The organism is Burkholderia sp. 22313, from assembly GCF_052045245.1.
Taxonomy (GTDB): Bacteria; Pseudomonadota; Gammaproteobacteria; order Burkholderiales; family Burkholderiaceae; genus Burkholderia.
The window spans coordinates 1-56,890 of sequence record NZ_JBQEON010000041.1; the positions used below are offsets into that span (position 1 = coordinate 1).

Annotated in this window: 50 protein-coding genes and 1 tRNA gene; 22 read left to right on the top strand and 29 right to left on the bottom strand. The window is 66.9% G+C overall.

Annotation, left to right across the window (positions count from 1 at the left end; all coding sequences use genetic code 11):
- Positions 1-610 precede the first annotated feature (610 nt).
- From ltrA to nagE, 9 genes are all read left to right on the top strand, one after another.
- Positions 611-2,134, top strand: a complete 1,524-nt coding sequence (gene ltrA, locus ACTJKF_RS26870; protein WP_440621833.1) for a group II intron reverse transcriptase/maturase — start codon at positions 611-613, stop codon at positions 2,132-2,134.
- A gap of 175 nt (positions 2,135-2,309) precedes the next feature.
- Entirely contained in the window at positions 2,310-3,017 is a 708-nt protein-coding gene (gene imuA, locus ACTJKF_RS26875) for a translesion DNA synthesis-associated protein ImuA (RefSeq protein WP_440627615.1), read from the top strand.
- Complete coding sequence (locus ACTJKF_RS26880; RefSeq protein WP_440627618.1) at positions 2,950-4,437, top strand: Y-family DNA polymerase; 1,488 nt, start codon at positions 2,950-2,952, stop codon at positions 4,435-4,437. The genes imuA and ACTJKF_RS26880 overlap by 68 nt, the downstream gene beginning before the upstream one ends.
- Positions 4,438-4,443: 6 nt before the next feature.
- Positions 4,444-7,650, top strand: coding sequence for an error-prone DNA polymerase (locus tag ACTJKF_RS26885; RefSeq protein WP_440627619.1), 3,207 nt, complete (start codon positions 4,444-4,446; stop codon positions 7,648-7,650).
- Positions 7,651-7,970: 320 nt separating this feature from the next.
- Positions 7,971-8,705: a GntR family transcriptional regulator gene (locus ACTJKF_RS26890; RefSeq protein WP_440627620.1), complete on the top strand. Its 735-nt coding sequence runs from the start codon at positions 7,971-7,973 to the stop codon at positions 8,703-8,705.
- A 127-nt stretch (positions 8,706-8,832) separates the two neighbouring features.
- Positions 8,833-9,936, top strand: a complete 1,104-nt coding sequence (gene nagA / locus ACTJKF_RS26895) for an N-acetylglucosamine-6-phosphate deacetylase (protein ID WP_440627622.1) — start codon at positions 8,833-8,835, stop codon at positions 9,934-9,936.
- Positions 9,929-10,936, top strand: a complete 1,008-nt coding sequence (locus tag ACTJKF_RS26900) for an SIS domain-containing protein (protein ID WP_440627706.1) — start codon at positions 9,929-9,931, stop codon at positions 10,934-10,936. Before nagA ends, ACTJKF_RS26900 begins: the two co-directional genes overlap by 8 nt.
- A gap of 15 nt (positions 10,937-10,951) precedes the next feature.
- Entirely contained in the window at positions 10,952-13,534 is a 2,583-nt protein-coding gene (ptsP, locus tag ACTJKF_RS26905; protein WP_440627624.1) for a phosphoenolpyruvate--protein phosphotransferase, read from the top strand.
- An 87-nt stretch (positions 13,535-13,621) separates the two neighbouring features.
- Positions 13,622-15,385, top strand: a complete 1,764-nt coding sequence (nagE, locus tag ACTJKF_RS26910) for an N-acetylglucosamine-specific PTS transporter subunit IIBC (protein ID WP_440627626.1) — start codon at positions 13,622-13,624, stop codon at positions 15,383-15,385.
- Between the two features lie 133 nt (positions 15,386-15,518).
- On the opposite strand, the gene cydX is transcribed toward nagE, so the two are convergent.
- From cydX to rpoH, 5 genes are all read right to left on the bottom strand, one after another.
- Entirely contained in the window at positions 15,519-15,641 is a 123-nt protein-coding gene (gene cydX, locus ACTJKF_RS26915; RefSeq protein WP_440627628.1) for a cytochrome bd-I oxidase subunit CydX, read from the bottom strand.
- A gap of 54 nt (positions 15,642-15,695) precedes the next feature.
- Positions 15,696-16,832: a cytochrome d ubiquinol oxidase subunit II gene (gene cydB / locus ACTJKF_RS26920; protein WP_440627630.1), complete on the bottom strand. Its 1,137-nt coding sequence runs from the start codon at positions 16,830-16,832 to the stop codon at positions 15,696-15,698.
- Between the two features lie 31 nt (positions 16,833-16,863).
- Entirely contained in the window at positions 16,864-18,444 is a 1,581-nt protein-coding gene (locus ACTJKF_RS26925) for a cytochrome ubiquinol oxidase subunit I (RefSeq protein WP_440627632.1), read from the bottom strand.
- Positions 18,434-18,712, bottom strand: a complete 279-nt coding sequence (gene cydP, locus ACTJKF_RS26930; RefSeq protein WP_440627634.1) for a cytochrome oxidase putative small subunit CydP — start codon at positions 18,710-18,712, stop codon at positions 18,434-18,436. Before cydP ends, ACTJKF_RS26925 begins: the two co-directional genes overlap by 11 nt.
- 331 nt (positions 18,713-19,043) lie before the next feature.
- Positions 19,044-19,979 (bottom strand): RNA polymerase sigma factor RpoH, encoded by a 936-nt coding sequence (gene rpoH, locus ACTJKF_RS26935; protein WP_440627636.1) that lies wholly within the window; start codon positions 19,977-19,979, stop codon positions 19,044-19,046.
- Positions 19,980-20,340: 361 nt separating this feature from the next.
- Here rpoH and ACTJKF_RS26940 point away from each other — a divergent pair, with 361 nt between their 5' ends.
- Entirely contained in the window at positions 20,341-20,910 is a 570-nt protein-coding gene (locus ACTJKF_RS26940) for an acyloxyacyl hydrolase (protein ID WP_440627638.1), read from the top strand.
- A 45-nt stretch (positions 20,911-20,955) separates the two neighbouring features.
- Positions 20,956-21,339: a nuclear transport factor 2 family protein gene (locus tag ACTJKF_RS26945; RefSeq protein WP_440627640.1), complete on the top strand. Its 384-nt coding sequence runs from the start codon at positions 20,956-20,958 to the stop codon at positions 21,337-21,339.
- 143 nt (positions 21,340-21,482) lie between these two features.
- Here the strand turns inward: ACTJKF_RS26945 and leuA are convergent, their stop codons facing one another.
- Complete coding sequence (gene leuA / locus ACTJKF_RS26950) at positions 21,483-23,129, bottom strand: 2-isopropylmalate synthase (RefSeq protein ID WP_440627642.1); 1,647 nt, start codon at positions 23,127-23,129, stop codon at positions 21,483-21,485.
- Between the two features lie 406 nt (positions 23,130-23,535).
- Positions 23,536-24,510 carry a DNA-binding protein YbiB gene (gene ybiB / locus ACTJKF_RS26955; RefSeq protein ID WP_440627644.1) on the bottom strand — a complete coding sequence of 325 codons (975 nt, stop codon included), beginning with the start codon at positions 24,508-24,510 and terminating at the stop codon, positions 23,536-23,538.
- Positions 24,511-24,716: 206 nt separating this feature from the next.
- On the opposite strand from ybiB, the gene maiA reads away from it, so the two are divergent.
- Positions 24,717-25,361, top strand: a complete 645-nt coding sequence (gene maiA / locus ACTJKF_RS26960; protein WP_440627646.1) for a maleylacetoacetate isomerase — start codon at positions 24,717-24,719, stop codon at positions 25,359-25,361.
- Positions 25,362-25,445: 84 nt separating this feature from the next.
- On the opposite strand, the gene ftsY is transcribed toward maiA, so the two are convergent.
- Entirely contained in the window at positions 25,446-26,606 is a 1,161-nt protein-coding gene (ftsY, locus tag ACTJKF_RS26965) for a signal recognition particle-docking protein FtsY (RefSeq protein ID WP_440627648.1), read from the bottom strand.
- A 203-nt stretch (positions 26,607-26,809) separates the two neighbouring features.
- Between ftsY and rsmD the strand changes: the two genes are divergently transcribed.
- The 3 genes from rsmD (at position 26,810) to ACTJKF_RS26980 (ending at position 28,359) form a co-directional block, all read left to right on the top strand.
- Complete coding sequence (rsmD, locus tag ACTJKF_RS26970; RefSeq protein ID WP_440627650.1) at positions 26,810-27,424, top strand: 16S rRNA (guanine(966)-N(2))-methyltransferase RsmD; 615 nt, start codon at positions 26,810-26,812, stop codon at positions 27,422-27,424.
- Positions 27,425-27,535: 111 nt separating this feature from the next.
- Positions 27,536-28,033, top strand: a complete 498-nt coding sequence (coaD, locus tag ACTJKF_RS26975; protein ID WP_321806846.1) for a pantetheine-phosphate adenylyltransferase — start codon at positions 27,536-27,538, stop codon at positions 28,031-28,033.
- A gap of 59 nt (positions 28,034-28,092) precedes the next feature.
- Entirely contained in the window at positions 28,093-28,359 is a 267-nt protein-coding gene (locus ACTJKF_RS26980; protein WP_440627653.1) for a YfhL family 4Fe-4S dicluster ferredoxin, read from the top strand.
- Positions 28,360-28,440: 81 nt separating this feature from the next.
- Here the strand turns inward: ACTJKF_RS26980 and hisC are convergent, their stop codons facing one another.
- The 8 genes from hisC to ACTJKF_RS27020 all read right to left on the bottom strand — a co-directional run bounded on the left by hisC (position 28,441) and on the right by ACTJKF_RS27020 (position 35,615).
- Complete coding sequence (hisC, locus tag ACTJKF_RS26985; RefSeq protein WP_440627655.1) at positions 28,441-29,508, bottom strand: histidinol-phosphate transaminase; 1,068 nt, start codon at positions 29,506-29,508, stop codon at positions 28,441-28,443.
- A 129-nt stretch (positions 29,509-29,637) separates the two neighbouring features.
- Positions 29,638-30,237 carry an aminoacyl-tRNA hydrolase gene (gene pth / locus ACTJKF_RS26990; RefSeq protein ID WP_096507367.1) on the bottom strand — a complete coding sequence of 200 codons (600 nt, stop codon included), beginning with the start codon at positions 30,235-30,237 and terminating at the stop codon, positions 29,638-29,640.
- 121 nt (positions 30,238-30,358) lie between these two features.
- Positions 30,359-30,964, bottom strand: a complete 606-nt coding sequence (locus ACTJKF_RS26995) for a 50S ribosomal protein L25/general stress protein Ctc (protein ID WP_440627657.1) — start codon at positions 30,962-30,964, stop codon at positions 30,359-30,361.
- A gap of 162 nt (positions 30,965-31,126) precedes the next feature.
- The gene (locus ACTJKF_RS27000) at positions 31,127-32,089 is read right to left on the bottom strand and encodes a ribose-phosphate pyrophosphokinase (RefSeq protein WP_440627659.1); all 963 of its coding nucleotides are present in this window, start codon (positions 32,087-32,089) and stop codon (positions 31,127-31,129) included.
- A 43-nt stretch (positions 32,090-32,132) separates the two neighbouring features.
- Positions 32,133-32,209, bottom strand: a tRNA-Gln gene (locus ACTJKF_RS27005).
- Between the two features lie 53 nt (positions 32,210-32,262).
- Positions 32,263-33,144, bottom strand: coding sequence for a 4-(cytidine 5'-diphospho)-2-C-methyl-D-erythritol kinase (ispE, locus tag ACTJKF_RS27010; RefSeq protein ID WP_440627661.1), 882 nt, complete (start codon positions 33,142-33,144; stop codon positions 32,263-32,265).
- Positions 33,145-33,171: 27 nt separating this feature from the next.
- A complete protein-coding gene (gene lolB / locus ACTJKF_RS27015; RefSeq protein ID WP_440627663.1) occupies positions 33,172-33,792 on the bottom strand; it encodes a lipoprotein insertase outer membrane protein LolB in 621 nt (206 codons plus the stop codon).
- Positions 33,792-35,615 (bottom strand): tetratricopeptide repeat protein, encoded by a 1,824-nt coding sequence (locus ACTJKF_RS27020; protein ID WP_440627665.1) that lies wholly within the window; start codon positions 35,613-35,615, stop codon positions 33,792-33,794. Before ACTJKF_RS27020 ends, lolB begins: the two co-directional genes overlap by 1 nt.
- 86 nt (positions 35,616-35,701) lie before the next feature.
- On the opposite strand from ACTJKF_RS27020, the gene mutM reads away from it, so the two are divergent.
- Positions 35,702-36,529, top strand: coding sequence for a bifunctional DNA-formamidopyrimidine glycosylase/DNA-(apurinic or apyrimidinic site) lyase (gene mutM / locus ACTJKF_RS27025; protein ID WP_006752632.1), 828 nt, complete (start codon positions 35,702-35,704; stop codon positions 36,527-36,529).
- A gap of 37 nt (positions 36,530-36,566) precedes the next feature.
- Positions 36,567-37,673, top strand: a complete 1,107-nt coding sequence (gene mutY / locus ACTJKF_RS27030) for an A/G-specific adenine glycosylase (protein ID WP_440627667.1) — start codon at positions 36,567-36,569, stop codon at positions 37,671-37,673.
- 117 nt (positions 37,674-37,790) lie between these two features.
- Here mutY and ACTJKF_RS27035 read toward each other — a convergent pair whose 3' ends face one another.
- The 11 genes from ACTJKF_RS27035 to kdsD all read right to left on the bottom strand — a co-directional run bounded on the left by ACTJKF_RS27035 (position 37,791) and on the right by kdsD (position 47,036).
- Complete coding sequence (locus tag ACTJKF_RS27035) at positions 37,791-38,426, bottom strand: LON peptidase substrate-binding domain-containing protein (protein ID WP_440627669.1); 636 nt, start codon at positions 38,424-38,426, stop codon at positions 37,791-37,793.
- Between the two features lie 28 nt (positions 38,427-38,454).
- Positions 38,455-39,363, bottom strand: coding sequence for an RNase adapter RapZ (rapZ, locus tag ACTJKF_RS27040; protein ID WP_440627671.1), 909 nt, complete (start codon positions 39,361-39,363; stop codon positions 38,455-38,457).
- 75 nt (positions 39,364-39,438) lie between these two features.
- Positions 39,439-40,407, bottom strand: coding sequence for an HPr(Ser) kinase/phosphatase (gene hprK / locus ACTJKF_RS27045; protein WP_006483133.1), 969 nt, complete (start codon positions 40,405-40,407; stop codon positions 39,439-39,441).
- A 129-nt stretch (positions 40,408-40,536) separates the two neighbouring features.
- Positions 40,537-41,049, bottom strand: coding sequence for a PTS sugar transporter subunit IIA (locus ACTJKF_RS27050; protein ID WP_057926672.1), 513 nt, complete (start codon positions 41,047-41,049; stop codon positions 40,537-40,539).
- A gap of 196 nt (positions 41,050-41,245) precedes the next feature.
- Positions 41,246-41,605, bottom strand: a complete 360-nt coding sequence (hpf, locus tag ACTJKF_RS27055) for a ribosome hibernation-promoting factor, HPF/YfiA family (protein ID WP_006477786.1) — start codon at positions 41,603-41,605, stop codon at positions 41,246-41,248.
- A 159-nt stretch (positions 41,606-41,764) separates the two neighbouring features.
- Positions 41,765-43,270, bottom strand: a complete 1,506-nt coding sequence (locus ACTJKF_RS27060) for an RNA polymerase factor sigma-54 (RefSeq protein ID WP_440627674.1) — start codon at positions 43,268-43,270, stop codon at positions 41,765-41,767.
- Positions 43,271-43,439: 169 nt separating this feature from the next.
- Entirely contained in the window at positions 43,440-44,216 is a 777-nt protein-coding gene (gene lptB / locus ACTJKF_RS27065; RefSeq protein WP_440627676.1) for an LPS export ABC transporter ATP-binding protein, read from the bottom strand.
- Complete coding sequence (gene lptA, locus ACTJKF_RS27070; protein WP_440627678.1) at positions 44,213-44,878, bottom strand: lipopolysaccharide transport periplasmic protein LptA; 666 nt, start codon at positions 44,876-44,878, stop codon at positions 44,213-44,215. The genes lptB and lptA overlap by 4 nt, the downstream gene beginning before the upstream one ends.
- 20 nt (positions 44,879-44,898) lie before the next feature.
- Positions 44,899-45,513 carry an LPS export ABC transporter periplasmic protein LptC gene (gene lptC, locus ACTJKF_RS27075; protein ID WP_440627680.1) on the bottom strand — a complete coding sequence of 205 codons (615 nt, stop codon included), beginning with the start codon at positions 45,511-45,513 and terminating at the stop codon, positions 44,899-44,901.
- Positions 45,514-45,516: 3 nt separating this feature from the next.
- Entirely contained in the window at positions 45,517-46,053 is a 537-nt protein-coding gene (locus ACTJKF_RS27080) for a KdsC family phosphatase (protein ID WP_440627682.1), read from the bottom strand.
- Positions 46,053-47,036 carry an arabinose 5-phosphate isomerase KdsD gene (kdsD, locus tag ACTJKF_RS27085; RefSeq protein ID WP_440627684.1) on the bottom strand — a complete coding sequence of 328 codons (984 nt, stop codon included), beginning with the start codon at positions 47,034-47,036 and terminating at the stop codon, positions 46,053-46,055. The genes ACTJKF_RS27080 and kdsD overlap by 1 nt, the downstream gene beginning before the upstream one ends.
- Before the next feature lie 125 nt (positions 47,037-47,161).
- Between kdsD and ACTJKF_RS27090 the strand changes: the two genes are divergently transcribed.
- From ACTJKF_RS27090 to purU, 5 genes are all read left to right on the top strand, one after another.
- Entirely contained in the window at positions 47,162-49,168 is a 2,007-nt protein-coding gene (locus ACTJKF_RS27090) for a cation:proton antiporter domain-containing protein (protein WP_440627686.1), read from the top strand.
- Positions 49,169-49,246: 78 nt separating this feature from the next.
- Positions 49,247-49,813 carry an adenine phosphoribosyltransferase gene (locus ACTJKF_RS27095; RefSeq protein WP_034179054.1) on the top strand — a complete coding sequence of 189 codons (567 nt, stop codon included), beginning with the start codon at positions 49,247-49,249 and terminating at the stop codon, positions 49,811-49,813.
- Positions 49,814-49,855: 42 nt separating this feature from the next.
- Complete coding sequence (locus ACTJKF_RS27100) at positions 49,856-50,470, top strand: LysE family translocator (RefSeq protein WP_440627688.1); 615 nt, start codon at positions 49,856-49,858, stop codon at positions 50,468-50,470.
- A 5-nt stretch (positions 50,471-50,475) separates the two neighbouring features.
- Positions 50,476-51,333 (top strand): DUF4743 domain-containing protein, encoded by an 858-nt coding sequence (locus ACTJKF_RS27105; RefSeq protein ID WP_440627690.1) that lies wholly within the window; start codon positions 50,476-50,478, stop codon positions 51,331-51,333.
- A gap of 71 nt (positions 51,334-51,404) precedes the next feature.
- Positions 51,405-52,289: a formyltetrahydrofolate deformylase gene (purU, locus tag ACTJKF_RS27110; RefSeq protein WP_440627692.1), complete on the top strand. Its 885-nt coding sequence runs from the start codon at positions 51,405-51,407 to the stop codon at positions 52,287-52,289.
- A 132-nt stretch (positions 52,290-52,421) separates the two neighbouring features.
- On the opposite strand, the gene ACTJKF_RS27115 is transcribed toward purU, so the two are convergent.
- Together ACTJKF_RS27115 and uvrA are read right to left on the bottom strand one after the other, a co-directional pair.
- A complete protein-coding gene (locus ACTJKF_RS27115) occupies positions 52,422-53,504 on the bottom strand; it encodes an AI-2E family transporter (RefSeq protein ID WP_440627694.1) in 1,083 nt (360 codons plus the stop codon).
- A 255-nt stretch (positions 53,505-53,759) separates the two neighbouring features.
- A complete protein-coding gene (uvrA, locus tag ACTJKF_RS27120; RefSeq protein WP_440627695.1) occupies positions 53,760-56,645 on the bottom strand; it encodes an excinuclease ABC subunit UvrA in 2,886 nt (961 codons plus the stop codon).
- Between the last annotated feature and the right edge of the window lie 245 nt (positions 56,646-56,890).

Below are 56,890 nucleotides of genomic sequence, written 5' to 3' on the forward strand. Positions count from 1 at the left end.
CATACAGGCGCGACCTGCAAAGTCGCTATCACAACTGTCTCGCCAATAGCAATTGGACGGGACCTGCTGTTCTGCCAGCAGTAGCCTACTCGATCGTGCGTCGCTGGTAACGGCGGGGTGCGGAGCATCGAGGACAACGACTGGGGCCGCAAGGCCTAGCCCGAGCCGCGAGGCGAAGGCGACACCTGCAAGCATCGACGCGGGAGCCGGAAGGGCTCGGGTGGCACGGTTAACGGAAGTGAATTCTCGCAAGCGTCGTGATTACAGTCCAGCCAAAGATGCTGACAGGCTGAGGGCAAAAGCTACGCGACCGGGTGCATTCAGTCTGTGGTGAATGCACGCAGACCACGGTGTCGCCGGCGTAAAGAGGAAACCGTCGTCATCCCGTTGCGACAGCGGAACAGGGTAAGCCCATCTCGTCGCCCCCAGGGGCAGGCCAACCGCGAGGGAGGCTGCGGGCGGAGCGGGTAAAGGAGGTTGGAGAAAGCGAACGCCAGGCCGTAATGGCCGGGATACGAGCTGAAACATCGCTCGACACGAAAGTGGGCAGACTTCCAACTGGTCTCTCATCACGAGATAACTTGCGTAATCTTTGAAGGCGAGAAAGCAAATGAACGGGCTGTCAACGTGTGCACTGGCCGACCAAGGTACGTCGTGGCACAGCATCGACTGGGACGCGGCCCACGCCATGGTCAAAAGAATGCAAGCGCGTATCGTGAAGGCGACACAGGCCGGTCGCTGGAACAGGGTCAAGGCTCTGCAACGGCTACTGACCACCTCGTTCTACGGCAAAGCGTTAGCCGTTAAACGAGTGACGGAAAACCAAGGCAAACGTACACCGGGCGTTGACAAAGTGCTTTGGTCGACCCCGGATGCCAAATACATGGCAATAGGCTCGCTGACGCGGTGTGGGTATCAACCGCTGCCGCTGAAGCGTATCTATATACCCAAGAGTACCGGCAAGCTGCGCCCGCTGAGCATCCCCACGATGCGAGATCGGGCGATGCAGGCCCTTCACCTGCTCGCCCTCGACCCCGTATCCGAAACGATCTCTGATGGACAATCCTATGGATTCCGAAAAGAGCGATCTACCCATGACGCGATAGCGCAATGCTTCATGAACGCCCGATACCACGGCAACCCAAAAGACCGGGGCGCACGGGTCTCGGCGCAGTGGATTCTCGAAGCGGACATCCGCGGCTGCTTCGACAACATCGACCATGCGTGGCTCTTAAAGCACGTGCCGACGGACAAGGCCGTGTTGGCGAAATGGCTGAGGGCCGGTTACTTGAAGGACGGTGTATTCGCGAGGACGACCGAAGGGACGCCACAGGGCGGCATCATCAGCCCTGTGCTCGCCAACTTTGCGCTGAACGGGCTGGACAAGGTTTTATCGTCCGTTTTCAAATATCCGTCACATCGCGTAGCTCACAAGGTCAATCTCGTGCGATACGCCGACGACTTCGTCATCACTGGAGTGAGTCGGGAAGTGTTGCAGGACACAGTCACCCCGGCAGTCACCACGTTTCTTGCATCTCGAGGACTGGAACTCGCCCCGGAGAAGACGAAGATCACCCACCTGACGGAAGGCTATGATTTCCTTGGCCAGAACGTCCGGCGATACGGCAAGAAACTGCTTATCAAGCCGGCGCGGAAGAACGTGCAGTCCTTCCTGCAAAAGGTTCGAGACATCATCCGAAGGCTAAGACCAGCACCGCAGGACGTGCTGATCGACGCCCTCAATCCTGTGATCACCGGCTGGGCAATGTACCACCGTCACGTCGTTGCACAGGAAGCCTTCACCCGCGTGGACAGCCATATCTGGTACGCAATATGGCAATGGGCCAAGCGACGCCATCCCAAGAAGCCTGCGGAATGGGTGCGGCAACGTTACTTTCATCGGATTGGGCTAAGGCAATGGGTATTTGCCGTCGCCACTGATCATGTGGACGATAACGGACGCCCTATCCTCCGGTCTCTCCGGACAGCGGCGAGTACACCCATCGAACGACATCCGAAAGTCCAATCGGACGCCAATCCCTACGATCGTGAGTGGTACACCTACTTTGCGCAGCGCGCTGCGATTCGAAGTCGGATCTCCCGGGCACGTCGCAAGGGCAACGGCCGCAGCTAGTCTGCACGCTGCCATGAAGCAGGTACATAGGCCGGTCGGTACGTGGTGCCGCCGGGTTGGTTTAATCACTGGCCTTATAGAGGCTTGAGCCGTATGCGGGGAAACTCGCACGTACGGTTCTTAGGGGGCGGCGGCGCAGCAATGCGTCGCTGCTACCCGACTTGTGGGTGGCGTCATGCTCGCATCCTCCGTTTCTCCCGAATCCCTTCATCCGTCGCTGTGGCGCGGCTCGCAGCTCGCGCGTGGCGGCCCGCGCACGATCGACACGGGCTTTGCATCGCTGTCCGCCGAGTTGCCGGGCGGCGGCTGGCCGGTCGGCGGGCTCGTCGAGCTGCTGGCCGCGCAGCCGGGCTGTGGCGAAATGCGGCTGCTCGCGCCCGCGCTCGCGCGTACCGTCAGCGCGCGGCGCCCGCTCGCGCTCGTCGCGCCGCCACAGTCGCCGCATGCCACCGCGCTCGCTAGTCTCGGCGTGCCGGCCGACGCGCTGCTGTGGCTGCGCGCCGGCAGCCGCACGGATGCGCTGTGGGCTGCCGAGCAGGCACTCAAGACCGGCTGTTGCGGCGCGCTGCTGCTGTGGCAGGACGCGCGGCCCGATGCGCTGCGGCGCCTGCATCTCGCGGCCGCGCGCACGGGCGACACGCTGTTCGTGATGCTGCGCCCGCTGTCGGCCGAGCGGCAACCGTCGCCGGCCGTGCTGCGGGTCGCGCTGTACCCGGTGCCGGGCGGCGTGTCGCTCGACATCGTCAAGCGGCGCGGCCCCGCCCGCAGCGAGCCACTCGTGCTCGACCTGCCGTCGCCCATCGTGGAGAGTCGCTATGCGCGTCTTGCTCGGCATCCATCTGCCGCGCCTGCCGCTCGACGTGTGCGTCGCGCCTCCGTCTGACGGCGAGGCCGGCGACGCCGGCCGTGCGGTGCTCGAGCAGGGTGTCGTGCTGATCGCCGACGCAGCCGCGCGCCGGCAGGGCGTGCGCGCGGGCATGAAGCGCGGCGGCGTGCTCACGCTCGCGCCGCACACGCAGCTCGTCGAACGCGATCCCGCCCGCGAGGCCGATGCGCTGCGCGCGGTCGCGCTCGCGTTGCTGCGCTTCTCGCCGTGCGTCGCGCTCGACGACGAAGCCACGCTGATCGTGGATGTCGGCCCGAGCCTGCGCCTGTTTGGCGGATTGCCGTCGCTGTGCCGCCAGGTACGTGCGACGCTCGCGGCGCTCGGTTATGCGGCGCGCCTGTCTGCCGCACCGACCGGGGGCGGCGCGTGGCTGCTTGCGCGCGTGTCGGCCCGTGCACGCATCCGGCGCCGCGTCGCCGGGCAAGCGTCGCTCGTGCGCGTGCTCGACCGGCTGCCATGCGCGCTGCTGCCCGACGCGCGTCCATATGCAGGCTGGTTCGACGGCCTCGGTTGCCGCACGCTCGCCGATCTGCGCGGCCTGCCGCGCGCGGGGCTGCAGCGCCGCTGCGGTCCCGCGCTGCTGGCCGCGCTCGATCGCGCGTATGGCGATGCGGTCGAGCCGCTTGCGTGGATGGCGGTGCCGCCGGTGTTCGACGTGCGGCTCGAACTGCAGGAGCGCGTCGAATACGCGGAAGCCGTGCTGTTCGTTGCGCGGCGGCTCGTCGTGCAGCTCTGCGGCTGGCTGGCCGCGCGGCACCTGTCACTGGCCGCGATGACGTTCGATCTCGAGCACGAGCGCGGCCGCCAGGCCGTGCCGCCGACGCCGCTCGAACTCGCATTCGCGGCACCCGTGCGCGACGAGGCGCACTTCATGCGGCTGCTCGGCGAGCGGCTCGCGCGCGTGGAGTTGCCGGCCGCGGTGATCGCGGTGCGCCTGAAGGCCACGCGCGTCGAATCGGTCGCGCCGCCGGCCGACGATCTGTTCCCCGAGCCGGGCGGCACGCGCGAGACGCGTGCGCGGCTGTTCGAGCTGCTGGTCGCGCGGCTCGGCGCGGACAACGTGTTGCGCGCGGCGCCCGTCGCCGATCACCGGCCCGAGGCCGCGAACCGCTGGCTGCCGCTCGACGCGCAGGCCGGCAAGCCGGCTGCCGGGCCGCCGGCCGTGCCGCCGAGGCCCGCGTGGTTGCTGGCGGAGCCGCTGCCGTTGTTGATGCATGGGGAGCGTCCGGTATTTCATACGCCGCTGAGGATGATGTCGTCGGTGGAACGGATCGAGGCCGGGTGGTTCGATGGCCAGCTCGCTGCGCGCGATTACTGCGTCGCGCAGGACGAGGCCGGTGCATGCTACTGGGTGTTCAAGGCGCGTGCGGGGAGCGAGGCCGAGCCGCGCTGGTTCCTGCACGGCCTGTTCGGGTGAACGGAGATGGTTGCGGAATTCAGCTGGCTGCCCGATTACGCGGAGTTGTTCTGTCGTTCGAACTTTTCGTTCCTGCATGGCGCGTCGCATGCGGAGGAACTGGTCGAGCGTGCGGTCGAGCTCGGCTATCGCGGGATCGCGATCACCGACGAATGCTCGCTCGCCGGTGCACCGCGCATGCACGTCGCGGCGAAGGCGAAAGGGCTGCCGCTCGTCATCGGTTCGTATTTCGACGTCACGCCGGATGAAGTCGCACCCGGCCACGATCCCGGCCCCGGTGCGTTCGGGCTCGTGTTGCTTGCGCAGAATCGTGAAGGCTACGGCAATCTGTCCGAGCTGATCTCGTGGCGGCGGATGGAAGCGCCGAAGGGGACTTACAAGCTGACGTCGCGCATGCTGTCGGCGCCGCCAGCGGAGTTTGCACACTTGCGCGGCATGCCTGACTGCTGCGCGATTCTCGTGCCGACGTATCCGGTGCGTGCTGATGTACTCGATGCGCAGGTCGCGTGGTTTCGCACGACGTTCGGCGAGCGTGCGCGGCTCGGGCTCGTGCAATTGCAGCGCGCGCTGGACGGTGCGCAGCGCGAGGAGATTCGTGCGGCTGGTGAGCGGCGTGGCGTGCGCATCGTCGCGCTGGGCGACGTGACGATGCACCGGCGCTCGTGCAAGGAACTGCAGGACGTGATGACGGCGATTCGCGTCGGAATGCCGGTCTCCGAATGCGGGTATGCGCTTGCGCCGAATGCGGAACAGCATTTGCGCGCGCGGAACCGGATCGGGAATCTGTATTCGCCGGCGGAGATCGAGGAGACCTGCACGATTCTCGATACGTGCGATTTCAAACTTGACTCGCTGCGCTACGAGTATCCCGACGAAATCGTGCCGAAAGGGCTCACGCCGACGCGCTATCTGGAACAGGAAACCCTGGCAGGGGCGGCCGAGCGCTATCCGAACGGCATTCCGGAGAAAGTGGCGAAGCAGATCCGGTATGAACTCGACCTGATCGCGCAACTGAGCTACGAACCATTCTTCCTGACCGTCTACGACATCGTCAAATACGCGCGCAGCCGGAACATCCTGTGCCAGGGGCGAGGCTCGGCGGCGAACTCGGTCGTCTGCTTCTGCCTCGGTATCACCGAGGTGAATCCCGAGCAGAGCACGATGCTGTTCGAACGCTTCATCAGCGCGGAGCGAGGCGAGCCGCCCGACATCGACGTCGACTTCGAGCATCAGCGCCGGGAAGAAGTGATTCAGCATATCTACGAAAAATACGGGCACAACCGCGCCGCACTCGCCGCCGCCGTATCGACCTATCGCCCGCGTGGCGTGCTGCGTGAAACCGGCAAGGCGCTCGGCGTCGATCCGATGCTGGTCGATCGCGTCGCGAAAGCGCACCGCTGGTTCGACGGCAGCCGCGACCTGCTGCAGCAATTCTCGATGCTCGGGCTCGATCCCGAGACGCCGCTCATCCTGGCGTGGGCCCGGCTCGCCGCGCGGCTGCTGAACTTTCCACGCCACCTGTCGCAGCACTCGGGCGGTTTCGTGATCAGCCGCGGCAAGCTCACGCGGCTCGTGCCGGTCGAGAACGCGGCGATGGGCGGACGGCGCGTGATCCAGTGGGACAAGGACGATCTCGAAGCACTCGGGCTGATGAAGGTAGATGTGCTGGCGCTCGGCATGCTGTCGGCGCTTCATCGCGCATTCGACATGCGCACTGCGTGGCGCGGGCCGCCGGAGCCGGATGGTGAACCGTTCACGCTGAAACACATTCCGCAGGATGACAAGGCGACCTACGACATGATCTGCCGTGCCGATACGGTCGGCGTGTTCCAGATCGAATCGCGCGCGCAGATGTCGATGCTGCCGCGCTTGCGCCCGCGGACTTACTACGATCTGGTGATCGAGGTTGCGATCGTGCGGCCGGGACCGATCCAGGGCGGGGCAGTGCATCCCTATCTGAAACGCCGCCAGGGAATCGAAAAGGTCAGTTATCCAAAGGAGAACTTGAAGCCGGCGCTCGAGCGTACATACGGCGTGCCGATCTTCCAGGAACAGGTGATGCAGATCGCGATGATCGCGGCAGGCTTCACGCCCGGCGAGGCTGACGAACTGCGCCGCGCGATGGCCGCGTGGAAGCGCAAGGGCAATCTCGAGAAATATCACCGCAAGATCGTCGATGGGATGCGCGAGCGCGACTATCCGCCCGACTTCGCCGAGCAGATCTTCGAACAGATCAAGGGTTTCGGCGATTACGGTTTCCCCGAAAGCCACGCAGCAAGCTTCGCGAAACTCGCGTACGCCAGCAGTTGGCTCAAATGCCACGAACCGGCCATCTTCCTCGCTGCGCTGCTGAACAGCCAGCCGATGGGTTTCTACCCGCCGTCGCAACTCGTGCAGGACGCGAAGCGCCACGGCGTGCAGGTGCTGCCCATCGACGTGACGCAAAGCACCTGGGAAGCATCGCTCGAAGCGTTGCCCGACCAGCCGCCGCCGCACGGCCAGCCGGCCGTGCGGCTCGGCCTGTCGCTCGTGCGCGGCCTCGGCGAAGCTGCCGCGCGCCGCATCGAAGCCGCACGCACGGCGGCCGGCCCGTTCGACAACGTCGACACCCTCGCGCGCCGCGCTCAACTCGAACGGCGCGATCTCGAAGCGCTCGCCGCCGCGAACGCGCTTGCAACGCTCGCCGGCCATCGCCGCGATGCGCTGTGGCAAGCGGTTGCAGCGGCACCCGAACGCGACCTGCTCGCGACCGCGACGATCGACGAAGCGGAGAAGCCGGCACTCGGCGCGCCGTCGGAAGCCGACGACATCCTCGCCGACTATCACACCACCGGCCTCACGCTGAACCGCCACCCCGTCGCGCTGCTGCGGCCCGCGTTGCGCGCGCGGCGGCTGTCGTCCGCGGCCGAATTGCACGACCGCCCCGACGGCCGGCTCGCGCGCGCGTGCGGGCTCGTGACCGCGCGGCAGATGCCGGGCACCGCGAAAGGCGTGATGTTCATGACGCTCGAGGACGAAACGGGCTGCGTGAACCTGATCGTCCGGCCCGAGCTGCTCGCGCGGCAGCGCCGCGAAACCCTCGATTCGCGGCTGCTCGCCGCGTCGGGCGTGTGGCAGGTCGCGAGCGACGTGCGGCACCTCGTCGTGCAGCACTTCGAGGATCTGACGCCGCTGCTCGGCGGCCTGCGCACATCGAGCCGCGAATTCCACTGACGCAGCGCGCCGGCCCGCCGCCCGCGCGTTGCCGCTCGATGCATACCAGTCGGTTTAACTGGTCCTATCCAGGTATCGTTTTCAGCCCTCCAAGGCCGGCAGATCCGGCACTGGAACTGTCCCCCCGGATACCAATCCGGGTAAATCCCTATCCCGCATCGCATTGTAAACAAAGGCTTTCTGGCTACTAAACCGCTTGCCTGGCAAGGCTTCCCGCGATTTCCGCATCGCTAATACCAGTTCGTTGACTGGTATTATGGTGGTTATATAATGCGTTCACTTTCGACGGTCCGAGACCGTCGTCCGACACCCGGAGGCACATGGAAACCGGCTGGTCCGAACTGGCGCCCGATCCCGTCAACGACACGCCGCTGTATCTGCAGCTCGCCCGCAACCTGGCGAGCGCGATTCACGCCGGCGCATGGCGGGCCGGCGAGGCGCTGCCGTCGGAGCGGCTGCTGTCGGTGTCGGTCGGCGTGTCGCGGATCACGGCCCGCCGTGCGCTCGCGCTGCTGGTCGAGCAGGGGTTGATCAAGCGGGCGCGCGGCGCGGGCAGCTTCATCACGCCGCGGGTTGCCGATCCGCTGTCGCGTCTCGTCGGCTTCACCGCGAAGATGCAGCAGCGCGGCTTCCTGCCCGATTCGGTGTGGCTGTCGCGCACGTTGCGCGCCGCGACCCGCGACGAGATCACGCGCCTCGGCCTCGCGCCGGGCGCGACGGTCGCGCGGCTCGAACGGCTGCGCCGCGCGGACGGCATCGTGATGGCCGTCGAACATTCGACGCTGCCGGCCGCGGTGGTGCCGGATCCGCAGGTGCTCGGCGCGTCGCTGTACGAATACCTCGACGCGCGCGGGATGACCGTCGTGCGCGCGCTGCAGCACTTTCGCGCGGCGAACGCGACGCACGAGATCGCGAAGTGGATGGCGGTGAAGCCGGGCTCGGCCCTGCTCGTGATCACGCGCATCGGCTACGGCGCCGACCAGCGCGCGATCGAAGTGAGCGAAACGTATTGCCGCGACGACTATTACGACTTCGTCGCCGAACTGAAACGCTGACGCGCGAGACTGCCCGCGCGCCACCCGCGGCGACACGCAACGGAACGCAATCGAGCGTAACGCGTCGCACCGGATTTGCAAATCGCGACGCGGATATCCGCGTCACCGGATCATCAAGAGAAACGTCATGCTGACTGGCAACATCCTTACCCCCGACGGCTGGATTCACGGTTCGCTCCACAGCGAGAACGGCCGCATCACCACGCTCGACGGCACGCCCGCCGATCCCGCGAACAACGACGCGCCGTACATCCTGCCTGGCTTCATCGACCTGCACGTGCACGGCGGCGGCGGCGCCGACGTGATGGAAGGCGGCGATGCGATCCAGACGATCGCGCGCACGCACGCGCAGTTCGGCACGACGAGCCTGCTCGCGACGACGATGACCGCGCCGCGCGACGAGCTGATGCAGGTCGTCGCGAACCTCGGCACGGTCGCGCGCACCCGTACGCCCGGCGGCGCGCGCGTGCTCGGCGTGCACCTCGAGGGCCCGTACATCAACCCCGGCAAGCTCGGCGCGCAGCCGGACGCGGCCGTGTCGGCCGTGCTCGACGAAGTGCTGAAGTACCTGTCGATCGCGCCGATCCGCGTCGTCACGCTCGCGCCGGAAATCGCCGGCCACATCGAGATCATCGGCGAGATGGCCGCGCGCGGCGTGCGCGTGCAGCTCGGCCACTCGCTCGCGACCTACGACGACGCCGTCGCCGCGCTCAAGCACGGCGCGTGCGGCTTCACGCACCTGTTCAACGCGATGTCGCCGCTGCATCACCGCAACCCGGGCCTCGTCGGCGCGGCGCTTGCGCACGCCGAATACGCGGAAATCATCCCCGACCTGCTGCACGTGCATCCGGGCGCGATCCGGGCGGCGCTGCGCGCGATCCCGCGCCTGTACGTCGTGACCGACAGCACGTCCGCGACCGGCATGCCCGACGGCGAATACCGGCTCGGCAGCCAGCACGTGACGAAGTGCCTCGGCGGCGTGCGGCTCGCCGACGGCACGCTCGCCGGCAGCACGCTGACGATGGACCAGGCGCTGCGCAACCTCGTGTCGCTCGGCCTGCCGATCGCCGACGTATCGAACCGGATGTCGCGCTATGCGGCCGACTATCTCGGCGTCACCGATCGCGGCCGCCTCGCGCGCGGCGCATGGGCCGACCTCGCGGTGTTCGACCGCGACCTGAACCTCACCGCGACCTACGTCGAAGGAGAATCGATTGTCGAATATGCTTAAGGAAGCGCGCGAGTCCGCCCAGGTCGTCGCCGCGCAACTCGCCGACACCACGCGCGTCGAAGCGCTCGCCGGCCAACTGCTCGACCATCCGCCGGCCGTCGCGCTGACGGTCGCTCGCGGCAGCTCGGATCACGCCGCCAGCTATTTCGCGAGTCTGACGATGAGCCGCCTCGGCGTGCCCGTCGCGTCGCTGCCGATGTCGGTCGCGACGCTGCAGCAGGCGCCACTGAAGGTGCAGGACCAGCTCGCGCTCGCGTTCTCCCAGTCGGGCAAGAGCCCCGACCTCGTCAACACGATGGCCGCGTTGCGCGAAGCCGGCGCACGCACCGTCGCCGCCGTGAACGTGCTGCCGTCGCCGCTCGCCGACGCGTGCGAGCACCAGCTGCCGCTGCTGGCCGGCCCCGAACTGTCGGTCGCCGCGACCAAGAGCTATATCGCGATGCTGTCGCTGTCCGCGCAGATCGTTGCTCACTGGCAGCGCGACGCCGCGCTGATCGCCGCATTGCGCGGCCTGCCCGACGTGCTCGCGCAAGCCGGCCAGCTCGACTGGTCGCCGGCCGTCGCCGCGCTCGCGGGCATCGAACGGATGATCGTGATCGGCCGCGGGCTGGGCCTTGCGATCGCGCAGGAAGCCGCGCTGAAGCTGAAGGAAACCTCCGGCATCCAGGCCGAGGCGTTCTCGAGCGCCGAGGTCCGTCACGGCCCGATGGAGCTGATCGACCGCGACTATCCGCTGCTCGTGTTCGCGCCGCCGGGGCCCGAGCAGGCCGGGCTGCTGCAGCTCGCGCAGGACATGCGCGCGCGCGGCGCCGCCGTGCTGCTCGCGGCACCCGCCGGCACGCCCGGCGCGACCCTGCCGCTCGCGCAGTCCGCCCATTCGGCGCTCGACCCGATCGCCGCCATTCTTTCGTTCTACGTGATGGCGGCGGATCTCGCCGTCGCGCGCGGCCGCAATCCCGACACGCCGCGCCACCTGAACAAAGTCACCGAAACGCACTGATAGCCGAGACAGCCGATGAGACGCGCCGAGGAGTCCCAGTTGAAGAGTTCCACCCATGATCCGATCGTCCTGCTCAGCCCCTTGACCGGGCCGATCGTCGCGCTGGCCGACGTGCCCGATCCGGTGTTCTCCGGCGGGATGTTCGGCGACGGCATCGGCATCGACCCGCTCGCGGGCCGGCTCGTCGCGCCGTGCGCCGGCGTCGTGTCGCATCTCGCGCGCACCGGCCATGCCGTGACGATCACGACGCCGCAAGGCGCCGAAGTGCTGCTGCACATCGGCATCGACACCGTCGAGCTGAACGGGCAGGGCTTCACCGCGCACGTCGAAGCCGGCGCGCGCGTCGCGGCGGGCGACCTGCTGATCGAGTTCGATCAGGACACGGTCGCGCGCAGCGCGCATTCGCTGGTGTCGGTGATCGCGATTGCGAACTCCGACGCGTTCGACGTCGTCGAGCGCGCGAGCGGCTTCGCGACGGCCGGCGAGACGGCGCTCCTGACGCTGCGCGGCAAGGGCGAAGCCGCCGCGCAAGCGGCGCGGGCCGGCGCGGCGGCGATGAATGAAGTGCGCCGCGAGATCGTGCTGACGCAACCGGGCGGCCTGCATGCCCGCCCGGCCGCGCGGGCGCGCGAATCCGTACGCGGCTTCGATGCGACGGTCGACGTGCAGTTCGACGGCCGCAAGGCGTCGATCGCGAGCGTCGTGGGCCTGCTCGGCCTCGGCGCCGGCGAAGGCGCGACGATCGAACTGATCGGCCGCGGCGCGCATGCGCAGCAAGCCGTCGACGCGGTCGAACACGAACTGCTGCGCGAAGCGCACGGCGAAGTCGAGGAGAAGCCGGCGCGGCTGCGTTCGCCGGCACCGCAGCCGGTCGTGCACAACACCGGCGCGGCACTTGACCCGAACACGCTCGCGGGCGTGTGCGCGGCGCCCGGCATCGCGGTCGGCACGCTGGTGCGTCTCGACGATGCGGACATCGTGCCGCCCGAACAGGCAACCGGCACGCCGGCATCGGAAAGCCGCCGGCTCGACCAGGCGCTGAAGGCGGTCGATGCCGAACTCGACGAAACGGTGCGCAACGCATCGGCGCGCGGCGCGGTCGGCGAGGCGGGGATCTTCGCGGTGCATCGCGTGCTGCTCGAAGATCCGACACTGGTCGATGCGGCGCGCGATCAGATCAGCCTCGGCAAGAGCGCGGGCTTCGCGTGGCGCGCGACGATCCGCACGCAGATCGACACGCTGTCGAGGCTCGACGACGCGCTGCTCGCCGAGCGCGCGGCCGACCTGCGCGACATCGAGAAGCGCGTGCTGCGCGCGCTCGGCCATACGAGCGGCGCGACGCGCGCACTGCCCGGCGAGGCCGTGCTCGCCGCCGAGGAATTCACGCCGTCGGACCTGTCGTCGCTCGATCGCCAGCGCGTGACCGCGCTCGTGATGGCACGCGGCGGCGCGACGTCGCATGCGGCGATCATCGCGCGCCAGCTCGGCATTCCGGCGCTCGTCGCGGTCGGCGACGCACTGTACGCGATTCCGGACGGCACGCAGGTCGTCGTCGATGCGAGCGCGGGCCGTCTCGAACATGCGCCGACCGCACTCGACGTCGAACGCGCGCGCCACGAGCGCCAGCGCCTCGATGGCGTGCGCGAAGCGAACCGGCAGACGGCCGGCGCCGCCGCCGCGACCACCGACGGCCGCGCGATCGAGGTCGCCGCGAACATCGCGACGCTCGACGACGCGAACACCGCGGTCGACAACGGCGCGGACGCCGTCGGCCTGCTGCGCACCGAGCTGATGTTCATCCATCGCCAGGCCGCGCCGACCGTCGTCGAACACCAGCAGAGCTACCAGTCGATCGTCGACGCGCTGCAGGGCCGCACCGCGATCATCCGCACGCTCGACGTCGGCGCCGACAAGGAAGTCGACTACCTGACGCTGCCGCCGGAACCGAACCCGGCGCTCGGCCTGCGCGGCATCCGCCTCGCGCAGGTGCGCCCCGATCTGCTCGACGATCAACTGCAGGGCCTGCTCGCGGTGAAGCCGTTCGGCGCGGTGCGCATCCTGCTGCCGATGGTGACCGATGCGGGCGAACTCGTGCGGCTGCGCAAGCGCATCGACGAATTCGCGCAGGCGCAGGGCCGCACCGAGCCGATCGAGGTCGGCGCGATGATCGAGGTGCCGTCGGCGGCGCTGCTCGCCGACCAGCTCGCGCAGCACGCGGATTTCCTGTCGATCGGCACCAACGACCTGACGCAGTACACGCTCGCGATGGACCGTTGCCAGGCCGATCTGGCCGCGCAGTCCGACGGCCTGCATCCGGCCGTGCTGCGCCTGATCGACATCGCGGTGCGCGGTGCGGCGAGGCACGGCAAGTGGGTCGGCGTGTGCGGCGCGCTGGGCGGCGATCCGCTCGCGGTGCCGATCCTCGTCGGCCTCGGCGTGACCGAACTGTCGGTCGACCCGGTGTCGGTGCCGGGCATCAAGGCGCGCGTGCGCCGTCTCGATTACCAGCTGTGTCGCCAGCGTGCGCAGGATCTGCTCGCACTCGACTCGGCACAGGCGGTAAGGGCAGCAAGCCGCGAGGTCTGGCCGCTCGACTGAACGTCGACGGCGCTCGCGCGACCCGTTTCACCCCGAAAGCAATTCACTCAACGACGATTAATGACGAGACATGGACTGGAGGACTGAATGGACGGGAATCCGTTTCTGAAGATACAGGGCCTGGGCCGGGCGCTGATGCTGCCGATCGCGGTGTTGCCGGTTGCCGGCATTCTGCTGCGGCTCGGACAGCCGGATGTGTTCAACATCAAGATGATCGCCGACGCCGGCGGCGCGATCTTCGACAACCTGCCGCTCCTGTTCGCGATCGGCGTGGCGGTCGGTTTCGCGAAGGACAACAACGGCGTGGCGGCACTCGCGGGCGCGATCGGCTACCTGATCGAAACCGCGATCATGAAGGACATCGATCCCAAGCTGAACATGGGCGTGCTGTCCGGGATCATCGCGGGTGTCGTCGCGGGCCTGCTGTACAACCGCTACAAGGACATCAAGCTGCCCGACTACCTCGCGTTCTTCGGCGGCAAACGGTTCGTGCCGATCATCACGGGGCTGGTGTGCGTGATACTCGGGATCGTATTCGGGTACGTGTGGCAGCCGGTCCAGCATCTGATCGACGCGGCCGGCCAGTGGCTCACGACCGCGGGCGCGATCGGTGCGTTCGTGTTCGGTTTCCTGAACCGCCTGCTGCTCGTCACGGGCCTGCACCACATCATCAACTCGCTCGCGTGGTTCGTGTTCGGCAACTTCACGCCGCCGGCCGGCGGCGAGATCGTGCACGGCGACCTGCACCGCTTCTTCGCGGGCGATCCGACCGCGGGCACCTTCATGGCCGGCTTCTTCCCGATCATGATGTTCGGCCTGCCGGCCGCGTGTCTCGCGATGCTGCACGAAGCGCCGAAGGAGCGTCGCGCGATGGTCGGCGGCCTGCTGTTCTCGATGGCGCTCACGTCGTTCCTGACGGGCGTGACCGAGCCGATCGAATTCAGCTTCATGTTCCTCGCGCCGGTGCTGTACGTGATCCACGCGGTGCTCACCGGGCTGTCGCTCGCGATCTGCCAGTTGCTCGACGTGAAGCTCGGCTTCACGTTCTCGGCCGGCGCGATCGACTACGTGCTGAATTACGGGCTGTCGACGAAGGGCTGGATCGCGATTCCGCTCGGCATCGCGTACGGCGTTGCGTACTACGGGCTGTTCCGCTTCTTCATCCGCAAGTTCAACATGGCCACGCCGGGCCGTGAACCGGCGTCGGCCGACGCCGCAGCCGAGTCGTACGCAGCGGGCGGTTTCGCCGCACCGGCGGCTGGCGCGGCGGCTGTCGCACCGCGCGCGCAGCGCTACATCGCGGCGCTCGGCGGCGCGGGCAACCTGACGGTCGTCGACGCATGCACGACGCGCCTGCGCCTGACCGTCGTCGATCCGGAGAAGGTGTCGGAGCCGGCGCTGAAGTCGATCGGTGCGCGCGGCGTGCTCAAGCGCGGCGGCAACAGCGTGCAGGTGATCATCGGGCCCGAGGCCGACATCATTGCCGACGAGATGCGTTCGGCGATCGGCAGCGGCGCGACCGGTGCGGCAGCGACGGCCACGGCCGCGGCCGCGCAGCCGGTCACGGGCGCGGCGGCTGGTCCGCTCGATCCCGATCCGCTGCGCTGGCTCGCGGTGTTCGGCGGTGCGACCAACGTCGCATCGCTCGACGCGATCGCGACCACGCGTCTGCGCGTCGTCGTGCGTGACGCATCGGCGGTCGATCGCAATCGCCTCGGCGCGCTCGACGTCGCCTGGGTGTCGCCCGACACGTTCCACATCGTCTGCGGCAACGCGTCGGCACGCTATGCCGAACAGCTCGGTGCGCGCCTGCCGTCGACGGGCGGCGGTGCGGCCGCGCAACCGGCCTGATCCGATGACGGCGGTCCGATCCGCGTAGCGGTTCCGGGCCGCCGGTCGCTAAAGCGAAAACGGCTTGCGATGCGTCGCAAGCCGTTTTTATTCGGGTGGGGCGCTCGATCGCCCGCCGCGCATGCGTCAGGTATCAGTCGCGGCGTGTGCGCGCCGGCGCTTCCTGCGGCTTCTGCCGCGCTTCGAGCCACATCGCGTTGACGATGCCGAACGACAGCGCGACGCCGATACCGAGAATCCAGCTGAAATACCACATGGTCCGACTCCTTTTGAAACGGGGGGCGAGGGCGCGTGCGCGCCCCGGCCGGGTTCAGTACAGCGAGTGCTGGTTCTCTTCGAGCGTCTGGTGCGTGACCTTGCCGCGCATCACGCGATACACCCAGCTCGTGTAGATCAGGATGATCGGCAGGAATACGATCACCGCGAACAGCATCACCTGCAGCGTCATGTGGCTCGACGTCGAATCCCACACGGTCAGGCTGCTGCGCGGGTCGAGCGACGACGGCATGATGAACGGGAACATCGAGAAGCCCGCGGTCAGGATCACGCCGGCGATCATCAGGCCGGTGCAGAAGAACGCCGTCTTTTCCTGCTTCGAACCCGCGAGCAGCAGCGCGAGCAGGCCGCCGGCGATGCCGGCCACCGGTGCCGCGATCATCCACGGATACTCGCTGTAGTTGGCGAGCCACAGGCCCGAGCCGGCGGCGACGTCCTTCAGCAGCGGGTTCGCGACCGTGTCGTTCGGCGCGGCATGGGTGATGTGGAAGCCGCCGATGTGGGACGCGACCAGCACGCCGGCGAGCCCGAACAGCACGACCGCGACGAACGCCGACACGCGCAGCGCGATCGACGCGCGGCGTGCGATCACGCCGTCGGTCTTCATCTTGATGAACGCGGCGCCATGTGCGACGAGCATCGTGAGGCTGACCAGCCCGCAAAGCAGCGCGAACGGGTTCAGCAGCGCCCAGAAGCTGCCGTAATAGGTCACGCGCAGGTCGCTGTCGAACTGGAACGGCACGCCCTGCAGCAGGTTGCCGAACGCGACGCCGAACACCAGCGCCGGCACGAAGCCGCCCACGAACAGGCCCCAGTCCCAGCCCGCGCGCCAGCGCGGATCGGGCCGCTTGCTGCGGTAGTCGAAGCCGACCGGCCGGAAGAACAGCGCGAACAGCACGAGCAGCATCGCGAAGTAGAAGCCGGAGAACGACGCCGCATAGACGAGCGGCCAAGCGGCGAACATCGCGCCGCCGGCCGTGATCAGCCACACCTGGTTGCCTTCCCAGGTCGCGCCGACCGTGTTGACGATGATGCGGCGTTCGTCGTCGGTCTTGCCGAGGAACGGCAGCAGCGCGGTTGCGCCCATGTCGAAGCCGTCGGTGACGGCGAAGCCGATCAGCAGCACGCCGACGAGTACCCACCAGATCAGCTTGAGCGTTGCATAGTCCATAGCGATTCCTTGTTCCGTTGCGAGAGCGTGCTCAAACCGCGGCACGCTTGCCGGCAGCGGCGAGTTCGTGGTGATAGCGGCCGGTGTGCAGCGACGACGGGCCGAGGCGCGCGTACTTGAACATCAGCTTGATCTCGATGACGAACAGCGCGGTATAGAACAGGATGAAACCGGCGATGCTCAGGTACAGGTCGCTCGGCTGCAGGCTCGAGGCGGACAAATGCGTCGGCAGCACGCCGGCGATCGTCCACGGCTGGCGGCCGAGCTCGGCGACGATCCAGCCGAATTCGATCGCGATCCACGGCAGCGGAATCGCCCATACCGCGTAGCGGAGGAACCAGCGGCGGTTGTCCTGCAGCAGTTCGCGGCGCGCGCAGAACCAGAACGCGGCAACGAACGTCGCGACGAACAGGAAGCCGAGGGCCACCATGATCCGGAACGAGAAGAACACGGGCGCCACCGGCGGGATCGTCTTCTTCGCGGCGGCCTTGATCTGCTCCGGCGTCGCGTCCGTCACGTTCGGCGTGAACTGCTTGAGCATCAGCCCGTAGCCGAGATACTGCTTGTGCTGGTCGAACAATGCGCGGGTCGCGTCGCTCGTGTCGCCCTGCTTGATCTTCTGCAGCGCGCCGTACGCGACCATTCCGCTCTGGATGTGCTCTTCGCTGTGCTTCGCGAGCTCGCGCAGGCCGATCACCGGTTCGTCGATCGAGCGCGTCGCGATCAGGCCGAGCGCGTACGGGATCTTGATCGCGTAGTCGGTGCGCTGTTCTGCCTGGTTCGGGATGCCGATCAGCGTGAACGACGCGGGCGCCGGTTGCGTTTCCCATTCGGATTCGATCGCGGCGAGCTTCATCTTCTGCACTTCGCCGGTCGTATAGCCGGATTCGTCGCCGAGCACGATCACGCAGAGCGTGGCCGCGAGGCCGAAGCCGGCCGCGACCGCGAACGAGCGCAGCGCGAAGTCGACGTCGCGCTTCTTCAGCAGGTACCAAGACGACACGCCGAGCACGAACATCGCCGCCGACACGTAGCCGGCCGATACGGTATGCACGAACTTCACCTGAGCAACCGGGTTGAACAGCACGTCGAACAGGCTCGTCATCTCCATGCGCATCGTCTGGTAGTTGAACTCGGCGCCGACCGGGTTGTTCATCCAGCCGTTCGCGACGAGGATCCACAGCGCGGACAGGTTCGAGCCCAGCGCGACGAGGAACGTGACCATCAGGTGCTTGACCTTCGACAGGCGGTTCCAGCCGAAGAAGAACAGGCCGACGAACGTCGATTCGAGGAAGAACGCCATCAGGCCTTCGACCGCGAGCGGCACGCCGAAGATGTCGCCGACGTAGTGCGAGTAGTACGACCAGTTCGTGCCGAACTGGAATTCGAGCGTGATGCCGGTGGTCACGCCCATCGCGAAGTTGATCCCGAACAGCTTGCCCCAGAACTGGGTCATGTCCTTGTAGACCTGCTTGCCGGTCATCACGTAGACGGCTTCCATGATGACGAGCAGCCAGGACAGGCCGAGCGTCAGCGGCACGAACAGGAAGTGGTAGAGCGCCGTGATGCCGAACTGCAGACGTGACAGATCGACGACTTCGCTACTTATCATGGTGGTCTCCCTCGGTAGATGCAGGCGCCGGCACCGAGAGCAGCTTCTCGGCGACGACGGCGGGCGGCAGCGACATGTGCTCCGCCTGCGGATGATTGAAGAATGCGTATTTGAGCGACATCAGGAGGATCAGCTTGACGATCAGCACCAGCGTGATGTCGCGCACGAGGGTCGGCCCGCGAACCCACGCGCCGATGCGCGCGCGCCAGCCGGGCGTGCCGTCGGCCCGCGGGGGAGGCGCCGCAGGCTCTTTATTGATCGAGATCAAGGCAATTATCCTGAATCGATTTGCGTTGAATTTTGGGGCGACTTTACGTTGGATTTTATGACGGCGGTAAAGCGGTTTTAATCCTTTTAAGCCGACGTGCCAATTTTAAGATGCCGGCTTTCCGATGCCGAGTGCTGCGCTGCGGCAGACCGTCGCGAATTGCGTGATGAATCTTGAGGTAGATCAAGGTTATGCGGAAGGGGACGGAATCCGCCTGATACCAGATCAATATGGTCAGTCAATAAGCGAGGCGTGCGGCGAAATCGACAGGCGAAAAAAAACCGCTGCCGGTCGGGCAGCGGTTTTGGGTGAAACGCTCTAACTCGCGGATTTATGCGTATTCGGCGAGTGCCGTGCGCATCTTTTTCATTGCGCTCGCTTCGATCTGGCGGATGCGTTCCGCCGACACGCCGAATTCGGCCGCGAGATCGTGCAGCGTCGAGCCGCCCGAGCCGTCGTCGTCGACGTTCAGCCAGCGCGCCTCGATGATCCGGCGGCTGCGTGCGTCGAGTGCCTCGAGCGCCTGCGCGATGCCATCCGTCTGCAGCGAGTCACGCTGACGCGCGGCGAGCACGGCGGTCGGCTCGTTGTGCGAATCCGCCAGGTAGGCGATCGGCGCGTACGACTCCTCGCCGTCTTCCACTTGCCCTTCGAGCGCGATGTCGCCGCCCGACAGGCGCGTTTCCATTTCGGTCACGTCTTCGCGCTTGACGTTGAGCTCTTGCGCGAGGCCGTCGATTTCCTCGGGCGTCATCGCCTGCATGCTCTTCTTGTGGCTGCGCAGGTTGAAGAACAGCTTGCGCTGCGCCTTCGTCGTCGCGACCTTCACCATGCGCCAGTTGCGCAGGATGTACTCGTGGATCTCGGCCTTGATCCAGTGAATGGCGTACGACACCAGGCGGACGTTTTGCTCCGGGTCGAAACGCTTCACCGCCTTCATCAGGCCGATGTTGCCTTCCTGGATCAGGTCGCCGTGCGGCAGGCCGTAGCCGAGATAATTGCGCGCGATCGACACGACGAGCCGCAGGTGCGACAGCACGAGGCGGCGTGCCGAGTCGAGGTTGTTGTCGTCGCGGAATTCGGTCGCGTACTGGCGTTCCTCTTCGGCGGTCAACAGCGGGATCCGGTTGACGGCCTGGATATACGCGTCGATGTTGCCAAGCTGGCCCGGCAACATCGATTGAGTTGCGAGCGCCAGCGAGCCTGCCGATTCGGCCTTGGCCGGCGTCGGGCTCAGGGTGTTCGGAAGGGTCAGGGCATGGCTCACTAAAAAACTCCTTTGGAATCAGGGACAAACCCCTGGTCTCGGATGAGATTCCGAGGCCAATCTTAGCACTCCCGTCATCCGAGTGCTAATTCCTTAGAGGGCGCGTGGGCATCCAAGTTCCCGGTTTTCTATCGAATCAGTCGAGTCGATAGTCTAATTTGCGACCGAGCGGACGACGAGAAGTTCCGTAAGCCATTGTTTCTGATGGTAATCGGTAGACGATTTCGATTTTTGTCGTTTTGGAAGCAAACAATTTCGGTTCGTGATGCCGACCCGAAAAGTCCTTTACCATACCATTCAGTTCGCTCGGGCCCGGCCGCTGCGGCAGGGCTCCATTCAACCCGCAAAGTTGGAGTGTCAGATGAACAATAAGAAGAATCGCCGGCCCCGTAGCCGGGTTGCGCTGCATGCGCTGCTGGCGGCGTCGCTGCTCGGTGGATCGGGGGCCGCATTCGCGGATCGGTGGGGGATCCAGGCGGGCGGCGGGTTTTCCGATCGGCACGGGATCCACAAGGGCGATCTCGGGGTGGTCTGGGATCCGGGCTGGAACTGGTGGGAAATCGGCGGCTGGCACTTCGCGTTCGTGGTCGAAGGGCACGCGGCCTACTGGCACACGGGCGGCAACGTCCACGGCAACATCGGCGAATTCGGCGTGACACCGATGTTCCGCTTCATCAAGAGCGCGGGCGAGATTCGCCCGTATATCGAGGCCGGCGGCGGCGTCCGGCTGCTCACGCACCCGACGATCTCGAACAATTTCTCGCTGTCGACCGCGTTCCAGTTCGCACCGACCGCGGGCGTCGGCGTCCAGTTCGGCCAACGGCAACAGTATCAGGTTGGCTACCGTTTTGAACATGTGTCTAACGCGGGTATCAAAGAGCCGAATCCTGGTATAAATTTCCACCAGTTCTACGTGCAGTACAACTTCTGATCCGCACGCCCGCGCACGGCGGGCGCGTTGCCGAGGAGTCAGGCGATGGCGAAGGTTGTCGATGCGATTCGCGCACTCGAGCGCGAGCGGTTCCGGGCGATGGTCGACGGGGACGGCGAGGCGCTCGATGCGCAGTTGTCGGACAAGGTGTTCTTCGTGCACACCAACGGCAAACGCGAAACCAAGCAGCAGTTCATCGACGCCATCGTCGCCGGCCGCCGCCGCTATCGCCAGATCGAAATCCAGTCGCAGGACCTGCTGCCCGTCGGCGACGCCACCTGCGTCGTCACCGGGCGCGCATTGATCGAGATGGAAACGAACAACGGCGGGCTGGTGTTTCCGATTGCCTATACGGCCGTCCATACCCATGAGCAGGGGCAGTGGCGCCTGCTGGCGTGGCAGGCGACGCGGTGCGCGACCGAGACATGAGCGCGCGTGGCGCTCCTTTTCGTGTTCCGACCGAAGCGGCCTTCTGGGCCGCTTTTCATTGGCCCGTGCGGCGCGGATCGCGCGGCGCACGGGCGGTCACGCACCGCTCGCTGACGTTCAAACCCTGACGGGAAACCTGCCGGTCAGGCCGCCGCGCGGCGATCGGCACAGCGCCAGTCCGAGCGGTTGATCGCGCTGACGACCGCGTCGAGCGCGGCGCTCGCCGGATCGGCATGCACGCCGACACCATGCCGCAGCGGCGCATCACCGACCTGGCAGCCGACCGATACCGCGATCAGGCCATCCGTCGTGCGCACGTGTTCGCACGACGCGACGTCGATCGCCGCGCCGGCCGCCGCCGCGAAGGCCGCGGCCACGCGCCGGGCAGCGTCGTCGGGCGACGCGCCGGCCGGCGGCGCGCCCGCGATGTCGTGGTTCTGCCAGCGAGCGCCGTCGCCGTGGCGCGCGGCCGGGCCGTCGGTCTCGAAGAATTCGCGGGCGAACAGCGCGCAGATCGCGTCGCCGGTCACTTCCTCGCCGGATGCGTCGGCGAGCGTCTGCACCGCGTGGCTGAATTCGATCTGCACGCGCCGCGTCGGCGTGAAGCCCATCCCGCGTTCGAGCAGGAACGTCGCGCCGCCCTTGCCGGACTGGCTGTTCACGCGGATCACCGCGTCATAGCTGCGACCGAGGTCGGCGGGATCGATCGGCAGGTACGGCACTTCCCACATCGCGTCGGGTCGCTGCTGCGCGAAGCCCTTGCGGATCGCATCCTGGTGCGAGCCGGAGAACGCGGTGAACACGAGGTCGCCCGCATACGGATGGCGCGGATGCACCGGGATCTGGTTGCAGCGCTCGACCACGCGGCGCACCGCGTCGATGTCGGAGAAATCGAGGCCCGGGTCGATGCCCTGCGTATAGAGGTTCAGCGCGAGCGTGACGAGATCGACGTTGCCGGTGCGTTCGCCGTTGCCGAACAGGCAGCCCTCGATGCGGTCGGCACCCGCGAGCAACGCGAGCTCGGCCGCCGCGACCGCGGTGCCGCGATCGTTGTGCGGATGCACCGACAGCACGATGCTGTCGCGATACGCGAGGTTGCGGTCCATCCACTCGATCTGGTCGGCGAACACGTTCGGGCCTGCGGCTTCGACGGTCGCCGGCAGGTTGACGATCATCTTGTGATCGCGGGTCGGCCGCCACATCTGCGCGACCGCGTCGCACACTTCGCGCGCGAACGTGAGCTCGGTCATGCTGAAGGTTTCCGGCGAGTACTGGTAGGTCCAGTGCGTGCCCGGGCGGGCCGCCGCATGTTCCTTGATGAGCCGCGTGCCCTCGACCGCGAGCGCCTTCACGTCGTCCTTCGACATCCCGAACACGATGCGCCGGAACGACGGGCAGATCGCGTTGTAAAGGTGCACGATCGCGCGCGGCACGCCGTCGAGCGCGTCGAAGGTGCGTGCGATCAGGTCTTCGCGCGACTGTACGAGCACTTCGATCGTCACGTCGTCGGGGATCCGCTTCTCGTCGATCAGCTTGCGGACGAAATCGAAGTCGGTTTGCGACGCCGACGGAAACCCGACTTCGATCTCCTTGAAACCGATCGCGACCAGCATGTCGAAGAATTCCAGCTTCTGTTCGATGCTCATCGGCTCGATCAGCGACTGGTTGCCGTCGCGCAGGTCGGTGCTCATCCAGACCGGCGCACGCTCGATGGTGCGGGTCGGCCAGCGGCGGCCATGGATGCGGACGGGTTCGAACGGACGGTATTTGTCTTGCGGGTTGCGCTTCATCTTCTGGGCCTCGGGTCTCAAGTCGCGAGCGAAGACGGGCGGCATGGGCGACGGTTGGCGCTGCCTCGCACCGTGGCGCTGGAAACGCGCTGCGGATGCGGATGATCTTCGCGAATCGACCGACGGATAGACGGACGAATGCTGACGACTTCGGATTTGTAAAAACTGCGAGAAGGGTGCTGCGAGGAACTGCAGGAGGGACCGTGCGGACAGCACACGGCGCTAAGACAGCCTTAGGCTAGTCGTAGCGATAGCGACCGCGCTAGGCGGCCAGAGGTAATTCGGAGGGTGTTCGGGAAGGAACGCATGGCGACAACTCTATGCCAGGATGCGTGTGCGTGTCAAATGGTCGATTGAAAGGTCGGCGTGAAAGGCGGCCGACCCCGGGGCCGGCCGGGCCGATCGATCAGGCCGCGACGCGGGCGATCCGCACGATCGTGTCGACCTGCCGCGCGAGCGTGTCGGGCACCGGGATTTCGCCGCGCAGCACGGCGTCCGTCCACGCGGCCGTCGTCGCCGCGTCGCGCGATTCGGGCAGCGCGACGGGCGGTGCGTCGTTCGACGAGCGCTCGGCCTCGATCAGCGTGTCGCATTCGCCATCGTGCAGCCAGTCGACCTGCACCTGGCGCCGCGTGTCGGCCACCGCTTCGCCCTCGGTGCCGCGCGCGAGCAGCGCGCCGCCGAGCGCGGCGTCCGGATGATCGCGGAACAGTGCCGCGAGGCTGTCGCGGTACGGCGGATGCGTGTAGTTGACGAGCCGCAGGCCGGCCGGCGCGAACGGCTGCAGGATCTTCACGAGCGTGTGCGTGGAGTTGCGCACGCCGAGCACCGCGCGCAGCGACAGCAGGTGCGCGATGCGCGGTGCCAGCGCTTCGATCGGCGCGAATGCGACGCGTCGCTCGGCGAGCGTGTCCTCGATCGCGTCGTGCGACGCCGACGGCGCGATCGACAGCGCCGAGAAGATCTCCGCGCTGGTCACGCGCCCAGGATCGCGCTCGACGCCGTGCACGAGCACCGGCACGCCTTCGCGCGCGAGCAGCAGTGCGAGCAGCGGCACCAGGTTCGGCTGCTTGCGCGCGCCGTTGTAGCTCGGAATCGACACCGGGCGGAATGCGGCATCCTGTACGTGCACGGGTTCGAACGACGCCTGCGCGGCCGCGAGCATCGCGGCCAGCTCGTCGGCGCTTTCTCCCTTCAGGCGATAGGCGATCAGGATCGCGCCGAGTTCGACGTCCGACACGCGCGCATCGAGCATCGCGCGATAGAGCTCGAACGTGTCTTCGGCGGAGAGCGCGCGTGCGCCGTGCGGGCCGCGGCCGATTTCCTTGATGAAGCGTGCGCAAGGGAACGGCGAGGCTGCGGAGTCGTGGGGAGCGGTCATCGGAGCGTGGGGCGAGCGGCCCGTATCGGGCCGCGCGGTGAGCGGTCAGGAATGCCCCGAGTATCGCACGGGCGCGGCGCGTCCAAGCGCGGCTGCGTGCCCCGACGCGTCGCGGCGCGCTAAACTCGGGTTCCCGGCGGTGCCGGGTGTGCGCGGCGCCCCCTGCGTACCTTGTCGCCGGCCGAATGCGAACCAGAGAGACATCCATGAAGCTTTACAGCTATTTCCGCAGTTCCGCGTCGTACCGCGTGCGGATCGCCCTGAACCTGAAGCAGCTGCCGTACGACACGGTCCCCGTGCACATGCTGCGCGACGGCGGCGAGCAGCTGAAGGCCGCGTACCGCGCGGTGAATCCGGATGCGGTCGTGCCGACGCTGGTCGACGGCGATGCCACGCTGCATCAATCGCTCGCGATCATCGAATACCTCGAGGAAACCCATCCCGAACCGGCGCTACTGCCGAAGTCGCCGGTCGACCGCGCGTATGTGCGCGCGATCGCGCTGCAGATTGCGTGCGAGATCCATCCGCTCGACAACCTGCGCGTGCTGAAGTACCTGAAGCACACGCTGAAGGTGCCGGAGGAAGCGAAGAACGCATGGTACCGGCACTGGATCGAGGCGGGTTTCGCGACACTCGAGCAGCGCCTCGCGAACGATCCGCGCACCGGCAAGCTGTGCTTCGGCGACACGCCGACGCTCGCCGACATCTGCATCGTGCCGCAGGTGTTCAACGCGAACCGTTTCTCGATCGACATGGCGAGCTTTCCGACGATCCAGCGGATCGCCGACCATGCCGCGACGCTCGACGCGTTCAAGGCCGCCGAGCCCGGCGTGCAACCCGACGCGGAATGACGCCGCGGCCTCCGGCGTGGAGCCGGCGGCCGCGCATGAAAAAGGGCGCCCGAAGGCGCCCTGTGCAGTGCGTGCCGGCAGCGTTCAGCCGAGCAGCGCGTCCGCGAATTCCACGGCGCTGAACGGCTGCAGGTCCTCGACCTTCTCGCCGACGCCGATGAAGTAGACCGGCACCGGGCGCTGCCGCGCGATCGCGGCGAGAATCCCGCCCTTTGCGGTGCCGTCGAGCTTCGTGACGATCAGGCCCGTGAGGCCGAGCGCGTCGTCGAAGGCCTTCACCTGCGTGAGCGCGTTCTGGCCCGTGTTCGCGTCGATCACGAGCAGCACCTCGTGCGGCGCGCCGTCGTGCGCCTTCGAGATCACGCGCTTCACCTTCTTCAGCTCCTCCATCAGGTGCAGCTGCGTCGGCAGGCGGCCGGCCGTGTCGGCCATCATCACGTCGATCTTGCGCGCACGTGCCGCGCTGACCGCGTCGAAGATCACCGCGGCCGGATCGCCGCTTTCCTGCTGGACGACCGTCACGTTGTTGCGCTCGCCCCAGACCGCCAGCTGCTCGCGCGCGGCCGCGCGGAACGTGTCGCCGGCGGCCAGCAGCACCGACTGGTCGAAGCTCTGCAGATGCTTCGCGAGCTTGCCGATGCTGGTGGTCTTGCCCGCGCCGTTCACGCCGGTGATCATCATCACGAGCGGTTGCGCGCGGCCGAGCATCAGCGATTTCTCCAGCGGCGTCAGCAGTTCGACGAGCAGGTCGTGCAGCGCGTCCTTCACCTGCTGCGGATCGGTCAACCGGCCCGCGCGCACCTTCTCGCGCAGCGCGCCGAGCAGATATTCGGTCGCGTCGACGCCGGCGTCGGACATCAGCAGCGCGGCTTCGAGTTCTTCATACAGATCCTCGTCGATCTTCGTGTTCACGAACACGCCGGTGATGCTCGAGCCCGTCTTCGCGAGCCCTGACTTCAGGCGCGCGAGCCACGATTTCTTCGCGGATGCGTCCTGCGTCGGCGGAGGCACGATCTCGACGGCTTCGACGACTTCTTCGCTGCCGTCGTTGGTCGGCGTGACCGTCATCACGACGGCCGGCGCGGCCGGCTGCGGTTGCGCGGGCGCTTGCCGTGCCGCGACGGCTTGCGAGGCGTCGGAGACAGGCGCGTCGGACGGCTCGTCCGGTTGCGGCGCGTCGGCCAATTGCGATTCCGCGGAGTCGGGCTCCTGCGTTTTCTTGAATCGTTTGAAGAAGCTGAACATGGTCTGACGTCGGGAAGAGGGCGGGGCGCCGCCAGGGCGAAGCGCCGAAGGGGCCGTCGCGCATGCGCACGGCGGCCGAAACCGAGCATTTTATCAGTGCGGCGGGCCACTCGCGTCAGCCGGTGCCGCCGCTGTGGTAACGTGCGCCTGTTTGGCGGTGTGCCCTCGTGCGCGCCCGGTCCCTCCGTTGTCGATATTCCGTAATGTCCCGTTCCTCTTCCGGCCGCCCGGCGGCCTCCGCTAGCCGCGGCAAGCCGCACACGATCCGCATCATCGGCGGTGACTGGAAACGCACGCCGCTCGCCGTGCTCGATCTCGACGGCCTGCGCCCGACGCCCGATCGCGTGCGCGAGACGCTGTTCAACTGGCTCGGTCAGGATCTCGCAGGCCGGCGCTGCCTCGACCTGTTCGCGGGCACCGGCGCGCTCGGTTTCGAAGCCGCATCGCGCGGCGCGGCGAGCGTCGTGATGGTCGAGCGCCACCCGCGCGCCGCGCAGCAACTGCGCGCGATCAAGGACAAGCTTGGCGCACGCTCGGTGGAGGTCGCGGAAGCCGATGCGCTGCGGCTCGCGGCCGGGCTGACCCCGGGCGCGTTCGACGTGGTGTTCCTCGATCCGCCGTTCGGCGAGCCGGCGGTGCTCGATCGCGCGATTGCGCTGGCGGCGCCGCTCGTCGCGGCGGATGGCGCGCTGTACGTCGAGACGGGGGCCGAACTCGAGCCGGCCGCACACGACGCGCTCGCCGGCTGGCAGGTCGTGAAGCACGGCAAGGCCGGTGCGGTTCACTATCATTTGCTGCGGCGCGAAAATGATGAATAATGCGCGTTCCATACGAGGCGGCGCGCCGCAAAGGCGACGCATGCCCATCTCGGCAGCGGCGTGCGCATCGCACGGCTGCCATCCCGTTTGCGTGATGACAGGAGGAGCGACATGGTAGTCGCCGTGTATCCCGGTACGTTCGATCCGCTGACGCGCGGGCACGAAGACCTCGTGCGGCGTGCGTCGAGCATTTTTGATACGCTGGTGGTCGGTGTGGCCGACAGCCGTGCGAAAAAGCCGTTCTTCTCGCTGGAAGAACGTCTGACGATTGCGAACGAGGTGCTCGGCCATTATCCGAACGTGAAGGTGATGAGTTTCACCGGCCTCCTGAAGGATTTCGTCCGCATCAACAATGCGCGCGTGATCGTGCGCGGCCTGCGCGCCGTGTCCGATTTCGAATATGAGTTCCAGATGGCGGGGATGAACCGCTACCTGCTGCCCGACGTCGAGACGATGTTCATGACGCCGTCCGATCAGTACCAGTTCATCTCGGGGACGATCGTGCGGGAAATCGCGCAGTTGGGCGGCGATGTCAGCAAGTTCGTGTTCCCGTCCGTCGAGAAGTGGCTGACCGAGAAAGTCGCCGCGATGGGAGGCCCTGCCGCGTGATGCGGCGCCGGCCGGTTTCGTTGCGAAGCCGGCCGCCGGCCTGAAGAAGTGAGATCAGTATGTCTTTGATGATTACCGACGAGTGCATCAATTGCGACGTGTGCGAGCCCGAGTGCCCGAACGGCGCGATTTCGATGGGCCCGGATATCTACGTGATCGACCCGAACAAGTGCACCGAGTGCGTCGGCCATTTCGACGAACCGCAGTGCCAGCAGGTGTGTCCGGTCGAATGCATTCCGCGCGATCCGCAGCATGACGAATCGCACGCGCAGTTGATGGCGAAGTATCACGCGTTGATCGCCGCAAAGGGCGACGGCGCGCAATGACCTTGCAGTGGCGCGCAAGTGTCACGATGTCCGTGGCCGGCGCCGCTCGGCGCCGGTTTCGCTTCAGCTTCCGCTAGCGCTTCAGCCGATCAGGTCGCGCAATGCCGCGACGAGCGCGTCGCATTCGGCGTCGGTGCCGACGGTGATGCGCAAGTGCTGGTCGATGCGCGGCGAGCGGAAGTGCCGCACGAAAATTTCCCGATCCTTCAGTTTTGCCGCGATTGCGCCTGCATCGTGCGCGGGATGGCGCGCGAACACGAAATTCGCGGCCGACGGCACGACGTCGAAACCGAGCGCTTCGAGCGCGTGCGTGAGCCGCGTACGGCTGTCGACCACGCGCCGGCAGGTTGCGTTGAAGTAGTCGGTGTCTTCGTACGCTGCCTGCGCGGCCGCCTGCGCGAGCCGGTCGAGCGGGTAGGAATTGAAGCTGTCCTTCACGCGGTTCAGCGCGTCGATCAACGCTGCATCGCCGAACGCGAAGCCGACGCGCATGCCCGCGAGCGAGCGCGCCTTCGACGTCGTGTGCACGACGAGCAGGTTCGGATGGCGGTCGATCAGCGTGATCGCCGATTGCGCGCCGAAATCGACGTACGCTTCGTCGATCAGCACGACCGACGACGGATTCGCGGCCGCGATCCGCTCGATGTCCGCGAGCGGCAGCGCGCGCCCGGTCGGTGCATTCGGGTTCGGAAACAGCACGCCGCCCGCGTCGTCCAGATAGTCTTCGACGCGGATCGAGAAGTCGTCCGCGAGCGGCACGACCGCGGTTTCCACGCCGTACAGGCGCGCGTAGGTCGGGTAGAAGCTGTACGAGATGTCCGGAAAGCGCAGCGGCCGGTCGTGCTTGAGCAGTGCCTGGAATGCGTGCGCGAGCACCTCGTCGGAACCGTTGCCGACGAATACCTGGTCGGGCTTGATGCGGTGATGGGCCGCGACCGTCTCGCGCAGTGCGCGTGCGAGCGGATCGGGATAACGGCGCAGCGTGTCGCCGGTGTCGCCCAGTTCGCGTGCGATCGCCGCGACGACGCGCGGCGAAGGCGGATAGGGATTTTCGTTGGTGTTCAGCTTGACGGGATGCGCGAGCGCGGGCTGTTCGCCCGGCACGTAAGGCACGAGTTGCTGAACGACGTCGCTCCAGTAACGGCTCACCGCTTGGCTCCTGACGGGCAAAACGACGAGATTACCGCATGTGGGCGTTGCAGTGCGCAATTGCGCGGGAGGGCGGGGCCGCCCGGCTCGGCCGGACGGCCCGCTGCACCGTGCCGGTGCGGCGGGTGCTCAGTTGCGATGCAGCTGCATCGTCGCGCGGTCGAGTTCGCCCTTGACGACCATCGGCATCACGGCGAGCGCGCGTTCGATCGATGCGTCGATCACGTCCTGCTCCTCGCGGCGCGGCGGCTTCAGCACGAAGTTCGCGACGTCGGGCTTCGCGCCGGCGCGCGCGCCTTCCGGGATCAGGTCGCGCGGATGGCCGATGCCGATCCGCAGCCGCCAGTACTGCTGCGACGACAGATGCGCGGAGATGTCCTTCAGGCCGTTGTGGCCGCCGCTGCCGCCGCCGAGCTTGAGCTTCACGGTGCCGGGCGGCAGATCGAGCTCGTCGTGCGCGACGAGGATCTGGTCGGGCAGGATCTTGAAGAAACTCGCGAGCGCGACGACCGACTGGCCGGAGCGATTCATGTAGGTCTGCGGCTCGAGCAGGTGGACTTCCTCGCCGTGCAGGCGCGCTTTCGCGTAGAAGCCGTGGAAGCGGCGTTCGTCGCGCAGCGTCGTGCCTGCTTCGCGGGCGAGCTGGTCGATCAGCCAGAAGCCGGCATTGTGGCGCGTCGCGGTGTATTCCGCCCCGGGATTGCCGAGGCCGACGATCAGTTTGATCATGACGTTTCGAAGGCGGCAACGGCCGCCTGGGCGCAGAAAAAGAAAAACCCGCCGGGCAAGCCGCGGCGGGTTGCGTCGACCGTTTCGTGAAACGGATCGATGGGGCGCGTGGGCAGCCCGCTCAGGCAGCCGGCGTTTCGCCTTCTGCTGCGTCCGACACGGCGCCAGCCGGGACCGTCGCCGATGCGACAACCGGGTTTTCCGCGTCGACGTGCGCGACCAGCGCGACGCCCTTCGGCAGCGCGATGTCCTTCGCGTGCAGCGATTGACCTGCTTCGATCTTCGACAGGTCGACTTCGAGGAATTCCGGCAGGTCAGCCGGCAGGCACTCGATTTCGATTTCCGTCGCGACGTGCGAAACGATCGCGCTCGACAGCTTCACGGCCGGGCTGATTTCAGCGTTCAGGAAGTGCAGCGGAGCCTTCGTGTGCAGCTTCTTCTTCGCGTCAACGCGCTGGAAGTCCACATGCAGCACCAGTTGCTTGAACGGGTGGTATTGCACGTCGCGCAGCAGGACCTGTTGCGACTGGCCAGCCACTTCGAGGTCGAGGATCGACGAGTGGAAAGCTTCCTTCTTCAGGGCGTGCCACAGGGCGTTGTGATCGAGTTCGATCTTTTGCGGGGCTGCTTCGCCACCGTAAACGATACCCGTGGTCTTACCAGCGTTGCGCAGGCGGCGGCTCGCACCCGTACCTTGCTCTTGGCGCTCGAAAGCGACGACTTTCATATGATTCTCCAATGGCTGCCCGCGACCAGGCAGTAAAACGGGGCCGTCAAACAGCGGCCCCCGATGAAACGGACGGGGTTTCGTCTATCCCGTCCGATTGTGCAAAAAGCGAAGCGTTGCCGCTTCGCTTTCTGCGCATGACTTTGTCGTGCCGTTCCGCGATCAGGATTCCGCGAACAGCGACATCACCGAGTCGCCGCGACGGATACGCGAGAACGTTTCGGCCAGCAGGCTCGCGCTCGTCAGCGAACGGATCTTCGAGCAGGCCAGCGATTCGGCCGACAGCGGGATCGTGTCGGTGACGACCAGCTCGTCGAGTTCCGATGCGGCGATACGCTCGGCGGCGCCACCGGACAGAACCGGGTGCGTCGCATATGCGAACACCTGCTTTGCACCGCGCTCCTTCAGCACTTGCGCGGCCTTGCAGAGCGTGCCGGCCGTATCGACCATGTCGTCCATGATCACGCAGGTGCGGCCTTCGACTTCGCCGATGATGTTCATCACTTCGGCGACGTTCGCCTTCGGGCGACGCTTGTCGATGATCGCGAGATCGCAGTTGAGCTGCTTCGCGAGTGCCCGGGCACGCACCACGCCGCCGACGTCCGGCGACACGACGAGCAGATCCGGGTAGTTCTGCTTGCGCAGGTCACCCAGCAGGATCGGCGTTGCGTAGATGTTGTCGACCGGGATGTCGAAGAAGCCTTGAATCTGGTCGGCGTGCAGATCCATCGTGATGATCCGCTCGACGCCGGCGATTTCCAGCATGTTCGCGACGACCTTCGCCGAGATCGCGACGCGCGCCGAGCGCGGGCGGCGATCCTGGCGGGCGTAGCCGAAGTAGGGGATGGCAGCGGTGATCCGGCCGGCGGACGCACGCTTGAGCGCGTCGACCATGATCATCAATTCCATCAGGTTGTCGTTCGTCGGCGCGCACGTGGATTGCAGGACGAAGACGTCCTTGCCGCGCACGTTTTCCTGGATATCGACCTGGATCTCGCCGTCGGAGAAACGGCTGACCATCGCTTTGCCGAGGGGGATTCCAAGAATATTGACGACTTCCTGGGCGAGCGCGGGATTCGCGTTGCCAGTAAAGACCATCAAGCCATCATGGCTGTGGCTGCTCATCGTGCACCTGCTTCAGGCTTAGGCGGGAAATGCGGGAAAATTTTGGCAGGGGAGGAAGGACTCGAACCCTCGCATGCCGGAATCAAAATCCGGTGCCTTGACCAACTTGGCGACTCCCCTACACTTAACTGATAACTTCACCGGACTTGTAGGCCATCCGGCAAAGCAAAACTTCATGACGCGAAAGCGAAGAGCGGATGCTCATTCAGACTCTCGGTAACTGCACCGTTCCAACCGGTGGGCAGTTTGGCTTTCGCCGCTTCCGCCTCGTGCTTGCTATGAAACGCTGCAAACACGCTAGCTCCGGAGCCGGTCATCCTCGCGGGGGTCACATTATACAACCATTTGACCACCTGCGCAACTTCCGCGTACTTACTTGTCACAACTTGCTGCATATCGTTCCGGCCGAAACTGTCTGGCCATCCCGCATCGCTGTTTTGCTGTGCAAGAAAGTCAGCAATTGTGACTGGCTTCGTATCCCTTGTCAACAACTTATCTGAAAAAATTTCAGCGGTGGGGACATGAACTCGCGGCGTCACAACCAGGAACCAGCGAGTCGGCAATTGTACCTCAGCTAATTCTTCACCGATACCCTCTGCGAACGCATTTTTTCCAAAAACAAAAAACGGCACGTCCGCGCCGAGTTTTACCGCGAGCGATTGCAGTTCCGCGCGCGGCAGGTCGAGCTGCCACAGGCGATTCAGCGCGAGCAGTGTCGTCGCCGCGTCGGAGCTGCCGCCGCCGAGGCCCGCGCCCATCGGCAGGCACTTGTCGATCTCGATGTCGACGCCGGCCGAGGTGCCCGTGTGCGCTTTCAGCAGGTTGGCCGCACGCACCACGAGATCGCTTTCCTCGGGCACGCCCGGCACGTCGGTGACGCGTGCGACGCGACCGTCGTCGCGCAGCGTGAAGTGCAGCGTGTCGCCCCAGTTCAGCAACTGGAACACGCTCTGCAGATCGTGATAGCCGTTCGGGCGGCGGCCGGTGATGTGCAGGAACAGGTTGAGTTTCGCGGGCGCAAGGCAGTTGCGCAGCGAGCGGGTCGAATCGGTCATGCGTGTGTCGGGGCTAGGTTCACGTGCTTACTGGTCCAGCACGAGCTTGATGTCGAGCGGCGGCGTCGCGCGCACGAGGTTGACGCGCTTGACGCCCGTGGCCGGTGCGTCCGCGTAGGCGAGGTAGTCGATGGTCCAGCCGTCCTGGCGGATCTGCTTCACGTGTGTCGCGTCGGCCGGATCGCGCACCGTCTGCGCGGGCGTCGCGGGCGCGGGCGTCGGCAGCAGCCAGTAGCGCAGGCCGGCCAGCGGCAGCGCGAAACCGAGCGTGTGCTGCATCAGCTCGCCGACGTCGGTCGCGTATTGCGGCTGGCGGTTCGGCAGTTCCAGCGATGCCGCTTGCGGCGTCGATTTCACGACCGCCAGCGTCTGGCCGAGCGGGCTGCGCAGCTCGAGCGACACTTCGTCGCCGTGCTCCTGCCAGTCGAAGTTGCCGTACACGTTTTGCTGCCGACCGAGGCGGTCGTTGTACTGCACCGCGAAACGGCCGTGATAGGCATGCGTCGCGGCCGTCTGCAGCACGGCGCCCGACGGTGCCTGCGCCGACGGCGGCGTGCTCGCGCAGCCGGCGAGCGCGAGCGCCGCGCCGAGCGCAGCCAGCGTGCGCGGCGCGCGGGAAGACAGGGAAAGCATCGGGAACATCTGCATCAGAGGCCGTTGACCTGGAAGCGCTTCAGCGTCTGTACGAGCGTGTCGTTGTCGGGCTCGAGCTTCTGCGCGGCACGCCACGCGGTGCGCGCATCGTCCTGCGCGCCGCTCTTCCACAGCACTTCACCGAGGTGCGCGCCGATCTCGGCGTTCGGCTGCAGCTCGTACGCGTGCCGCAGCACCTTCGCCGCGCCGGCCGTGTCGCCCATCCGGTACTTCACCCAGCCGAGGCTGTCCATGATGTACGCGTCGTTCGGCGCGAGCGACAGTGCCTTGTCGATCAGCTTGCTGGCCTCGGGCAGCCGCTGGTTGCGATCGGCCAGCGAATAACCGAGCGCGTTGTACGCCTGCGGATTGTCGGGCTGCGTGCGGATCAGCTCGCGCAGCTGGTTTTCCATCGTCGTGTAGTGACCGGTCTTTTCGGCGGCCATCGCGTAGTCGTAGCGCAGGTCGGGATCGTCCGGGAAATCCTGGACCGCCTGCCCGAGCCGTGCCTCGGCTTCCGGATAGCGCTTCGCGGTGAACAGGATCGACGCATCGGTGCGCGCGACCACGGCAGCATCGCGCGGATCGCTGATCGGCAAATCGTCGAGCACCTTGCGCGCCTCGTCGGTCTTGCCCTGTTTCTGCAGCAGCTGCGCGCGCGTGATCTGCGCGGGCAGGTAATGCTGGCTCGTCTGGTTGACCTTGTCGAGCCACTGCGATGCCTGCGCGTCATTGCCTTGCTCGATCGCGATCTGCGCGAGGTAGATGTAGCCCTGGCCGACGTCGAGGTTCGGCTGCTTGTCGCCGAGCTGCACGAACTGTTTCAGGTATGCGCTCGCATCGTCGAGCTTCTTCTGCTGGATCTTGATCAGCGCGAGCGCCATCAGCGGCGTCGGGTCCTTCGAGTCGAGCTTGCGCATCGTCTCGAACTGCTTCTGCGCGTCGTCGAGGCGATCGTCGGCGAGATACAGCTGCGACAGCGCGAGCCGCGCATCGCGCGACTTCGGATTCTGCTGAACATATTTCTCGAACGACGCGATGCCGGCCGCGCGCTCCGCGGGCCCCATCTGCGACAGCATCAGCGCCGCCGGCAGGTAGTCGGGGCGGATCTGCAGCGCCTGCTTCAGCGATTGCGCGGCGCCGTCCTTGTCGTCGACCGCGAGCTGCTGTCGCGCGATCGCGAGCTGCGCCTCGGGGCGATTCATGTCGTTCTTCAGCATGTCCTTCAGCACCGCGAGGCCGGCGACGCGGTCGGAACCACGCACCAGCAGCGCCTGCAGCGCGAGGATCGCGGGGCCGCGCGTTTCGCCGGTCGCGCGGGCCAGCTCGCGCGCGAGCAACGGCTGCGCGTCGGCCGGCTTGCCGGCGAGCACGAGCAGCGCGGCGTCGACCTGCGAGGCGCGGTTCGAATCGGGGGCGTACTGGCGCCACAGATTGGCCGCGGACAGCGCGTCGGCCGGGCTTTGCGCGCCGAGCGCGATCTCGGTTGCACGTTGCGCCATGCGCGGGTCGCGCGTGTCGCGGGCGAGCGCGAGGTAGGTCTGGTAGGCCGGCGCCGGCTGGTTGCGCTGGAGCGCGACCTCGGCGGCCAGGACCTGGTAGACGATCTGGCTCGTCAGCGGGACGCCCGGGAGATCCTTTTGCTCGTCCGGCATCACGTGCTCGAACGCGCCCTGCGGCTCCGCGTTGTCCGATGCCGGATCCTGCGCGTGAGCCGGGAAGGCGGTGAGGGTCCATGCGGCGAACAGCGCGGCGCCGAGCGCGCGGCGGACCGGGAAGGCACGCGCGCCGCACGCGGCGGCGGGGCGCTTCAGAAGCAGCTTCGAGGGCAGGGTCATGGAAATCCGTTCGATGTTTCAACCGATTGTAACGCGCTCGCTACAATACACGCACGATCGTGAATCCCGACACAGACCCGCAAAACATGCCAGAGTTGCCAGAAGTCGAAGTCACGCGCCGGGGCATCGAGCCCTTTGTCGCGGGCCGCCGCGTCGAGCGTGTCGACATCCGTACCGCGATGCTGCGCTGGCCCGTGCCGGCGGGCCTCGCCGAGCAATTGCGCGCGCGCGAGGTGCTCGCCGTCGAGCGCCGCGGCAAATATCTGCTGTTCGAGGTCGACGCGGGCTGGTTCATCGTCCATCTCGGGATGACGGGCACGCTGCGCGTGTTGCCCGCGGCCGGCGTGCCGGTCGCCGCGAAACACGACCACATCGACTGGATCTTCGACGAATTCGTGCTGCGGTTCCGCGATCCGCGCCGTTTCGGCGCCGTGTTGTGGCATCCGCGCGAAGCGGGCGACGTGCATGCGCATCCGCTGCTTGCGAGCCTCGGCGTCGAGCCGTTCTCGCCGGCGTTTACCGGCGCGCTGCTGCATGCGCGCACGCGCGGCCGCACGGTGTCGGTCAAGCAGGCGCTGCTCGCGGGCGACATGGTCGTCGGCGTCGGCAACATCTATGCGTCGGAAAGCCTGTTTCGCGCGGGCATCCGGCCGACGACCGCCGCCGGCAAGGTGTCTCTGCCGCGCTACGAGCGGCTGGCCGACGCGGTGCGCGCGACGCTCGCCGACGCGATCGAGCGCGGCGGCAGCACGTTGCGCGACTTTGTCGGCAGCAACGGCGAAAGCGGCTATTTCCAGCTCGACTGCTTCGTCTACGACCGTGCGGGCCTGCCTTGCCGAGTCTGCGGCACGCCGATTCGCCAGATCGTGCAGGGGCAGCGCTCGACCTATTTCTGTCCGACCTGCCAGCGTTGAACTGCGCGTTGAAACCTTTTTTCAAAGATTCGAACACTTGAAGCCGCCCCGCATCGCCCCCGCTCCGTTCCCCGTCACACCGCTGCACGGTACGTTCGCCACCCGCCTGATCGCGTGGCAGCGCGTGCACGGCCGCCACGACCTGCCGTGGCAGAACACCCGCGATCCGTACTGGATCTGGCTGTCGGAAATCATGCTGCAGCAGACGCAGGTGTCGACCGTCATCCCGTATTACATGCGCTTTCTCGAACGCTTCCCCGACGTCGCCGCGCTGGCGGCCGCGCCGGCCGACGACGTGATGGCGCTCTGGGCCGGGCTCGGCTACTACTCGCGCGCGCGCAATCTGCACCGCTGCGCGCAGGTCGTCGTCGCCGAGCATGGCGGCGTGTTCCCGTCGACGCCCGACGCGCTCGCCGAACTGCCGGGCATCGGCCGCTCGACGGCCGCGGCGATCGCGTCGTTCGCGTACGGTGCGCGCGCGACGATCCTCGACGGCAACGTGAAGCGCGTGCTCGCGCGGGTGTTCGGCGTCGAAGGCTTTCCGGGCGAGAAGCGGGTCGAGAACGACATGTGGGCGCTCGCCGAATCGCTGCTGCCGGACGCCGCGAACCCGGCCGACGTGAGCGCCTATACGCAGGGGCTGATGGATCTCGGTGCGACGCTGTGCGTGCGCGGCAAGCCCGATTGCGCGCGTTGTCCGTTCGCGGGCGACTGCGTCGCGCAATCGACCGGCCGGCAGCGCGAACTGCCGGCCGCGCGGCCGAAGAAGGCGGTGCCGACGCGCAAGACCTGGATGCTGGTGCTGCGCGACGGCGACGCCGTGCTGCTCGAGCGGCGTCCGCCGGCCGGGATCTGGGGCGGGCTGTGGTGCCTGCCGCAGGCGGACGGCGATGCCGCGCTGGCGGCGCTCGCACGCGGGTTCGGCGGCGGCGGCCCGGTGCCGCTCGCGCCGTTCACCCACACGTTCACGCATTTCAGGCTCGAGATCGAGCCGCGGCTGAGCGACATGACGAACGGCGGGCTGCCGCTCGCGCAGGCGCAGGATGCCGAGACGGCGTGGGTACCGCTGCGCGCGCTCGATGCGTACGGCGTGCCGGCGCCCGTGCGCAAGCTGCTCGATGCGTTGAGCGGGCCGCTGCTGTAACGAAAGGGGAAGGGGGCGGCGCGGGCCGCGCGCACGGAGGTGCCGGGTCGCCGCGGGTCATGCAGCCATCGGGCGAGGCCCGGCGGTACCGCTGCGACGTGACAAGTCGGCCGGCGCCTACAGCCATCCGTGCCGGTCGAGCACGTGGTGCACGGCGTCGATCCGCGCGCCGACGTCGGGAAACTCCATCAGCTTCTGCCGCGCGCGCAGGTCGAGCGGCAGCAGTTCCGCGAGGCGGTTCGACACCCAGGTCGGATCGTCGAGGCGGAACGGTTCGCCGAACGGCATCTTGCCGGGTTCGGATTTCTTCAGCGCCTCGATGATGCGCTCGAGCACCTCGGCGCACGAGCCGAATTGCGCGAGCGCCTGTTCGCCTTCGAGCGGGATGTCGTCGGGCAGCGGCTCCGCGATGCCGACCAGCAGCCCGTTGCCTTCGACGCGATACGACAGCAGTTCGAAACGCTGGGTGCCGATTGCCTGCAGGTACAACATCCCGAATTCGCCGGTGTCGCATTCGGTGATGCGCGCCATGCAGCCGATGGTCTCGGGCACCGACACGGCGCCGTCCTGGGCGACTTCGGGGCCGCTCTTCAAGAGGCACACGCCGAACGGCACGTCGTCGCGCAGGCAGGCGCGGGACATGTCGAGATAGCGCGCCTCGAATACCTTGAGCGGCAGCCAGCCACCGGGGAACAGCACCGTGTGCAGCGGAAACAGCGGCAGGTCGATCAGTGTGGTCGATAGGGTGGACATGGCGCGCCGGCGAGAGGGGCGGGTGTCGCTAAGGTCGGTCGACCTCGGTGACGAGCCGCGACGACGCGTCGACATCCACGGGCGCGTCACGATGCCGCACGATCACGTTCGCATCGTGCGCGAGGCGCGCGGCGAGCGTTTCCGCGATGAACACCGAGCGATGCTGACCGCCCGTGCAGCCGATGGCGACGGTCAGGTAGCTGCGGTTGTCTTCGCGAAAGTGCGGCAGCCATTTCATCAGGAACGCATGGATGTCGTCGATCATCTGGTGGACGATCGGCAGTGCGTCGAGAAAGGCGATGACCGGCTGGTCCAGCCCGGTGAGCGGGCGCAGCTCATGGTCGTAGTACGGATTCGGCAGCGCGCGCACGTCGAACATCAGGTCGGCATCGAGCGGCACGCCGCGCTTGAAGCCGAACGACTCGAACATCACCATCAGGTCGTTGTTCTTCTGCTCGATGAAGCGCTTGACCCAGGTGCGCAGCACGTTCGCGCGCAGCGTGCTCGTATCGATCTGGTGACCGAATTCGGCGAGCGGCGCGACCAGGTCGCGCTCGCGCTCGATCGCCTCCTCGAGCGACGACAGCAGCCCGACGTTCGCGTCGTGCGACGGCGAGCCGGACAGCGGGTGGCGCCGGCGCGTTTCGGAGAAGCGCTGGATCAGCGCCTGCGTGCTCGCGTTGAGGAACAGCACACGGACGTCGTGCTCGAGCGACAGCGCGCGGATCAGGCCGGGCATCTCGTCGAGCGACGCGCTCGACCGCGCATCGATCGCGACCGCGAGCCGGTGCTGGCCGCCGTCGGCAAGGTAGCGGGCGAGTTCGGGGAGCACGTGCGGCGGCAGGTTGTCGACGCAGTAGTAGCCTGCGTCTTCCAGCGCGTTCAGTGCGACGGACTTGCCTGAGCCGGAGATGCCGGTGATAAGGACGATGCGCATGGGAAGCAGAGAATCCTGACGTTTCATCATAGCACCGGCTCGACGCGTCGGCGCTGCGAGGCCGGCGCGGGGGCCTTACACGAGCTTGCCGGGGAATTGACTGTCGGGATCCTGCATCGCGAGTCGTTGCCGATCCATGAAATCGCGCAACGTGTCGATGCCGCGCAACTGCAGGATCGTGTTTCGCACGGCCGCCTCGACGAGCACCGCGAGGTTGCGGCCGGCCGCCACCTGGATCGTGACCTTGCTGATCGGCAAACCGAGCACGTCGACCGTCTGGCTTTCCAGCGGCAGCCGCTGGAATTCGCCGTCCGGGCGGCGTACGAGCTGGACGATCAGCTTCAGCTTCATTTTCCGGCGCACGGCCGTTTCGCCGAAGATCGTCTTGATGTCGAGCAGGCCAAGGCCGCGCACTTCGAGCAGGTTCTGCAGCAGCGGCGGGCAGCGGCCTTCGACGAAATCGGGGCCAAGTCGAACGAAGTCGACCGCGTCGTCGGCGACGAGGCCGTGGCCGCGGCTGATGAGTTCGAGGCCGAGTTCGCTCTTGCCGAGCCCGGAGTCGCCGGTAAGCAGCACGCCCATCCCGAGGATGTCGAGGAATACACCGTGCAGTGTCGCGCGCGGCGCGAGGATGCGCGACATGTAGAGCCGCAGGCTGTCGATCACCGCGGCGGCCGACATCGGCGTCGTGAACAGCGGTGTGGACGAGCGCGTGCAGCGCAGCACGAGTTCAGGCGGTGCGGCAGCGCCGCCGGCGACGACGAGGAACGGCGGTTCGAGCGCGATCAGCTCGGCCATGTGGCGCGAACGGTCTTCGTCGGTCTGCCGCTGGTAGTAGTCGATTTCGGCTTCGCCGAGCACCTGGATCCGGTTCGGGTGGATCAGGTTCAGGTGGCCGACGAGGTCGGCGCTCGACGTTGCGTTGCCGACGGTGTCGGCCGAAAAACCGCGCTCCCAGCCTTCATGCCCCGTCAGCCAGCTCAGCTTCAGCGTGGCCGCGTTGTCGTCGAAGATGCTCTGGGCGTTGATGCTGGACGTATCCATGACTCTCGTCACTCCAATGAGCCGGTGCATGCGCGCGGCGACGGGCGTCGCCATGCCGGACCGGCGCCGGGCGGCCCTGGACGGCGGCATGTGCCGCCTCGTTCGGGAAAATATTCTGCCCGGATCAACTCAAGGTTGCCACTGAGTGAGCAGGCGATGCAACTCGGCGAGATCCGTTTCGTTGTGCAGACGCTCACGCGCGTCGCGATCGGACAGCAGTTGCGCGATTTCCGACAGGATCTCGAGGTGCTGCTGGGTGGCTTGCTCGGGGACGAGCAGGAAAATCAGGAGACCGACCGGCTGGCCGTCGGGCGCTTCGAACGGGATCGCGTCGGCGAGCCGCACGAAGGCGGCGAGCGGGTGCTTGAGTCCCTTGATACGCCCGTGCGGAATCGCCACCCCTTCGCCGAGCCCGGTCGAGCCGAGGCGCTCGCGCGCGAACAGGTTGTCCGTGACGGTGCTGCGGGCGATGCCGTTCTGATTCTCGAAGATCAGCCCGGCTTGTTCGAAGACGCGTTTCTTGCTGGTGACGGAGAGGTCGATGACGACGTTCTCTATGGGCAGGATTTTGGCTAGGCGATTCATGTTGGCAGGCGATTGGGCGGCCTGGGGTCTCCTTGCGGCGGCAGACTGATTTTCCATGTTCGGCGATATCAAGGCGTTCGGCGTGGACGCCCTGCAACGCAGCGATCGCACCCGACGCCCCCCGGCGATAACCGGAACATTATAGAGCACAGCCGCGTGCGTGGCGCAGCATGGACGGACCGGTCGCACCGCGGCTGCGGAGACACAAAAAAAACGCCCGGCGAACCGGGCGGCGTGTGTGCTGCGGTGACCGTTATTGCGGCGGCAGTTCGATCTGGTCGATCGACGGCTGAAGCTTGATCGGGTCGTGCGCATGCGTCTGCAGACGCTCCATGTGCTTGACGACCTGGCGATCCAGCTTGTCGATCAGCAGATCGATCGCAGCATACAGGTTGCCGTTCGCGCTTTCGACGAAGATGTCCTTGCCCTTCAGGTGCAGGTTGATTTCCGCGCGCTGCTGCTTGTCCTTTTCCTTGTGATTGTCGACCGAGAGGATCACAGTGCCATCGATCACCTGATCGCTATGGCGTAGCACCCGGTCCAGCTTGGTGATCACGTATTCGCGAATTGCAGGCGTGACTTCGAGATGATGTCCACTGATCTTCAGGTTCATAGTGCTTCTCCAAGCGAGTGACCACCCGGCCGCATCGAGGCGGCGCTCCGGTCGACTTGCCCCAGCCGCACGTGGCGGCGGAATCGCGGACAGGTCGCCCGGCCTGTTCCCCGTATGCGCGGTGGCCGGAACACGCCTGCCGCCGGGCAGGCAGCAGGCTTAAAGAGACTTGCGCAGATTCACTGCCGGGATTTTGAGGGCTTCGCGATACTTGGCGACCGTGCGGCGCGCAACCACGAAACCCTGTTCTGCCAGCAGCTCGGCAATGCGGCTGTCCGAAAGTGGCGATTTTGGGTCTTCAGCTCCTATCAGTTGCTTGATCAGGGCTCGGATGGCGGTCGACGATGCGGCGCCTCCGGTGTCGGTCGAAACGTGTGATCCGAAGAAGTACTTAAATTCAAGCGTCCCGAACGGGGTCAGCATGTACTTGCCTGTTGTCACACGGCTGACAGTCGACTCGTGTAGGCCCAGCGTATCAGCTATTTCCCGCAAAACCAAGGGGCGCATGGCAATTTCACCGTGCGCAAAGAAATTCTTCTGACGCTCGACAATAGCCTGCGCGACACGCAGGATCGTGTCGAATCGCTGCTGAATATTCTTGATCAGCCAGCGCGCTTCCTGCAGCTGTTGCTTCAGCGATCCGGCCGATGGATCGCCGCGGCTGTTGCGCAGGATGTTCGCGTACAGGTTGTTGATCCGCAGCCGCGGCATCACTTCCGGATTGAGTTCCGCGAGCCAGCCCTGGCCGGCCTTCTTCACGATGATGTCGGGCACGACGTAGTCGGCCTCGGCCTTGCCGTAGGCCGCGCCGGGGAACGGCTCCAGCGAGCGGATCAGCGCGTGCGCGTCGCGCAGCGCGTCGTCGCTCGCCTTCAGGTGCTTGCGCAGCCGCGTGAAGTCGCGCGCGGCGAGCAGCTCGAGGTGCTGCGACACGATCTCGAGTGCGAGCGTGCGGGTGGGGGACGGATCGAGGCGCACCAGTTGCAGCTTCAGGCATTCGGACGCGGAGCGGGCCCCGACCCCGGCCGGGTCGAAACTGTGCAGCAGCGCGAGCGCGGCGTTCAGTTCGTCGCAGTCGATTTCCAGTTCGGCCGGCAGGTCGGCGAGCACTTCGTCGAGCGTGGCGGTCAGGTAACCGTCGTCGTCCAGCGATTCGATCAGGAACATCACGAGCGCGCGATCGCGCGGGCCGGCCTGCGTGACGCGCAATTGCGCGGACAGGTGGTCGCGCAGCGACGTCGCGGCTTCCTGCACCTGCAGCGGCGGGAGGTCGTCGTCGTCCGATGCGCCGCTCGAGCGGCCGAATTCGTCGAGATTCCACTGCGGGCCGTCGCCGGCGTCGCCCGAACCGTAGCCGTCGTATTCGTCGGCGCCGGCCGGCTCGTCGCGCTCGGCGCGATCGCTCGACTGGCTGCTGCCGTTCGACACGCCCGGTTCGGTATTCTGGCCGGGAGGCGTTTGCGCGATCAGCGATCCGTCCGCCGCGACACGCAGCGGGCTCGCGATCCATTCGTCGTCGTTCTCGAGCAGCGGATTCTGCGCGACGGCCATCGCGACTTCCTGCTGCAGTTCGAGCGTCGACAGCTGCAGGAGCCGGATCGACTGCTGCAGCTGGGGCGTCAGCGCCAGGTGTTGCGACAGGCGGAGTTGAAGGCTGGCTTTCATGGCAGAGAGGGAGTCATACCGGCAGTGTGCCACGACCCAGGCGCCTTGAGCCATCCGCGATTACGCGCGGCGCGGCGACCGGCCGCGGGCAGGGCGCCGTGCGGCGGGGCACGCGGGCGCGGCCCCGCTCGGCGATGCCGGGCGGGGTGCAACCAGCCAAACGGGGAAGTTACATGCGGAAGTGTTCGCCGAGGTACACGCGGCGCACGCTTTCGTTTTCGATGATTTCGCTCGGCGCGCCGGCGGCGAGCACCGAACCGTCGCTGATGATGTACGCGTGGTCGCAGATGCCGAGCGTTTCGCGGACGTTATGATCGGTAATCAACACGCCGATGTTGCGCTGCTTCAGGAACTTGACGATCTTCTGGATCTCGAGCACCGCGATCGGGTCGACGCCGGCGAACGGTTCGTCGAGCAGGATGAAGTTCGGGCTGGTCGCGAGCGCACGCGCGATTTCGACGCGACGGCGTTCGCCGCCCGACAGCGACAGCGCCGGGTTCTCGCGCAGGTGGCCGATCTGCAGCTCGTCGAGCAGCGCCTCGGTGCGCGACGCGATCGCGTCCTTCGACAGCCGCTTGCCGTCTTCGCCATGCTGCAGTTCGAGCACCGCGCGGATATTTTCCTCGACGGTCAGCTTGCGGAACACCGACGCTTCCTGCGGCAGGTACGACAGGCCGAGCGACGCGCGCTTGTGGATCGGCAGCAGGCTGATCGAGCTGCCGTTCAGCGAGATCTCGCCCGCATCCGTCGGCACGAGGCCGACGATCATGTAGAACGACGTCGTCTTGCCGGCGCCGTTCGGGCCGAGCAGGCCGACGACTTCGCCGCTCTTCACGTCGAGCGACACGTCCTTGACGACCGTGCGCGAGCCGTAGCGCTTCTTCAGGTTGCGGACGACGAGCGAGCTCGTCGTGCCGGCCGGCTGGCGATTCGGGAGCGCGCTCATTGGCCCGGTGCTCCCTGGATCGTGGTCGACGGCGACAGCTTCGCCGGCGCGCCGTTCAGCGGCCCGGGGCCGCCGTTCTTCGGCGACAGCATCGCGCGCACGCGGCCGTTCGGGTTGCCCGGCGCCGCGACGTCCTTGCCGCCCTTCGCGGTGTAGAAGTCGCGCTGGCCGTCGTACGTGATCACGCTGCCGTGCACGGTGTCGGCGATCGTCGACGTGCCCTGCAGGCGGCGCACGGTGGCGGCGGTCGTCAGCGTCGTCAGGTCCTGCTTGCCGTCGTAGTCGATGCGCTCGCCGTCGCCGTCGATGTACTCGTCGAGACCTTCGCGCTTCTGGCGGAACGTCGCGTGCTTCTTGCCGCTGCCGAACGAGGTGGCGTACTGATAGCCTTCGGGATCCTGGCGCACTTCGACGCGGTCGCCCTTGATGACGATCGTGCCCTTCGTGATCACGACGTTGCCGGTCGCGACCGTCACCTGCTTCAGGTCGTCATAGGTCAGGTTGTCCGCCTCCACGTTGATCGGCTTGTTCTGGTCGGCCTTCTCGGCATGGGCGAGCGGCGCCAGCCCGACGAGCGGGAGCGCCACGAGCGTCGCGGCGAGCGCGGCGCGGACGGCGCGCGCAGCGCCGCCGGAATTCTGTCGAGGGAACGGTTCGTTCATGCAGTCACGTGAGGGATGCATCACCTGGATTGACCTTTCGAGCCGCCGGACGTGTCCGCGGCGGCGATCGTGCCGCGCACGTTGCCGTAAAGCTCGATGACCCGGGTGACGTTGTTGTACTTCATGCCGTCGGTCGCGTTGACGAGCGACAGGCCGCGCTGAAGTTTAACCGGCTTTTCGGTCTGGATCACATCGTCATTGACGAAGATCCGGAAATGCTGGGAATCGGCCTGCATCTGCGGATCGCCGCCGCCGGCCACGCGCAGGATGCGCGCGTTGTCGTACAAGTCGACGATCGACACGTCGCCGTTGACCGTGCCGCGCAGCGCGGTGGTCGTCACGACCGGCTTGCCGGGCTGGAAGGCGCGCATGGCCGGATCGGTCAGGTCGCTGGTTTCGGTGTCTTCGTAATGGATCAGCTTCGCGGCCGTCAGCCGGTACTGGGTCGTGCCGGTCTGGTCGAGCTCGGTAACCGAGAAGTTGTCCGCGAAATAGTCGGGCGTATGGCGCTTCGGCTGCACGGTGCCTTCGCCGGGCGGCGGCAGCGTCGCCTGCAGCAGCCACCACGTGATGCCCGCGAGCGCGGCCACCGCGACGAGCGGCAGCAACTGGGTCCAGCGGAAATGCGTGTTCATCCGTCAGGCTCCGCAGGCGGCGGCGAGCAGCGCGTCGTAGCGGCGCTGCGCGCGCAGGATCGCGTCGCACGCTTCGCGCACCGCGCCGTGGCCGCCGCGGGCCTCGGCCACCCAGTGCGCGCGGGCGATCACTTCGGGGTGCGCGTTGGCCGGCGCGGTCGCGAAACCGCAGCGCAGCATCACCGGCAGATCGGGCCAGTCGTCGCCCATGTAGCCGCACGCGTCGGCCGTGATGCCGAGCGAGGCGATCAGGTCGGCGAACACGGCGAGCTTGTTCTCGACGCCCTGGAACAGGTGCGCGATCTTCATTTCCTTCGCACGCGCCGCGACGATGTCCGAGCGGCGACCGGTGATGATCGCGGTCGCGATGCCGGCCTCGCCGAGCAGCTTCACGCCGTGGCCGTCGAGCGAATTGAACGACTTCATCGCGTCGCCGGCCGCGGTAAACAGCAGGCCGCCGTCGGTCAGCACACCGTCGACGTCGAAAATCATCAGCTTTACACGGCTCGCGCGTTCGGCCGCAGTCAGCGCTGCGCTCATCAGATCACCTTCTTCGAAAACAGGTCGTGCATGTTCAGCGCGCCGATCAGCGCGCCATCGGCATCGACGACCAGCATCTGGTTGATCCGATGGCGCTCCATCAGTTCCACGGCCTCGACCGCGAGTTGCTCGGGGCCGATCGTGCGCGGCTCGCGCGTCATCACGTCGACGATCGGCAGCGTGCGGAAATCGCCGTCGCGTGCGAGCACGCGGCGCAGGTCGCCGTCGGTGAAGATGCCGGCGACGCGGCCGGCGGCATCGACCACGGCCGTCATGCCGAGGCGCTTCGCGGTGATCTGGAACAGCGCGTCCGACAGCGTCGCGTCGAGCCCGACGGACGGGACGTCGTCGCCCGAGCGCATCACGTCGCGCACGTAGGTGAGCAGGCGCCGGCCGAGCGCGCCGCCCGGGTGCGAGCGCGCGAAATCCTCGGAACCGAAGCCGCGCGCGTCGAGCACCGCGACGGCGAGCGCGTCGCCGAGCGCGAGCGCGGCGGTCGTGCTCGCGGTGGGCGCGAGGTTCAGCGGGCACGCTTCCTTCGACACCGCGGCGTTCAGGTTCACGTCGGCGAGTGTGCCGAGGCTCGATTCCGCACGACCCGTGATCGCGATCAGCTTCGCGCCGATCCGCTTGACGAGCGGCAGGATCGCGACGAGTTCTTCCGATTCGCCGGAGTAGGAAATGCCGATGAAGACGTCGTCCGGCGTGACCATGCCGAGGTCGCCGTGGCTGGCCTCGGCCGGGTGGACGAAGAAGGCCGGCGTGCCGGTGCTGGCCAGCGTGGCCGCGATCTTGCGGGCGATATGCCCCGATTTGCCGATGCCGGACACCACGACGCGGCCGCGGCAGCCGAGCAGCAGCGCAACGGCCTGGACGAAGTCGCCGTCGAGCTGGTCGCGCAGCGCGCGCACGGCGTCCGCCTCGATGTCGAGCACGTCGCGGGCGAGCGCGAGCGCCCGATCATCATTGATTTTCGCTATCATGCGCGGAGTATAGCAAAGGCGTTTGTTCGCCGCGCCGCGCCTTCGGACTCGTCCGAGGTTGCCGGTCCACCGCCACCACCCGCGCCCGCCTTGCCGTGGCCCCGACGAACGAGGACGCTTCGCCCGTGATTTCCCCGCTCGAAATGACCCTGCTGCTGCTGCTGGCCTCGGTGGTGGGCGTCGTCGTATTTCGCTCGTTGAACTTGCCGCCGATGCTCGGCTACCTGACCGTCGGCATCCTGGTCGGCCCGCACGCATTCGGCATCGCCGCGGACCTCGAACGCGCCGAGCACCTCGCGGAATTCGGCGTGGTATTCCTGATGTTCTCGATCGGCCTCGAGTTCTCGCTCGCGAAGCTGCGGGCGATGCAGCGGCTCGTGTTCGGGCTCGGGTTGTTGCAAGTCGTCGCGACGCTCGTGCTCGCGGTCGTGCTCGGTTTCCTGTTCGAGCACTGGGTGCACATCACGTGGCAGGGCAGCGTCGCGCTCGGCGGCGCGCTGGCGATGTCGTCGACCGCGATCGTGTCGAAGATGCTCGCCGAGCGGCTCGAGATCGAAACGGAGCACGGCCGCAACATCTTCGGCGTGCTGCTGTTCCAGGATCTCGCGGTGGTGCCGCTGTTGATCGTGATCGCCGCGTTCGGCGCCGAATCGTCGAAGGATCTCGCGATCACGCTCGGCTTCGCGGCGGTCAAGATCGTGATCGCGCTCGCGCTGCTGCTGATCGTCGGCCAGCGCTTCATGACGCGCTGGCTCAACGTCGTCGCGCGGCGCCGCTCGCAGGAACTGTTCGTGCTGAACCTGCTGCTCGTCACGCTCGGCGCCGCGTTCATCACGGACAAGTTCGGGCTGTCGCTCGCGCTCGGCGCGTTCATCGCCGGGATGCTGATCTCCGAGACGCCGTTCCGCCATCAGGTGGAAGAAGACATCAAGCCGTTTCGCGACGTGCTGCTCGGCCTGTTCTTCGTGACGACGGGCATGCTGCTCGATCCGCGCGTGATCTGGGAGCACCCGTTCCTCGTGCTCGGCTTCTTCGTCGGGCAGATCCTGTTCAAGGGGACCATGATCGCGGGGCTCGCACGGCTGTTCGGCGCGACGCCGGGCGTTGCGATGCGCACCGGCATCGGGCTCGCGCAGGCCGGCGAATTCGGCTTCGTGCTGGTGAACCTGATCCTCGACCGGCACCTCGTCGATTCGACGCTGCTGCAGGCGATCCTCGCGTCGATGCTGCTGTCGATGCTCGCCGCGCCGTTCCTGATCCAGAATGCCGACCGGATCGTGATGCGGCTGTCGTCGACGGAATGGATGCAGCAATCGCTGCAGATGACGCGGATCGCGACGCAAAGCCTCAAGCAGCGCGGCCACGTGATCATCTGCGGCTACGGTCGCGCGGGGCAGAACCTGGCGCGGATGCTCGAGCAGGAAGGTATTTCGTACGTCGCGCTGGACCTCGATCCCGATCGCGTGAGCGCGGCCGCGACGGCCGGCGAATCGGTCGTGTTCGGCGACGCGGCGCGCCGCGAGTCGCTGCTGGCCGCCGGTATTCATCGCGCGGCGGCCGTCGCGATCACGTATGCGAACACGCCGTCCGCGCTGCGCGTGCTGCACCACGTGCACGAACTGGAGCCGACGCTGCCGGCGATCGTGCGCACGGTCGACGACGCCGATCTCGAGAAGCTGCTCGCGGCCGGCGCGACCGAGGTGATTCCGGAAATCGTCGAGGGCAGCCTGATGCTCGCGTCGCACACGCTGGTGCTGGTCGGCGTGCCGATGCGCAAGGTCGTGCGGCGCGTCGAGGAAATGCGCGACGAGCGCTACAGCCTGCTGCGCGGCTATTTCCGCGGCGCGGACGACACGGACGACGACGATCACGAGCAGGTGCGGCTACAATCGGTGCCGGTCGACGCGCGCGCGGACGCGGTCGGGCGCTCGCTGGAGGAGCTCGGGCTGTATGCGCTCGGGCTGGAAGTCACGGCGATTCGCCGGCACGGGATTCGCGGCGTCGAACCCGACCCGCAGACCAAGCTGCGCGCGAGCGACATCGTCGTGCTGCGCGGATTGCCCGAGGCGCTCGCGCTCGCGGAGGAGCGGCTGTCGCGCCTGCGGCGCGAGCCGCCGGCCGCGGTCGCCTGAGTCGTCCTTCGATAACCTGACCCGTATTTGTTCGAAACGGTGCCCGATCTTCGCGCACCGTTTTTTTTGGAGAGTCTCATGCCGCATTCGTCGTCGGGCGCACCGCTCGATCCGGTCGCCTTCATCCACAGCCAGATCCGCACCGTGCCCGACTGGCCGCAGCCGGGCGTGATGTTCCGCGACATTACGACGCTGCTGCAGAGCCCGAAGGCGCTGCGCATCCTCGTCGACCTGTTCGTCGAGCGCTATGTCGATGCGAAGCTCGACTACGTCGCGGGGCTCGACGCGCGTGGCTTCATCATCGCGCCGATCGTCGCGTATGAGCTGAGCGTCGGCTTCGTGCCGATCCGCAAGGTCGGCAAGCTGCCGTACAAGACGCGCTCGGAATCGTATGACCTCGAATACGGCAGCGCGACGGTCGAGATCCACGAAGACGCGTGCCGCCCCGGCGACCGCGTGATCATCATGGACGACCTGATCGCGACCGGCGGCACGATGATGGCGGGGCGCAACCTGCTGCAGCGGCTCGGCGCGGTCGTCGTCGAGGGCGCGGCGATCATCGACCTGCCCGATCTCGGCGGCTCGACGCTGCTGCGCAACGCGGGGCTGCCCGTCTATACCGTCACCGAATTCGCCGGCCACTGAACCCCTGAACCACTGGACGCCGGCCCACGCCGCGAGATCACGATGCCCGACTTCCTGCTGTTTCTCGCCACATCGATGGCGATCACGTTCGCGCCTGGCCCCGACAACCTGCAGGTGCTCGCGCGCGGCATCTCGCAGGGGCGCGCGGCCGGCTTCGTCGCGGCGCTCGGCTTCACGGCCGGGATCCTGTTCCATACGACGCTCGCGGCGCTCGGCGTCGCGGCCGTGCTGCGCTCGTCGCCGGTCGCGTTCCAGGCGCTGAAGCTCGCGGGCGCCGCCTACCTCGTGTGGATCGGCATCAAGGCGCTGCGCAGCCAGGGCCTCGCGAATGCGCACGAGCGCCCGCCGCAGCCGCTGAGCGCGATCTTCCGGCAGAGCGTGATCGGCAACCTGATGAACCCGAAGGTCACGCTGTTCTTCGTCGTGTTCCTGCCGCAGTTCGTCGATCCGCACGGCGTGCAGGGCGTGACGCTGCAGATGTTCGAGCTCGGCGCGCTGTTCATGCTGCAGACGGCCGCGATCTTTTCGCTGTTCGGCGTCGGCGCGGGCGCGATCGGCGCATGGCTGAAGCGCCGCCCGAAGGCCGGCGTGTGGCTCGACCGGATTGCCGGCGCGACCTTCATCGCGATCGGCATTCGCGTTGCGCTGAAGGACTGAGCGCGATGACGTTTCCCTGCATTGCGGCCGCGCGCCGCTTCGATCCGGCCGCGCACCTGCGTTTCGAGATCGCCGGCCTGGCCGTAGGCTGGGTGCGTCGCCAGGACGTCGCGAAGCTCGCCCGCTGGCCCGACGTGTTCGAGCTGACGGATGAACGCGTGGTGCTGTCGGCGCGCTATGACACGGTCGACGCGCGCAGCATGGCGCTCGCGAGCGCGATCGGCGCGCTGGCCGCAGAAGGCGCGATTCCCGGCTGGCGCGACGAGATCTATGCGATCCGCAACCGCTTCGACGATCCGCCGCTCGCGTACATCGAGCGCGCCGCGTCGCGCTTCTTCGGCACGCAGACTTATGCGGTGCACCTGAACGGCATCGTAGAATATGCGGCTGCGCCGGGTTCGCCCGCCGCGCCGCAGATGTGGCTCGGCCGCCGCAGCGCGACCAAGGCCACCGACCCCGGCATGCTCGACAACGTCGTCGCGGGCGGCATCGGCTGGGGCCTGGGCGTTCACGAGACGCTCACGAAGGAATGCTGGGAAGAGGCCGGCATCCCGGCCGAACTGGCGGCGCGCGCGATCGCGGGCCGTGCGGTGCAGGTGTTGTGCTCGCTGCCGGAAGGCACGCAGTCCGAACTGATCTTCGTGTACGACCTGCCGCTGCCGCGCGATTTCGCGCCGCACAACCAGGACGGCGAAGTGGCCGAGCACCTGCTGGCCGGCGTGCCCGAGGTGCTCGGCTGGCTGCGCGAAGGCCGCGCGACGATGGATGCGAGCCTCGCGATGCTCGACACGCTGCTGCGCCATCGCTGGCTCGCGGCGGCCGATGCCGAAGGCATCGACGCGCTGTTCGCGCCGGGCGCGTGACGCTCGCCCGGGTGCAGGCCCGCGCGCGAACCGGCAATTTGACGAATACGGAAACGAAGGGAGTAGCGGTCATGTCGACCGATCACAGCTTTATCTTGAAACTGTCGTGCCCCGACCGGCACGGCATCGTCCATGCGGTCTCGGGCTTCCTGTTCGAGCGCAGCAACAACATCCTCGATTCGGCGCAGTTCGGCGACAGCCGCACCGGCGAGTTCTTCATGCGCGTGCACTTCGAGCAGGATGCCGACGGCGCGGATGCCGCGTCGGCGCTCGACACGCTTCGCCACGAATTCGCGCCGCTCGCCGAGCAGTTCGCGATGCGCTGGGAACTGCACGATGCGGCCGTGAAGCCGCGCGTCGTGATCATGGTGTCGAAGATCGGCCATTGCCTGAACGACCTGCTGTTCCGCTATCGCACCGGCCAGCTGCCGATCGAGATCCCGGCGATCGTGTCGAACCACAAGGAGTTCTACCAGCTCGCCGCGAGCTACAACGTTCCGTTCCATCACTTCCCGCTCGTCGGCGGGTCGTCCGATGCGGCGAAGGCCGCGCAGGAAGCGCGCGTGCTGGACGTGATCGACGAACACCAGGCCGATCTCGTCGTGCTCGCGCGCTACATGCAGATCCTGTCGCCGAACATGTGCCAGCAGCTCGCCGGCCGTGCGATCAACATCCACCATTCGTTCCTGCCGAGCTTCAAGGGCGCGAAGCCGTACTACCAGGCGTTCGACCGCGGCGTGAAGCTGATCGGCGCGACCGCGCACTACGTGACGACCGATCTCGACGAAGGCCCGATCATCGAGCAGGAAGTCGAGCGCGTCGACCACAGCATGACGCCCGACCAGCTCACCGCGATCGGCCGCGACGTCGAGTGCGTGACGCTCGCGCGCGCGGTGAAGTGGCATGTCGAGCACCGGATCGTGCTGAACGGGACGAAGACCGTCGTGTTCCGCTGATCGGCGGTTCGCGTCGGCCGGCCGGTGCCGGCTGACGGTGGCCCGGACATGGGCCGCAAACAAGAACGCCGCGCTCTTTACGGAGCGCGGCGTTTTTTATCGCGAGGTGAGCAGGAGCCGCGCGCGCGGCCGTCAGATCAGCCGCAGCATGTACAGCTCGCGCTTCAGGTACGCATAGAAGATCGGTGCGGCGATCACGCCTGGCAGCCCGAACGCGGCTTCCATGATCAGCATCGCGAGCAGCAGCTCCCATGCGCGCGATTCGATCTGGCCGCCGATGATCTTCGCGTTCAGGAAGTACTCGAGCTTGTGGATGATCACAAGGAACGCAAGCGACGCGATCGCGGTGCCCATGCTGACGGACAGCGACACCGCGACGATCAGCGTGTTCGAGATCAGGTTGCCGATCACCGGCAGCAGCCCGACGATGAACGTGACGAGCACGAGCGTCTTGGACAGCGGCAGCCGCTGGTGGAAGATCGGCAGCGCGACGAGCAGGTAGAGGGCGGTGAAGGCCGCGTTGATCGCCGAGATCTTGATCTGCGCGAACACGATCCGGCGGAACGATTCGGCGAAGCGCGACACGCGCGTGACGAGCGCGGTCGACAGCGGCCGGCGCACCTTGCCGTGCTCGACGCCGATCGCGATCATCGCGCCGATGATCATCCCGAACAGCACGTGGCCGAAGCCGCGCGCGACGCTCTTGCCGCCTTGCTGGAGCTGGTCCATGTGCGAGTGCATCAGCACCGCCGCCTTGGTTTTCATCTGTTCGACGTCGACCGGCAGCAGGTTCGCGATCCAGGCCGGCGTGCGCGCGCGCGTTTGCTCGACGATCTGCATCAGCTGGTCGAGCAGGCTCTGCAGGTTCGGCACCGTGTGCTCGAAGTGCTCGATGATGCCGATCGTCAGGCCCGTGAGCCCGCCGACGATCGCGATCGACAGCAGCACGACGGCGACCCAGCGCGCGCGCATGCTCGTCGTGTGGCGTTCGATCGCCGGCGCGATCGTGTGGATCAGCTGGTAGACCAGCAGGCCGGCCAGCAGCCCGCCGAGCAGCTTGAGCTCGATGACGAGCACCATCGCGACGAGGGCGAACAGATAGCTGCCGATCTCGATCGCCGACAGCTTCGGCAGGCTGAAGTCGCTCGTCAGCCGCACGCTGCGCAAGTGCGGCTCGCGGTTCTGCGCGTCGCGCGACTCTTGTTGCTTCTCCATCGTGAATTCCTGTCGTTCGTGTGTCATGCCGCGCGGTGGGCGACAGGACGGCGGCTGCCCGGCGCCGCACCGGATTGGTGCGGATGGCGAACCTTACGACCGTAAAGTATAGCTGCCATTATGGTCCGCCACGGGGCTGTTTGGCTCGTGGTGTATACGCAGAGGGGAAAACCGCAGAAGGGAAAACGACAGGGCGGGCACAGCCCCGGCACGCGGCGCGCGCGGCCGGGCGGCCGCGCGCGGGAACGGAAAGTGTCAGCCGGCCGCCGCCTTGCGGGCCGGACGCTTGAGCAGCGGGGCAAGATACTTGCCGGTGAAGCTCGCCTTGGTCTTCGCGACCTGCTCGGGCGTGCCCTGCGCGATGATCTGGCCGCCGCCGGCACCGCCCTCGGGGCCGAGGTCGATCACCCAGTCGGCCGTCTTGATCACGTCGAGGTTGTGCTCGATGATCACGACCGTGTTGCCCTGGTCGCGCAGCCGGTGGATCACCTCGAGCAGCAGCGCGATATCGTGGAAGTGCAGGCCGGTGGTCGGCTCGTCGAGGATGTACAGCGTGCGGCCGGTGTCGCGCTTCGACAGTTCCAGCGACAGCTTCACGCGCTGCGCCTCGCCACCCGACAGCGTGGTGGCCGACTGGCCGAGGCGGATGTAGCCGAGGCCGACGTCGAGCAGCGTCTTCAGCTTGCGCGCGATGACCGGCACCGCGCTGAAGAACTCGTACGCGTGTTCGACCGTCATGTCGAGCACTTCGCTGATGTTCTTGCCCTTGTACTGCACTTCGAGCGTTTCGCGGTTGTAGCGCTTGCCGTGACACACGTCGCACGGCACGTAGACGTCCGGCAGGAAGTGCATCTCGACCTTCAGCACGCCGTCGCCCTGGCATGACTCGCAGCGGCCGCCCTTCACGTTGAACGAGAAACGGCCCGGATCGTAGCCGCGCTCCTTCGCGGTCGGCACGCCCGAGAACAGCTCGCGGATCGGCGTGAACAGCCCCGTGTAGGTGGCCGGGTTCGAGCGCGGCGTGCGGCCGATCGGCGACTGGTCGACGTTGATCACCTTGTCGAAGTGCTCGAGGCCTTCGATCGCCTCGTGCGGCGCCGGCTCGGCCGACGAGCCGTACAGGTGGCGCGCGACCGCGTGATACAGCGTGTCGTTGATCAGCGTCGACTTGCCGGAGCCCGACACGCCGGTGATGCAGGTCAGGAGGCCGACCGGCAGCTCGAGATCGACGTGCTTCAGGTTGTTGCCGTGCGCGTCGACGATGCGCAGCATCCGCTCGGCATCGGGCGCGAGCCGCTCGTCCGGATACTCGATCACGCGCTTGCCGACGAGGTACTGGCCCGTCAGCGATTGCGGGTTCGACTGCACCTGCTTCGGCGTGCCTTCGGCAACCACCACGCCGCCGTGCTCGCCCGCGCCGGGGCCCATGTCGACGACGTAGTCGGCCGTGCGGATCATGTCCTCGTCGTGCTCGACGACGATCACCGAGTTGCCGAGGTCGCGCAGGTGCTTGAGCGTCGAGATCAGGCGGTCGTTGTCGCGCTGGTGCAGGCCGATCGACGGCTCGTCGAGCACGTACATCACGCCGGTCAGGCCCGAGCCGATCTGCGACGCGAGCCGGATCCGCTGCGCCTCGCCGCCGGACAGCGTCTCGGCGCTGCGCTCGAGCGACAGGTAATCGAGGCCGACGTTGTTCAGGAAGGTCAGGCGCGCGACGATTTCCTTGATCACCTTGTCGGCGATCTCGCGCTTCGCGCCGTCGAGCGACAGGCCGTCGAAATAGCCGAGCGCGTCGCGCAGCGGCCAGCCGCTGATTTCATAGATGCCGCGCGCGTAGTCGCCGGTGCCGACCCGCACGTGGCGCGCCTCGCGGCGCAGCCGCGTGCCGTCGCACGACGGGCACGGCTGGTTGTTCTGGTACTTCGACAGCTCTTCGCGCACCGCGACCGAATCGGTCTCGCGATAGCGGCGCTCGAGGTTCGGGATGATCCCCTCGAACACGTGCTCGCGGATCGTCGTGCGGCCGCGTTCGTTGATGTACGAGAACGGGATGGTCTGCTTGCCCGAACCGAACAGCAGCACCTTGCGGATCTTTTCCGGCAGGTCCTCGAATGCGGCGTCGATGTCGAATTCGTAGAACGCCGCGAGGCTCTGCAGCATCTGGAAGTAGAACTGGTTGCGGCGGTCCCAGCCCTTCACGGCGCCGGCGGCGAGCGACAGCGACGGGTGCGCGACGACCCGCTTCGGGTCGAAGAACGTGATCTGGCCGAGGCCGTCGCATTCCGGGCACGCGCCCATCGGGTTGTTGAACGAGAACAGGCGCGGCTCGAGCTCCTGCAGCGAATACGAGCAGATCGGGCACGCGAACTTCGAGCTGAACAGGTGCTCGCGGTCGGTATCCATCTCGAGCGCGATCGCGCGGCCGTCGGCGAGGCGCAGCGCGGTCTCGAACGATTCCGCGAGCCGCTGCTTCATGTCCGGGCGCACCTTCAGGCGGTCGACGACGACGTCGATCGTGTGCTTGTCGTTCTTCTTCAGCTTCGGCAGCGACTCGACCTCGTGGATCTTCGCGACGCCTTCGTTCGCGGTGCCGCCGCCCGAGCGCACGCGAAAGCGCACGAAGCCCTGCGCCTGCATGTCCTCGAACAGCTCGGCGTGCTCGCCCTTGCGGTTCGCGACAACCGGCGCGAGGATCATCAGCTTGGTTTCCTCGGGCAGCGCGAGCGCCGCGTCGACCATCTGCGATACGCTCTGCGCCTCGAGCGGGATGTCGTGGTCGGGGCAGTAGGGCGTGCCGACACGTGCGAACAAAAGTCGCAGGTAGTCGTGGATTTCGGTGACCGTGCCGACGGTCGAACGGGGATTGTGGGACGTCGCCTTCTGTTCGATCGAGATCGCGGGCGACAGGCCCTCGATCAGGTCGACGTCGGGCTTCTCCATCAGCTGCAGGAACTGGCGGGCATACGCGGACAGGCTTTCGACGTAGCGGCGCTGGCCTTCGGCATAAAGGGTATCGAACGCGAGCGACGACTTGCCCGACCCGGACAACCCGGTAATCACGACCAGCTTGTGGCGCGGCAGGTCGAGATTGACGTTTTTCAGGTTGTGGGTGCGTGCCCCACGGATACGGATCTGTTCCATGAACCTGGCCAAAATGGAGGGAACCAAACCTGCTACTATAACGGCTTTTCGAGGCCGTCGTTGGGGGCCCCCAGCCTTTGCGGCAACTGGCAGCAAGGCGGTGCCCACGCGGGGAAAGCGGCCGCGCCGCACGGCTTCGGGCGGCCCGCGGACTGCCTGCACGACGTCCCGGAAAGCGGCCCCGGAGCACGCCTGCCAGGCCTGCCGGGCCGGTGGCCCTGATCTTCCGCCGCCCGCCGCCGGGC

What these genes read in the sequence shown, in the direction of transcription:
- ACTJKF_RS26890 (WP_440627620.1), top strand. Translation starts at nt 7,971, where the DNA reads ATGGAAACCGGCTGGTCCGAACTGGCGCCCGATCCCGTCAACGACACG.
- ACTJKF_RS27115 (WP_440627694.1), bottom strand. Translation starts at nt 53,504, where the DNA reads ATGGAGAAGCAACAAGAGTCGCGCGACGCGCAGAACCGCGAGCCGCAC.
- ispE (WP_440627661.1), bottom strand. Translation starts at nt 33,144, where the DNA reads ATGACCGATTCGACCCGCTCGCTGCGCAACTGCCTTGCGCCCGCGAAA.
- cydB (WP_440627630.1), bottom strand. Translation starts at nt 16,832, where the DNA reads ATGGACTATGCAACGCTCAAGCTGATCTGGTGGGTACTCGTCGGCGTG.
- ACTJKF_RS27050 (WP_057926672.1), bottom strand. Translation starts at nt 41,049, where the DNA reads ATGGAAAATCAGTCTGCCGCCGCAAGGAGACCCCAGGCCGCCCAATCG.
- hprK (WP_006483133.1), bottom strand. Translation starts at nt 40,407, where the DNA reads ATGGATACGTCCAGCATCAACGCCCAGAGCATCTTCGACGACAACGCG.
- ACTJKF_RS27080 (WP_440627682.1), bottom strand. Translation starts at nt 46,053, where the DNA reads ATGAGCGCAGCGCTGACTGCGGCCGAACGCGCGAGCCGTGTAAAGCTG.
- ybiB (WP_440627644.1), bottom strand. Translation starts at nt 24,510, where the DNA reads ATGACCGCTCCCCACGACTCCGCAGCCTCGCCGTTCCCTTGCGCACGC.
- coaD (WP_321806846.1), top strand. Translation starts at nt 27,536, where the DNA reads ATGGTAGTCGCCGTGTATCCCGGTACGTTCGATCCGCTGACGCGCGGG.
- ACTJKF_RS26885 (WP_440627619.1), top strand. Translation starts at nt 4,444, where the DNA reads ATGGTTGCGGAATTCAGCTGGCTGCCCGATTACGCGGAGTTGTTCTGT.
- kdsD (WP_440627684.1), bottom strand. Translation starts at nt 47,036, where the DNA reads ATGATAGCGAAAATCAATGATGATCGGGCGCTCGCGCTCGCCCGCGAC.
- ACTJKF_RS26900 (WP_440627706.1), top strand. Translation starts at nt 9,929, where the DNA reads ATGCTTAAGGAAGCGCGCGAGTCCGCCCAGGTCGTCGCCGCGCAACTC.
- ACTJKF_RS26945 (WP_440627640.1), top strand. Translation starts at nt 20,956, where the DNA reads ATGGCGAAGGTTGTCGATGCGATTCGCGCACTCGAGCGCGAGCGGTTC.
- ftsY (WP_440627648.1), bottom strand. Translation starts at nt 26,606, where the DNA reads ATGTTCAGCTTCTTCAAACGATTCAAGAAAACGCAGGAGCCCGACTCC.
- ACTJKF_RS27020 (WP_440627665.1), bottom strand. Translation starts at nt 35,615, where the DNA reads ATGACCCTGCCCTCGAAGCTGCTTCTGAAGCGCCCCGCCGCCGCGTGC.
- ACTJKF_RS27035 (WP_440627669.1), bottom strand. Translation starts at nt 38,426, where the DNA reads ATGTCCACCCTATCGACCACACTGATCGACCTGCCGCTGTTTCCGCTG.
- lptC (WP_440627680.1), bottom strand. Translation starts at nt 45,513, where the DNA reads ATGAACACGCATTTCCGCTGGACCCAGTTGCTGCCGCTCGTCGCGGTG.
- rapZ (WP_440627671.1), bottom strand. Translation starts at nt 39,363, where the DNA reads ATGCGCATCGTCCTTATCACCGGCATCTCCGGCTCAGGCAAGTCCGTC.
- ACTJKF_RS26995 (WP_440627657.1), bottom strand. Translation starts at nt 30,964, where the DNA reads ATGAAAGTCGTCGCTTTCGAGCGCCAAGAGCAAGGTACGGGTGCGAGC.
- pth (WP_096507367.1), bottom strand. Translation starts at nt 30,237, where the DNA reads ATGATCAAACTGATCGTCGGCCTCGGCAATCCCGGGGCGGAATACACC.
- uvrA (WP_440627695.1), bottom strand. Translation starts at nt 56,645, where the DNA reads ATGGAACAGATCCGTATCCGTGGGGCACGCACCCACAACCTGAAAAAC.
- cydX (WP_440627628.1), bottom strand. Translation starts at nt 15,641, where the DNA reads ATGTGGTATTTCAGCTGGATTCTCGGTATCGGCGTCGCGCTGTCGTTC.
- ACTJKF_RS27095 (WP_034179054.1), top strand. Translation starts at nt 49,247, where the DNA reads ATGCCGCATTCGTCGTCGGGCGCACCGCTCGATCCGGTCGCCTTCATC.
- ACTJKF_RS27060 (WP_440627674.1), bottom strand. Translation starts at nt 43,270, where the DNA reads ATGAAAGCCAGCCTTCAACTCCGCCTGTCGCAACACCTGGCGCTGACG.
- ACTJKF_RS26925 (WP_440627632.1), bottom strand. Translation starts at nt 18,444, where the DNA reads ATGATAAGTAGCGAAGTCGTCGATCTGTCACGTCTGCAGTTCGGCATC.
- ACTJKF_RS27000 (WP_440627659.1), bottom strand. Translation starts at nt 32,089, where the DNA reads ATGAGCAGCCACAGCCATGATGGCTTGATGGTCTTTACTGGCAACGCG.
- ptsP (WP_440627624.1), top strand. Translation starts at nt 10,952, where the DNA reads ATGAGACGCGCCGAGGAGTCCCAGTTGAAGAGTTCCACCCATGATCCG.
- hpf (WP_006477786.1), bottom strand. Translation starts at nt 41,605, where the DNA reads ATGAACCTGAAGATCAGTGGACATCATCTCGAAGTCACGCCTGCAATT.
- rsmD (WP_440627650.1), top strand. Translation starts at nt 26,810, where the DNA reads ATGTCCCGTTCCTCTTCCGGCCGCCCGGCGGCCTCCGCTAGCCGCGGC.
- mutM (WP_006752632.1), top strand. Translation starts at nt 35,702, where the DNA reads ATGCCAGAGTTGCCAGAAGTCGAAGTCACGCGCCGGGGCATCGAGCCC.
- nagE (WP_440627626.1), top strand. Translation starts at nt 13,622, where the DNA reads ATGGACGGGAATCCGTTTCTGAAGATACAGGGCCTGGGCCGGGCGCTG.
- lolB (WP_440627663.1), bottom strand. Translation starts at nt 33,792, where the DNA reads ATGCAGATGTTCCCGATGCTTTCCCTGTCTTCCCGCGCGCCGCGCACG.
- ACTJKF_RS27100 (WP_440627688.1), top strand. Translation starts at nt 49,856, where the DNA reads ATGCCCGACTTCCTGCTGTTTCTCGCCACATCGATGGCGATCACGTTC.
- ltrA (WP_440621833.1), top strand. Translation starts at nt 611, where the DNA reads ATGAACGGGCTGTCAACGTGTGCACTGGCCGACCAAGGTACGTCGTGG.
- maiA (WP_440627646.1), top strand. Translation starts at nt 24,717, where the DNA reads ATGAAGCTTTACAGCTATTTCCGCAGTTCCGCGTCGTACCGCGTGCGG.
- ACTJKF_RS26940 (WP_440627638.1), top strand. Translation starts at nt 20,341, where the DNA reads ATGAACAATAAGAAGAATCGCCGGCCCCGTAGCCGGGTTGCGCTGCAT.
- ACTJKF_RS26880 (WP_440627618.1), top strand. Translation starts at nt 2,950, where the DNA reads ATGCGCGTCTTGCTCGGCATCCATCTGCCGCGCCTGCCGCTCGACGTG.
- lptB (WP_440627676.1), bottom strand. Translation starts at nt 44,216, where the DNA reads ATGAGCGCGCTCCCGAATCGCCAGCCGGCCGGCACGACGAGCTCGCTC.
- purU (WP_440627692.1), top strand. Translation starts at nt 51,405, where the DNA reads ATGTCGACCGATCACAGCTTTATCTTGAAACTGTCGTGCCCCGACCGG.
- ACTJKF_RS26980 (WP_440627653.1), top strand. Translation starts at nt 28,093, where the DNA reads ATGTCTTTGATGATTACCGACGAGTGCATCAATTGCGACGTGTGCGAG.
- ACTJKF_RS27105 (WP_440627690.1), top strand. Translation starts at nt 50,476, where the DNA reads ATGACGTTTCCCTGCATTGCGGCCGCGCGCCGCTTCGATCCGGCCGCG.
- imuA (WP_440627615.1), top strand. Translation starts at nt 2,310, where the DNA reads ATGCTCGCATCCTCCGTTTCTCCCGAATCCCTTCATCCGTCGCTGTGG.
- nagA (WP_440627622.1), top strand. Translation starts at nt 8,833, where the DNA reads ATGCTGACTGGCAACATCCTTACCCCCGACGGCTGGATTCACGGTTCG.
- leuA (WP_440627642.1), bottom strand. Translation starts at nt 23,129, where the DNA reads ATGAAGCGCAACCCGCAAGACAAATACCGTCCGTTCGAACCCGTCCGC.
- lptA (WP_440627678.1), bottom strand. Translation starts at nt 44,878, where the DNA reads ATGAACGAACCGTTCCCTCGACAGAATTCCGGCGGCGCTGCGCGCGCC.